We start from the raw sequence: 55,512 nt of genomic DNA, 5'->3' as shown, positions 1-55,512 counted from the left end.
CGCCGGGGAGGCCGAGGAAAGGGATGTTGCTGCCGTGGTCGCTGCGAGGAGTGCTCGTCTGGATAGGCGCATGGGGTGCACGGTATTGCTCCCACGGGCCATCGGGAACGGCCTGACCCCCTTCCTTGGCACATACCGACCGGTTAGTCTGGCCAAAGCCTGGAGCCGCAGTCGAAGGAGACCGATGGTGGAAGCCGTGCAGGGTGCTGGTGTCGTCGTCACCGGAGCCGGGGGAGGGATCGGGGCCGCCCTCGCGCGGCGCTTCGCCGCCGAAGGGGCCCGGGTCGTCGTCAACGATCTCGACGCCGACCGGGCCAAGGCCGTCGCCGACGAGATCGGTGGCGTCGCCGTGCCCGGGGACGCTTCCGCCGTCGTCGCCGATGCCCGTGCCGCGCTCGGTGGGACCGTCGACGTCTACTGCGCCAACGCCGGTGTCGCCTTCGGCGGCCCGGACGTGGCCGATCTCGCCGACGCCAAGGCCTGGGAGCTGTCCTGGGACGTCAACGTCATGGCACACGTGCGTGCCGCTCATGAGCTGCTGCCGGGGTGGCTGGAGCGGGGGAGCGGGCGGTTCGTGTCGACCGTGTCCGCGGCCGGACTGCTGACCATGATCGGGGCCGCCCCGTACGCCGTCACCAAGCACGGGGCGTACGCCTTCGCCGAGTACCTGTCGCTGACCTACCGGCACCGCGGGATCAAGGTCCACGCCATCTGCCCCCAGGGCGTGCGCACCGACATGCTCGCCGCCACCGGCAGCGCGGGCGACCTGGTGCTCAAGCCGACCGCGGTCGAGCCGGAGGACGTGGCCGAGGCGCTCTTCAAGGGCATCGAGGAGGACCGCTTCCTGATCCTTCCACACCCCGAGGTCGCCGCCTACTACCAGGCCCGCGCCGCCGAGCCCGACCGCTGGCTGGCCGGCATGAACCACATCCAGCAGAAGTGGGAGGAGGCGCGGTGACCCACTCCCTGTACGCCGCCAAGCCCTGGGTCGCCCTTCTCAGCGACGCCCAGCGCGCGCCCATCGACCCCGCCGACTCGCTCGTCCACGCGCTGCGCAAGGCGGCCGCCGAGGTACCCGACCGCACCTTCCTCGCCTACTTCGACGGGCGGCTCGGCTACCGCGAGGTCGACGAGCTGAGCGACTCCGTCGCCGGGTATCTCGCCGCCCGCGGCCTGGAGCGCGGCGACCGCGTGGCGATCCTGCTGCAGAACTCCCCGCACTTCCTGCTCGCCCTCCTCGGCGCGTGGAAGGCGGGCGCGACCGTCGTGCCCGTCAACCCCATGTACAAGGCGGGGGAGGTCACCCACGTCCTGCGGGACGGCGAGGCGGCCGCCCTGATCTGCTCCGACCGGGCCTGGGAGTCGTATCTGCGCGAGACGGCCGCCGACTCGCCGGTGCGGATCGTGCTCACCGGGTGCGAGCTGGACTTCCAGACGCGCGACGACGCGCGCGTGCTGGCCTTCGAGCGGCTGCCGCAGGCCGCCGACGCCGAGGACCTGACGGCCGTGGCGCGGGCCGGTCTCAAGGCGCCGGAGGGCCGGGACCCGGGGCCGTCCGACATCGCCCTCATCAGCTACACCTCGGGCACCAGCGGGGCTCCCAAGGGGGCCACCAACACGCACGCCAACCTCATGTACAACGCCGAGCGGCAGCGGACCGGGCTCGAACTGCCCGACGCGCCCGTGTACTTCGCGCTGGCGCCGCTGTTCCACATCACCGGCATGGTCTGCCAGCTCGGCGCCTGTCTGAACAGCGCGGGCACGCTCGTGCTGGCGTACCGCTTCGAGGCGGGGGTCGTGCTCGACGCGTTCGCCGAGCACGGCCCGCACTACACCGTGGGCCCGTCGACGGCCTTCATGGCACTGGCCGCGCACCCGGACGTCACCCGCGACCACTTCGCCTCCTTCCGGATGATCTCCTCCGGCGGTGCCCCGCTGCCGCCCGCGCTGGTGGAGAAGTTCCGGGCCGCCTTCGGGCCGTACATCCGCAACGGCTACGGCCTCACCGAGTGCACCGCCCCCTGCGCCTCCGTGCCGCCCACCCTGGAGGCCCCCGTCGACCCGGTGTCAGGGACGCTGGCCGTGGGCCTGCCGGGGCCCGACACGGTCGTACGGATCGTCGACGACCAGGGCGCCGAGGTGCCCTTCGGCGAACAGGGCGAGATCGTCGTCCGCGGCCCGCAGGTCGTGCCCGGCTACTGGCGCCGCCCCGACGCCACCGCCGAGACCTTCCCCGACGGGGAGCTGCGCACCGGCGACATCGGCTTCATGGACGAACAGGGCTGGCTGTACGTCGTCGACCGCAAGAAGGACATGATCAACGCGTCCGGCTTCAAGGTCTGGCCGCGCGAGGTCGAGGACGTGCTCTACACCCACCCGGCGGTGCGCGAGGCCGCCGTCGTCGGCGTGCCCGACGGCTACCGCGGGGAGACGGTGAAGGCGTACATCAGCCTGCGCCCGGGGGCCGACACGGACCCGGATGAACTCGCGGTGTACTGCAAGGAGAGACTGGCCGCCTACAAATACCCGAGGCAGGTGGAGATACTGTCCGACCTGCCGAAGACGGCGACCGGGAAGATCCTCCGGCGGGAACTGCGTTCCCGCGGGCAGGGCGAGCAGTAGAACGCGCGGAAGCGAACGGAAGGGCAGGTGGCGGCAGGTGGCCAGGACGAACGACGGGGACGGTACGCCCGTCCCACAGCGGCTGCTGGCCGCCGCCACCCGGCTCTTCGCCGAGCAGGGCTACGACCGCACCTCCGTGCAGGAGATCGTCGAGGCGGCCGGCGTCACCAAGGGGGCGCTCTACCACTACTTCGGCTCCAAGGACGACCTCCTGCACGAGGTGTACGCGCGCGTGCTGCGCGTCCAGCAGGAGCGCCTCGACGCCTTCGCGAACGCCGACGAGCCGATCGAGAAGCGCCTCAGAGGTGCGGCGGCGGACGTCGTCGTGACCACCATCGAGAACCTCGACGACGCGTCGATCTTCTTCCGCTCGATGCACCATCTGAGCCTGGAGAAGAACAAGCAGGTGCGCGCCGAGCGCCGGCGCTACCACGAGCGCTTCCGCGCGCTGGTGGAGGAGGGCCAGGAGAGCGGGGTCTTCTCCAAGGCGACCCCGGCCGACCTGGTCGTGGACTACCACTTCGGCTCCGTCCACCACCTGTCCACCTGGTACCGCCCCGACGGCCCTATGGGCCCGCAGGAAGTCGCCGACCACCTGGCCGACCTGCTGCTGCGGGCGCTGCGCCCGTGAGGTGATCGAGGAGGGCCCCGGCCGCCGGATTGCGCGGCCTGGCCCCCCGCCCCGCCAGCACCACCGTGCGTCCCGGCTCCGGCTGCCGGATCGCCACGCACGGCAGCCCGGCCCGCTCCCCGATCGGCCGTGGCACGAACGCCACCCCGATCCCGGCCCGCACCAGCTCCACCAGCAGCCCCGCCTGGGTGACGTCACAGGTGATCCGGCGCTCCAGGCCGCAGTGGGCCGCCAGCCGCCGTACGGCCGTCTCCAGGCCCGTGCCCGCCCGGAAGTCGACGAACGGCTCCTCGGCGAGGTCCTTGATGAGCGTGCGCCCCGCCTCGGCCAGCGGATGCCCCGGCGCGGTGATCAGCACCAGCTCCTCGTGCCAGGTCGCGTACGCCGTCAGCCCCTCGGGCAGCTCCCGCGCGTCCGGCGCCAGATACGCCAGGTCCAGCTCCCCGGCGCGCAACGCCTCCGTCAGCTCGCTCACCGTCGCGTCCCGCACGGACACCTGGACGCCGGGGAAGTCCTGGTGGAACGCGGCGAGTTCGGCGGGGAGGTCGACACAGGTCAGCGTCTGGATGGTGCCGATCGCCACCCGTCCGGCGGCCAGCCCCGCCACGGCGGCCACGGCGTCCCGCGCGGCGTCCGCACCGGCCAGCAGCGCGCGGGCCTGCGGAAGCAGTGCCCGGCCCGCCTCGGTGAGCACCACCCGCCGTCCCGTGCGGTCGAACAGATCGGCGCCCAGCTCCCGTTCCAGGTTGCGGATCGAGGTGCTGAGCGCCGACTGGACGATGAGTTCGGCACGGGCGGCCGCGGTGAAGCCGCCCTCGGTGACGACCGCCATGAAGTGGCGGAGCTGACGCATCTCCATCCATCTATTCTAGAGATGCAGCCCAGCTAATCCATCTGTTGGACCGCTGGCCGGTTCGCGAGCCAGGCTGGACGCATGACTCGCAGACCGACTCTCTGGCAGCGCCTCGTCTCTTTCGCCCGCGCCCTCGCGCGCGCGGACCACCACTACTCGGGCGGCTACTAGCCACCGCCGGAGGAGCCTCAGAGGTACTTCTTCAGCTCCCGCCGCGCCAGCGACCGCTGGTGCACCTCGTCCGGGCCGTCCGCGATCATCAGCGTCCGCGCCCCCGCGTACAGCTCGGCCAGCGGGAAGTCCTGGCTGACGCCGCCCGCCCCGTGCAGCTGGATCGCGCGGTCGATGATGTCGACCACCGCGCGCGGCGTGGCGATCTTGATGGACTGGATCTCGGTGTGGGCGCCCCGGTTGCCGACGGTGTCCATCAGCCAGGCCGTCTTCAGGACCAGCAGCCGCAGCTGCTCGACCGTCACGCGCGCGTCGGCGATCCAGTTGTGCACCACGCCCTGCTGGGCCAGCGCCTTGCCGAAGGCGGTGCGGGACACGGCCCGCCGGCACATCAGCTCGATGGCCCGCTCGGCCATGCCGATCAGCCGCATGCAGTGGTGGATACGGCCCGGACCGAGGCGGGCCTGCGCGATGGCGAAGCCGCCGCCCTCCTCGCCGATGAGATTAGTGACCGGCACGCGCACGTGGTCGAAGATGACCTCGGCGTGGCCGCCGTGGTAGTGGTCCTCGTACCCGAAGACCTTCATCGCTCGCTTGACGGTGACGCCCGGGGTGTCGCGCGGGACCAGCACCATGGACTGCTGGCGGCGGATGTCCGCGCCGTCCGGGTCCGTCTTGCCCATCACGATGAAGATCTTGCAGTCCGGGTTCATCGCCCCGGAGATGTACCACTTGCGGCCGGTGATGACGTAGTCGTCGCCGTCGCGCTCGATGTACGTCGTGATGTTGGTGGCGTCCGAGGAGGCCACCTCCGGCTCGGTCATCGCGAACGCCGAGCGGATCTCACCGGCCAGCAGCGGCTCCAGCCACTGCTTCTTCTGCTGCTCGTCGCCGAACTGGGAGAGCACCTCCATGTTGCCGGTGTCCGGCGCCGCGCAGTTCAGCGCGGTCGGCGCCAACTGCGGGGAGCGGCCGGTGATCTCGGCGAGCGGCGCGTACTGGAGGTTGGTCAGCCCGGCGCCGTACTCGGTGTCGGGCAGGAAGAGGTTCCACAGGCCTTGCCTGCGCGCCTCCGCCTTGAGCTCCTCCACCACGGCCGGGGTGTCCCACGGGGACGCCAGGGCGGCCCGCTGCTCCTCGGCCACCGCCTCGGCCGGGTAGACGTACTCGTCCATGAAGGCGAGCAGCTTGGCGCGCAGTTCCTCGGTGCGCGCGTCGAACGCGAAGTCCATGGCGGGTCAGCCTTCCTGAAGGGTGGTGAGGCCGTGCTGGATGAAGACGGGGACGAGGTCGCCGATGCGGTCGAAGCCGCGGCCGACCGTCTGGCCCAGGGTGTAGCGGTAGTGGATGCCCTCCAGGATCACGGCGAGCTTGAACCACGCGAACGCCGTGTACCAGGACACCTGCGAGACATCGCGCCCCGAGCGCGCGGCGTACCGCTCGACCAGCTCGGCCGGAGCGGGGTGCCCCGGTGCCTCGGCGGTCGTGGAGACGGGGGAGTCCGGCATGCCCAGCGGCAGGCTGTACATGACCAGTAGGCCCAGGTCGGTGAGCGGGTCGCCGAGGGTCGACATCTCCCAGTCGAGGATCGCCTTGATCTTGTCGTCGTCCCCGATGAGGACGTTGTCGAGCCGGTAGTCGCCGTGGATGACCGTGGCCGTGGGGGAGGTCGGCAGCCGGCGGCCCAGCGTCGCGTGCAGCTCGTCGATGCCGGCCAGCTCGCGGTTGCGCGAGGCGTCCAGCTGCTTGCCCCAGCGGCGCAACTGGCGGTCCAGGAAGCCCTCGGGCCGCCCGAAGTCGGCGAGGCCCACCTCGGCGGGGTCCACCGCGTGCAGCTCGACCAGTGTGTCCACGAGCGCCAGCACCGCGTCACGCGTGCGTGCCGGGCCGAGCGGGAACAGCTGGTCGGCCGTGCGGTAGGGAGTGCCCTCGACGAACTCCATGACGTAGAACGGAGCCCCGAGCACCTCCTCGTCCTCGCACAGCAGCAGCGGCTCCGGCACCGGCACGTTCGTCGGGTGCAGCGCGCTGATCACCCGGTGCTCGCGCTTCATGTCGTGCGCGGTCGCCAGGACGTGGCCGAGCGGAGGACGCCGTACGACCCAGCGCGAGGTGCCGTCGGAGACCGTGTACGTGAGGTTCGACCGTCCGCCCTCGATCAGTCGGCCGGTCAGGGGGCCGTTGACCAGGCCGGGCCGCTCACGGTCGAGCAGACCGCGCAGCCGGTCGAGGTCGAGTCCGGGCGGATGGTCGGGGCTCATACATCGCTCCTACGGGCAGGTGAACGGGTCTGCACCTCATGATGCCGACCGGTCGGTATGCCGTCCAGTGGGTGGAGCGAAAGTGATCCGGGCCACGATAGGCGGACGGCCCCCCGCGCGGTGCGACGGGGAGCCGTGAAGCTGCTTTCCGCGTGCCTTCAGCGTGCCTTCTCGGGCAGCTCAGTGATCGTCCCAGTGGCCGTCGTGCGGGGCGTGCCGGTGGCCGTCGTGCAGATAGTCGACGTGGTCGCCGTGCAGCACGCTCTCGTGGCCGCAGTCCGGACCGTGCCGGTGGTCGTGGCCCTCGTGCGAGACGTGCCCGGCGGGCTCGCACTCGTCCCAGTGGCCACTGTGCTCGCGGTGCAGGTGGCCGTCGTGCGCGTAGTCGACATGGTCGCCGTGCCGGACCTCGGTGTGTCCGCAGTCGGGGCCGTGGGCGTGCGCGTGGGAGGCGTGTTCGAGGTGGAGGGTGGTCATGGTGCTCACCTTCGGAGATGTTGCCGATGACGTCGGACAGGCTGCCACGCGAACGCCGCATATCCGGGCATCCCGCTTGCGTGGCGTCCGACTACCCCGGAGGGTCGGTGCCATGAAGGCCATCAGCTACGCACGCTACGGCGGCCCCGAGGTCCTCGCCTACGGTGACGTCCGCGACCCCAAGGTCGGGGTCGACGCGGTCCTGGTCAAGGTCCGCGCGGCGGCCGTCAACCCGGTCGACTGGCACTGCCGCGAGGGGCACCTGGACCGCGTCCTCGACCCGGTGTTCCCGGTGGTCCCCGGCTGGGACGTCTCCGGTGTCGTGGTCGGACTCGGCGTCTCCGTCACGGAGTTCGAGGTCGGCGACGAGGTGATCGGCTACGTCCGCGAGGACTTCCTGTCCCGAGGCACCTTCGCCGAGTACGTGGCCGCCCCGGTGCGCACCCTCGCCCACAAGCCCCGCAACCTCTCCTTCGAGGAGGCGGCCGGCCTGCCGCTGACCGGGCTGACGGCCTACCAGGTGCTCGTCAAGGCGCTCCAGGTCAAGCGCGGCGAGACGGTCCTCGTGCACGCCGCGGCCGGCGGCGTCGGCTCGATCGCGGTCCAGCTCGCCCGGCACTTCGGCGCCCGCGTCATCGGTACGGCGAGCCCGCGCAACCACGACTTCGTACGCGGCCTCGGCGGCGAGCCGGTCGCCTATGGCGAGGGCCTGGCCGAACGGGTGCGCGGGCTGGCCCCCGAGGGCGTGGACGCGGCGTTCGACACGATCGGCGGCGAGACCCTCACGGTCTCGGCCAACCTCCTGGCCCCCGAGGGCCGCCTGGTCTCCATCGCGGACGGCGAGGCCGTCGCCTACGGCGGCCGCTACTACTGGGTCCGCCCCGACGCCGAGGACCTCCAGCGCCTGTCCGAGCTCGCGGAACAGGGCGTGGTCTCGGTGCATGTGTCGGAGACCTTCCCGCTGGAACGGGCGGCCGAGGCGCAGCGGCTCAGCCAGGAGGGGCGTACCAGGGGGAAGATCGTGGTCACGGTGGACTGGGAGACGGAGGGCGAGGAGGAGGATCAGGGGCTCTAGAAGACCAGCGCCGCCCCGCACACCGCCAAGGCCACCGTGCACAGCGCCGTGGCCGTGGCATGCCGCGGGGTGAGTGCCGCCGGGGCCCCGGCCGAGGCGAGCGCACGGATACGGCGGTGCGCGAGCAGCAGGAAGCCCAGCCACAGGACGATGCACAGGGCGCACGCGACGACACCGACCGGGGACACCCCGCCGTGCAGCGCGGTCTTCACGGCGAGCACGGCGGAGACGGTGCCGGACAGGGTCGTACGACGCCACGCGAGCCGCGTGCGCTCCGGCTGGAGCCCCGGGTCGCGTCCGGCCTCCGCGACCGCCGCGCTCACCCCTCCCACCCGACGAGCACGACGACGACCATCGCGAGCGCGACGACCGCCACGACGATGCTCAGCAGCGCCGGGAACCGCGACACCGGCAGATCCTCGCCCCGGCGCATCGCCCGCTCGCAGCGCATCCAGTGGTTGACCGCGCGCAGGGAGCACAGCACCCCGGCGCCCAGCAGCGCGAGCGCCAGCCCCGCCCGCCAGCCCCAGCGCAGGTCCGGCAGGAACTGGTCCACGGCGAAGCCCCCGCCGATCAGCGCGAGCGCGGTGCGCAGCCAGGCCAGGAAGGTGCGCTCGTTGGCGAGCGAGAACCGGTAGTCGGGCGTACCGCCCTCTTCGCGAACCTCCTCGGGCGCGAACCAGAGCCGGACGTTCCGTGCGAATTCGATCACGCGCAGGACCCTACCGGGCGGGCCCGTGGGCGTTGTCAGTGGCGGTCGCTACGGTTCGGGCATGGATTTTCCCTCGCCGCTCGCCGGGTACGCGGCGCCCGGTCATGACATCGCCCCTGCCGAGCACCTGCTCGACCTGCCGGGGTTCTGGCCGGTGTTCTACGCGCCGGTCTGGGACGAGTTCGCGGCGGAGCCCGAGGTCTTCGGCGCCGACACGGCGGACGTCGACGCGGCGGCCGAGGTGCTCTACGGGGCGGAGGAGGTCTGGCCGGCGTTCCGTGTCCCGCTCGCCGGCGGACATGCGCTGTGGATCGTCCACCGGAACTTCCCGGGCGACTCCGGGACGGACTATCTGATCACGCACCCGGACTGGAGCCGGCACGCCGATCTGGCCGCCATCGACGGGCATTTCAGCGGGCCGGGACTGTCCTGGCCGGAGCTGCTGGCCGTGGCCGGGTCGGCGCCCGACGGGGTCGAGGGCGTGCGGGACGCGGACCGGCGCCTGCTCCTGCTGCTGCCCGCCTTCGGCGACGCGGACGTGCCGGCCGCGGCGGCTGTTGAGCGGATATCCGTGGCGCTCCGGGCCGTGGGAGTGGCTCCCGAGGCGGCGCCCGAGGTGGCCGAGCGGCTGCTGGATCACGACTTCTGGGACGGGCCCGCCTGGACGTTCCAGGGCCCGAGCCCGCTCAGCGGGGGTACCGCGAGCCCGCCGAGCCCGCTCGCCGTCTGCGACGGCGGCCACAGCCCGCGCGCGGTACCGCTCGGCTCAGGGCTCACCGCGTCCCAGGCGCACGCCCTGGCCGACGCCCTGCGGGGTCAGCCCGCCGCCCGGTGAGCCCGCAGCCGCGCGTAGGCGTCCAGTCCGTCCGGCACCCACTCCCACTCCGTGAGCCGCCGCTCCACCTCGTCCTCCGTCAGGAAGTCGTGCCAGGCGATCTCCTCCACCTGCGGGCTGACCGGCAGTTCGCAGCGGACCTCGTACACCGCCGACCACCAGCTCTGCCCTGCCCCGTCGTCGTACAGGAACTTGAAGAGGAAGGCCGGCTCCGGCAGCCCGCTGACGCCCAGCTCCTCCTCGGCCTCGCGCAGTGCCGCGTCGTCGTAGGACTCGCCCGCACCGACCACTCCGCCGACCCACATGTCGTACAGCGAGGGGAAGGCCAGCTTGGTCGGGGTGCGGCGGTGCACGAAGAGCCGGCCGGCCGCGTCGCGCGCCTGGATGAAGACGCAGCGGTGCCGCAGCCCACGGGCGTAGGCCTCACCGCGCGGGGACTGTCCGACGACTTGGTCGTGCTCGTCGACGATGTCGAGGATCTCGTCAGCAGCGCTCATGGACCCATCCAAGCAGTCCCTCTCCACAGGCCTGCGCCCAAGGTCGTGTGAGCCCCCCCCGCAAGCCTTGGTCTCTGCGAGCCCCCGCCTCAGTTCGGCTGAAGTCTCCGCGCCCGAACGGACTCCCCGGCCCCGCAGGGCATGGCCGGGTGCATCCCGAGCAGCACGATGCCGACCACGACCGCCGCGAGCCCCACCGCCTCCCACGCCAGCGCCCCCGTGTCGGTGCGCAGCCGGTCGCCGAGGAAGCCGACGCCGCAGATGATCCCGGCGAGCGGCTGGGCGGCGGTGAGGGCGGGCAGGGACATCCGCAGCGAGGCCGTCTCGAAGGCACTCTGGACGAGGACCAGGCCGGTCACGCCGAGCGCGAGGACGGCGTACGGCTGCCAGCCGGTGAGGACCTCCATGAGGCCGCCCTCGGAGAAGCGCTGGCCGGTCACCCGGGTGAGGGCGTCCTGGACGCCGTAGAGGAGTCCGGCCGCCACCGCCAGCAGGGCCGGGCCCGAGCTCAGCCGCGAGCGCTTGGCGTACGTCGTCAGCAGCAGCGCGAGCCCGATCATGGCGCCGATGATCAGCCAGTGCCGGAAGGGGTCGGTCACCGCGGAGCCGCCGCGCGGCTCGCCCGCCACGATGAACGCCGTCACCCCGCCCGCGAGGAGCAGCAGACCCGCCCAGCCCTGCCGGCCCAGCGACTGCTTGGTCTGGTGCCGGGAGAGGGCCATGGCGAAGAGGAGGTTGGTCGCGAGCAGGGGTTCGACGAGGGAGATCTCGCCCTGGCCCAGCGCGATCGCGCCGAGGACCATGCCCGCCACCATCAGGCCGATGCCGCCGAGCCAGCGGGGCATCCGCACGAGGTCGAGGAGCAGCCGCGGTGAGAGGAAGTCGTTCAGGGGTGCCCGCTGAGCCGCGTTCTGCTGGAGGACAAAGCCGATGCCCAGGCAGCAGGCCGCGCTCACGGCGAGAACCAGAACCAGAACCGACACGCTGCGTACCTCGATCACTCGGCCGGGCCACGGGGTGGGTCAGGGGCCCGACTGTAGCGCCGTTGAGCCCGGCCTGCTCCCGGGAGTACCCGGATCCGGGCGGTTGACTCGGTCGCGTGCCGAGGCGCGCGACCATTTCGGCCATGGTGAGCGCCCGGGACGCGCGGCGCCATGGTCTGCGCCACATTCAGGACGGGTCCTGGCGCGTAGATGTACGGTCAACATTCACAACTACCCCACCAGACCCACAAGTTGACGCGTGTAACACCCGTTTCGACCTTGACGGGAACCGTTGGCTGAGGGTTTGCTGTCCGTGACCAGTTGCCCACGCCTTGATGATCAATTCCGTTGGTCGGCCCCGTGGGCCAGTTGCCCCCTGCCCAACAGCCGACGTCGAGTCACGTCGCACGAGGAAGTCTCCGCGGTGTCACCACCCCCGCCTCCCCTCGGCCGCAGCCGCCGACGCGCGGCCCAGGCCTTCGACGCCGCCCTCGACGACGCCGAACTCGTCGCCGCCCGCGCCGCCCTGGCCCAGGGCCGCTGGCAGGCCGCCCGGACCCTGCTCGCCCACACAGGCGACGAGTGGGACCTGCGCGGCCACCGCGTGACCGTCCTCGCCATGGAGCCGTACAGCGCCGCCTGGGCCCGCGACTGGCTGCTGGCCGAGCCCGAGTCCGCCGACGCCTCCGTCCTGCTCGCCCTGGCCCAGGTCCAGCGTGCCCTGCGGGGCAAGGAGAAAGCCGACCGCGCCCGCGAGGCCTGCCGTACCGCGGCCGACCGGGTGCCCGCCGACCCCACCCCCTGGTTAGGCATGCTCATGCTGGAGCAGGGCTCGACCGCCGCCGAGAACGCGGTCCGCCTCTTCGAGCAGATCCGCGTGCGCTTCGCCGACCACCACCACGCCCATCACCTGATGGTCGCCCGCCTCGCCGAGCACCGCGCCGCCGCGGGCCCCGACCCGCTCCACGAGGTCTACGACTTCGCCAACTGGGCCGCCGAACAGGCCCCCGCCGACTCGCCGCTCGCCATCCTCCCGGTCATCGCGCACGCGGAGCGCTACCGCGTCCTCGCCGCCGCGGGACACGAGCCGTCCGACCCGGCCGCCTCCGGCCACTGGGTCGGCCGCCGGGCCCGCCAGGTGATGAAGTCGGCCTTCGACTGGTGGCTGGAGTGGGAGCACGAAGGCCATCCGCGCCGCCTCGTCGACCTCAACTTCCTCGCCCACGCCAAGGTCTGCGAGGGCCGTGGTGCCGAGGCCGCCGCCCTCTTCCACCGCATCGGCGAGCACCCCACCCCGGCCCCCTGGTCGTACCCCGACCGGGACCCCTACCCCGCCTTCCGTGCCGCCCGCGACCACGCGCTCGGCACGGTGTAACGCCCCCGAACCCAGCTAAAGGACGGTCCCGATGACCACGAGCAGAGCCAGCGCCGGCGACGGCATCAGTACGTACAAGGGCGAGGAACGGGCCCTGCGCGCCGACCGCCTCGGCATCGGCGGCCTGCTGCTCTCCCTCCTGGCCGCGACCGCCCCCCTCATGGTGGTCGCGGGTGTCATGCCCACCACATTCGCGGTGATGGGCATCGTCGGGCAGCCGCTGCTCTTCGTCGCCCTCGGCGTCATCCTGATCCTCTTCAGCGTCGGCTACGCCGAGATGAGCCGGCACGTCCACAACGCGGGCGCCTTCTACGCCTACATCTCCCGCGGCCTCGGCGGCACCGCCGGCGCGAGCGCGGCCCTCGTCGCCCTCGTCGCCTACAACGCCCTCCAGGTCGGCATCTACGGCATCTTCGGCTTCGAGGTCTCCGGCCTCTTCGCCACCTACGCCGACCTGGACGTCGCCTGGTGGATACCGGCACTCGCGGCCGTGGCCGCCGTCGGCGCGCTGGGCTGGCTGAAGATCGACGTCAACGCCAAGGTGCTCGGCGTCCTGCTGGTCATCGAGGTGGCCCTGGTCGTCATCTTCGACATCGCCGCCGTCGCCGACCCCGCCAAGGAAGGCCTGTCCCTGCACGCCTTCAACCCGGACACCCTCTCCGGCGCCGGCGTCGGCACCGCCCTGTGCTTCTGCATCGCCGCCTTCACCGGCTTCGAGCAGGCGCCCGTCTACGCCGAGGAGACCAGCCGCCCGCATGTGCTGGTCCCGCGCGCGATGTTCCTCGCCGTCGGCGGCGTCGCCGTGTTCTTCGCGCTCAGCAGCTGGGCCCTCACCGTCGCCACCGGCCCCTCGGCCATCGTCGGCGAGGCCCAGAAGCAGAGCGCGGGACTGCTCTTCGGCCTCACCGAGGACCGGCTCGGCACCACCTTCACCGACGTGCTGCACTTCCTCTTCGTGACCGGCATGTTCGCGGCCCTGCTCAGCTTCCACAACGTCGTCGCCCGCTACGCGTTCGCCATGGGCCGCGAGGGCCTGCTGCCGCGCTCCTTCGGCCGTACGACGGGATCGAGCGGCGCCCCCGGCACCGGCTCGCTCCTCCAGACCGCCGTCTCCGCGGTGATCGTGATCGCCTTCGCGGTCGCCGACGACAAGCCCACCGGCGACCCGACCGAGCCCGTCCTGCACCTGTTCACCTGGGGCGGCAACATCGGCGCCCTCGGGGTGATCCTGCTGATGGCCGCGGCCTCCTTCTCGGTCGTCGTGTTCTTCGCGCGCCGCGGCGCCGCCGGCGCCCAGGTCTGGCGGCTGGTCACCTCCGTGATCGCCGGGATCGCGCTGCTCGTCATCGCCGGCTACACGGTGAAGGACTTCGACGTCCTCGTCGGCGCGGGCCCCGACTCGTCCCTGAGCTGGGTGCTGCCCGGCATCATCGGCGCGTCCGTGATCGTCGGCCTCGCCCAGGGCCTGTACCTGCGCTCCCGCTCGCCGGAGGCCCATGCCCGCATCGGCCTGGGCAACGAGGCGTTCCAGCTGGACAAGGCGGCGCAGTCGTAAGAAGTGGTTACGGAAATCTGACGGGCACCCGCGAACCCTGGTCCGCCAGGGCCCGCGGGTGTTCGAATGAGTACGTGAATCCCGGACAACCCGAGGCGGACGGCGGCCCGCACCCCGAGTCGACCGGCCGCCCCGTCGGCCGCCGCGTCCTCCTCGGCACCCTCGGCCTCGGCGCCCTCGGCGTGGTCACCGCGCCCACCCTGCAACGCGGCCTGGAGGCCTTCCTCGGCAGCGCCGCCGACAAGGACCCCACCGGCCTCACCGGTCTGCTCCCCAACGGCGGCGGCTTCCGCTACTACTCGGTCGCCTCCTCCGTCCCCCACAAGAACGCCGCGAACTACCGCCTGCGCGTCGACGGGCTCGTCGACCGCCCGGCCACCTACACCCTCAACGACCTGCGGGCGATGCCCCAGACCCGGATGGTCAAGGACGTCCAGTGCGTCACCGGCTGGCGGGTCCCGGACACCCCGTTCGAGGGCGTACGCCTGTCGCAGCTGCTCGACGCCGCCGGAGTACGGGCCGAGGGCACCGCGATCCGCTTCTCCTGCTTCGACGGCACCTACACCGAGAGCCTCACCCTCGACCAGGCCCGCCGCGCCGACGTCCTGGTCGCCCTGCGCATGCAGGACAAGGACATCGGCCACTCCCACGGCGGCCCGGTCCGCCTCTACGTGGCCCCCATGTACTTCTACAAGTCCGCCAAGTGGCTCTCCGGCATCACCGTCACCGAGGACGTGGAGCCCGGCTACTGGGAGGACCGCGGCTACGACGTGGATGCCTGGGTGGGCCGTTCGAACGGACGGGACGATGACCCTACGAGCTGACGCCCCGCCCCGGACCCGGGTCCGCCGCTTCGGCCGCTCGCAGCGCTGGGTGCACCGCGCCACGGCTGCCCTGATGGGCGTCTGCGTGGCCACCGCCGCCTGCCTCTACATCCCCGAGTTCGCCGAACTCGTCGGCCGCCGCGAGCTGGTCGTCCGCATCCACGAGTGGGCGGGCCTCGCCCTGCCGGTCCCGGTCCTGGCGGGCCTCGCCTCCCGCGCCTTCCGCGCCGACCTGGGCTTCCTCAACCGCTTCGGCCCGCACGACCGCGTGTGGCTCCGCGCGGCCCTGCACCGCGACAAACGGCGCTCGTCACGCCCGGCGGGCAAGTTCAACGCCGGGCAGAAGATCTACGCGTCCTGGATCGCCGGCGCCTCCCTGGTCATGCTCGGCACGGGTCTGCTGATGTGGTTCACCCACCTCACCCCGATCCAGTGGCGCACCAGCGCGACCTTCGTCCACGACTGGCTGGCCCTGACGATCGGCATCGTCCTCGCCGGCCACATCGGCATGGCCCTCGGCGACCCGGAGGCACGCCGTGGACTGCGGACGGGGCTGGTCAGCCGGGAGTGGGCCGAGCGGGAGCACTCCCTGTGGCGTCACTGACCGGGTCAGTGGGCCGAACGGGAGCACTCCCTGTGGCGTCACTGACCGGGTCAGTGGGCCGAGCGGGAGCACTCCCTGTGGCGTCACTGACCGGGTCAGTGGGCCGAGCGGGAGCACTCCCTGTGGCGTCACTGACCGGGTCAGTGGGCCGAACGGGAGCACCTCCTGTGGCGTCGCTGACCCGCTCGGTGTCGCCGCCACATCGGGCGCCACGACGGTGAAGGCGCCCTCCGCCCGCACCTCCACGCCCCCGAACTGGACGGCCACGTCGACCTTCTCCGGCAGCCCGCCCGGGTCGAGCGCGGGCACCACCACGTCCAGCACCAGCCGGTCGCCCTCCGCCGAGCCCAGCACCGGCGGCCCGTCCGGCAGCCGCCCGTCGATCAGCACCCGCCCGTCCCGCAGCAGTTCGGCCGGGTCGAAGTAGACGCCGGCCAGCTCGACCGCCACCGTCTCGCCGGGCAGCGCCTCGCCGTCACCGCCGGTGTCGACACCGGCCAGCCGGTAGGCACAGGCGGCAGCGCCCCCGGAGGAGGCCTCCAGCCGTACGGTGCCGCCGGGGTGCCGCCGGTGGAAGTCGAGCAGCCCGCCCAGGACGGTGTACGCGGCCCGCCCCTTGCAGGTGTCGGCCCGCCCGGCGAGCGCGGTGTACTCCCTTGCCGCCGACGCCCAGCTGCCGCCCTTGCCCTGCACGGCGAGACAGGCCGAGGCGAGGCCGCGCAGCAGCCGCCACTCCGGGTCGGCCGACGCGGCCGGGACGCCGTCGAGGACGGCCCGGCACTCGGCGGGGGCACGGAGTCGGTCGTAGCCGCCGGCCGGGTCCGGGATGCCGTCGGTGTTCGGCGAGTTCGGGCCGGGCGGCAGCCACGGCGGGCTCTGGAGGAGCCGGTTGCCCGGCGAAGGGACGGGAGTGGGGGAGGGGCTGGGGCTGCTGGGCCCGCGCGGGCTGTCGGTGAGGTGCGGGGTGTGCGCGTGACCGTCGGGCGAGGGCCGGGCCGGGGCGGGGGACGGCAGCGGCGCCACCCGGTGCCCCGTGGGAGTGGGGCTCGACGGACCGGCGGTGACGACTCCGCCGCCTCCGTACCCGCTGTCCGGCGTGTCACTCCCGCCCCCCGTGAAGGCCGCGGCGGCCACCGCCACCGCTCCGGCCAGGAGCAGCCCCGAGACACGCATCCCGAGGGAAACCGCCATGACGCCCCCCACGACGACGGTAGGCCCCTGGGGTCAGAAACCCAGGGGCCTACCATCATCGGTCCACCGACGCCCGGACGGAACCCGGCGACCTCATCCTCGTACGGCCGTCTCCCGCCGCTAGATGACCAACGAGAGCAGCAGCACCAGACCGCCCGCGACCACCGAGATGATCGTCTCCATCACGGACCAGGTCTTGATGGTCTGGCCGACGTTCAGGCCGAAGTACTCCTTGACCAGCCAGAACCCGGCGTCGTTGACATGGCTGAAGAAGAGCGAGCCGGCGCCGATGGCCAGGACCAGCAGGGCCGTGTGGGTCGTCGACATGTCGGCGGCCAGCGGGGCCACCAGACCGGCCGCGGAGACCGTGGCCACCGTCGCCGAACCGGTCGCGAGCCGGATCGCCACCGCGATCAGCCAGGCCAGCAGCAGCGCCGGGATCGACCAGTCCTTGGAGATGTCCAGGATCATCTGGCCCACGCCGGTGTCGATCAGCGTCTGCTTGAAGCCACCGCCCGCGCCGACGATCAGCAGGATGCCCGCGATGGGTGCGAGCCCCTTCTCGACCAGCGGCGTCAGCCGCTCCTTGCCGAACCCGGCGGGCCGCAGCAGCGTGAAGATGCCGACGAGCACGGAGGCGAGCAGGGCGATCAGCGGTGAACCGATCACGTCGAAGACCCGCTGCGTGGTGTTCTCGGGGTCGTCGATCACGATGTCGACCAGCGCCTTGGAGAGCATCAGGACGACGGGGAGCAGGATCGTGGCGAGCGTCGGGCCGAAGCCGGGGCGCTTGTCCAGTTCCTCCGACGCCCGCTGAGGGATCATGCGGTCGGGGGCCGGGACGTCCACCCAGCGGGCGGCGTACCGGGAGAACAGCGGACCGGCGATGATCACCGTCGGGATGGCGACGAGCACGCCGAGCGCGAGCGTGACGCCGAGGTTGGCCTTGACCGCGTCGATCGCGACCAGCGGGCCGGGGTGCGGCGGGACCAGGCCGTGCATCACGGACAGACCGGCGAGCGCCGGGATGCCGATGCGCATCAGCGAGTAGTTGCCGCGCTTGGCGACCATGAGCACGACCGGGATCAGCAGGACGACGCCGACCTCGAAGAACAGGGGCAGGCCGATCACCGAGGCGATGAGCACCATGGCCCACGGCATCGACCGGCCGCCCGCCTTGGCGAGGATCGTGTCGACGATCTGGTCGGCGCCGCCGGAGTCGGCGAGCATCTTGCCGAGGATCGCGCCCAGCGCGATCAGCACGCCCACGCCGGCGACGGTGGTGCCGAGACCGCCGGTGAAGCTGGTGATGACCTTGTCGAGCGGCGCCCCGGCGAACGCGCCCAGCGCGAGCGAGCCGATGGTCAGCGCCAGGAAGGCGTGGAGCTTGAACCGGGTGATGAGCAGGACGATGACGGCGATGCCCGCCAGGACGGCGATGCCCAGCTGAGCGTGACCGGCCGAGGTGATGGGCTCGACGGGGTCCGCTGCCAGTATCTCGACGCTGAGTCTGGTCACGGGGGTTCCCTTGCAGGTACGGGGATGGGGAGGGGAGGAGGCGAGTTACGAGAGCGTGGCGAGCGCCTTGGCTGCCCGTCCGGTGATCTCCTCGGGGCTGCCGGCCACGTCCACCACGACACCCGGCTCGTCCTCCTGGAGCGGCTGGAGGGTGGCGAACTGCGAGTCGAGCAGGGCGGTCGGCATGAAGTGCCCCTGCCGATGGGACATGCGGTCCTCGATGAGGGCGCGGTCGCCCGCGAGGTGCACGAACACCAGACCGGGAGCGGCGGCGCGGAGCCGGTCGCGGTACGACCGCTTCAGCGCCGAGCAGCTGACCACCCCGCCGAGCCCCGCCCGTCCGTGCGCCCAGTCGCCGATGGCGTCCAGCCACGGCCACCGGTCGTCGTCGGTGAGCGGAGTACCGGCCGACATCTTGGCGATGTTGGCCGGCGGGTGGAAGTCGTCGCCCTCGGCGTACGGGACGCCGAGCCGAGCGGCGAGCAGCGGACCGATCGTGGTCTTGCCGGTGCCCGCGACGCCCATCACCACGACGACATGGGGGGTGTTCATCACTGCCTCACTGTCCGTTGTCTTCATCGACAGGTCGACGCCCTCGGGCGTCGACGACACTGAAACCCATTAGGTACGACGAATTCAAGACTCTGTGACAAATAAGTCTGACTTTTTGTTCCCGTGACGTGCCCCGTACGCTGAGTGCATGAGCACACCGGGCCGGGGGCTGCACGGCCAAGTACTGGACACCCTCGGACCTGCGATCACCGCGGGCGAGTACCCGCCGGGCAGCGTTCTGCGCACCGACGAACTGGCACAGCAGTTCGAGGTCTCGCGGTCGGTGATGCGCGAGGCGGTCCGCGTCCTGGAGTCCATGCACCTGGTCGAGTCCCGCCGCCGCGTGGGCGTGACGGTCCGCCCCAAGTACGAGTGGAACGTGTACGACCCTCAGGTCATCCGCTGGCGCCTGGCCGGCGCCGACCGCCCCCAACAGCTGCGCTCGCTGACGGTCCTGCGCTCGGCGATCGAACCGGTCGCGGCGGGCCTGGCGGCCAAACACGCCACGGCGGAGCAGTGCGCCGCACTCACCGAGTGCGCCCTGGGCATGGTCGCCCACTCACGCGGCCACCAGCTGGAGGGCTATCTGGTCCATGACATGGCCTTCCACCGGGTGATCCTCACGGCGTCGGGCAACGAGATGTTCGCCCGTCTCGGCGACGTCGTGGCCGAGGTCCTCGCGGGCCGCACGCATCACGAGGTCATGTTCGAGGACCCCGACCCGGCCGCGGTCACCCTGCACGTCCAGGTCGCCGAGGCGGTCCGCGAGGGCGACGCGGTACGAGCCGAGGAGCTGACCCGCGAGATCACGGTGGGCGCGCTCCAGGAGCTGGACATCCTCGCCCCTTAGCTCTGGGCGGGGAACTCCCCGTCGACGTACACCCAGGCCCCGTCCACCCGCTCGAACCGGCTGCGCTCGTGCAGCGAGCCACCCCGGTAGGACGCCCGGAACTCCACGGTCCCAGTGTTGTGGAACGCGGACCCGTCCCCCGTGCCCAGGATCTCCAGCCCGGTCCACCGCATCCCCGGATCGAGGTCGAGCCGCGTCGGCCGCGTCCGCGGATGCCAGGTCCGCAGCAGATACGCCGCGTCCTGCCGCACGAAGGCGCTGTACCGCGACCGCATGAGCGCCTCGGCGGTCGGCGCGGCGGCGGTACCGGAGTGGTAGCGCCCGCAGCACTCGGCGTAGGACTTGGGCAGGCCACAGGGGCAGGAACGCGCGTTCATGGCAGCCATTCTCAGCCCGCCGCCCGCGTCTCCGGCACCGGCAGCGGCGGCAGCTCCGCCCCGTACACCCACGCGTCGAAGACGTCGTCCAGCGGCTCGGGCGCGAACCGCGCCACATGCGCGGTGAACGTCGTGGTCGTCACCGCCCCGCCCCGGTGCAGCCCCGCCCACCCGCGCAGCATCCGGAAGAAGGCGTCGTCGCCCATCGCGCAGCGCACCGCGTGCAGGGTCAGCCCGCCGCGTTCGTAGAGCCGGTCGTCGAACATCGACTTGCGGCCCGGGTCCGCGAGCCGCAGGTCCTGCGGCAGCCCCGACAGCAACCGGTGCGCGGCGGCGGCGAGTTGCTGGGCACTACGGCCGCCCGAACGCTCCGACCACAGCCACTCCGCGTACTTCGCGAACCCCTCGTTGAGCCAGATGTGCCGCCAGTCGGCGATCGAGACACTGTTGCCGAACCACTGGTGCGCCAGCTCGTGCGCCACCAGCCGCTCCGAACTCCGCGCCCCGTCCACGTGGTTGGACCCGAAGAGCGACAAGCCCTGTGCCTCCACCGGCACATCGAGCTCCTCCTCCGTCACCACGACCGCGTACTCGTCGAAGGGATACGGCCCGAACAGCTGCTGGAAGACGTGCATCATCTGCGGCTGACGCGCGAAGTCCCGGGAGAACTCCGGGAGGAGCTGCGCGGGGATGTGCCCGTGCTGCGGCACCCCACCCAGCCCCGGGTCGGCCAGCACCACCGTCTGGTACTTGCCGATCGCCAGCCCCACCAGATAGCTGGAGGTCGGCGCCGCCTGCTCGTACACCCAGGTCGTCGTGGACGCCCGGGTCGTACGGGTCAGCAGCCTGCCGCCCGCGACCACCGCGTACGCCGAGGGTGTGGTGATCGAGATCTGGTACGAGGCCTTGTCCGCGGGACGGTCGTTGCACGGGTACCAGGACGGCGCCCCGATCGGCTGGCTCGCCACCAGCGCCCCGTCCTCCAGCTCCTCCCAACCCAGGCCGCCCCACGGGCTGTTCACCGGCTTGGGGTTGCCCGACCAGTGCACCTCGACCGTGAAGGCCGCGCCCGGCCGCACCGGCTTGGCGGGGCGGACGCGCAGCTTGCCGCCGCGGTGCGTGTAGTGCGGCTGACGCCCGTCCACCCGCACCCGCCCGATCCTGAAGTCGGCGAGATTCAGGAAGAACTCGCTGAGCGGCGACCGTCCCGCTATGCCGTTGATCCGCGCCGTGCCGGACAGCCGGTTCGGGCCCGGACGGTAGTCCAACGTGAGCTCGTACCGGTGCACCCGGTAACGCGCGTCACCGTTGTCCGGGAAGTACGGGTCGGACCCCGCCGCCTGCTGAACCGCCACTGGTGTGTCTACTCCCTGCGCCGTACTGCCACTCTGACCGCCGCCCATGGGCTCCGAGTGGCCCGCGCTCAGGGTCGCCATGCCTCGATCGGATTGCCGAGCCAACGGGTGTCGTCCGGAACGGACTCCGCGGCCATGACGAGCGACGCGGGACCCAGGGTCGTACGGGCCCCGATCGTGCTGCCGGGCAGCACGATCCCGCCAGGACCCAGCGTCGCGCCCTCACGGAGGACCACAGTATCCGTCCGCAAGATCCGGTCGTGGAAGAGGTGCGTCTGGAGCACACAGCCCCGGTTCACCGTCGCCGCGTCCTCCAGTGTCACCAGGTCCGTCTCCGGCAGCCAGTAGCTCTCCACCCAGACACCCTTGCCGACCCGCGCCCCGAGCCCCCGCAGCCACGCCGTCATCAGCGGCGTACCCGGCACCGAACCCGCCAGCCACGGCACCGCCACGACCTCGACGAACGTGTCCGCGAGCTCGTTGCGCCACACGAAGGAACTCCACAGCGGATGCTCCCCGCTGCGATGCCGCCCCACGAGCAGCCACTTCGCGACGATCGACATCAGCGCGGCCGCGACACCGGCCGCGAGGAGCATCAGACCGGACAGCACCGGCGCCCACGCACCCAGCGCGCACAGCGCCGCCACCGTCAGCACCCCGATCGCCGCCGAGCAGAACACCGGCACGATCCGGCACAGCTCCACCAGACCGCGCGCCCACAGCAGCCGCGCCGGCGGGTCGAACGTCCGGCTCTGGTCGCCGTCGGCCGCGCTGCGCGGCAGCTTCACCGGCGGCAGCCCCAGATACGAGCTGCCCTTCTTCGCCTTCTTCGGCGTCGCCGACAGCACCCCGACCAGCCCGCCGTCCGGCACGGACCGCCCCGGCGCGGTCATCCCCGAGTTCCCGAGGAAGGCCCGCCGCCCGATCTCGGCCCGCCCGATCCGCAGCCAGCCGCCCCCCAGCTCGTACGGCGCGGTCAGCGTGTCGTCGGCCAGGAACGCCCCCTCGCCGACCGTCGTCAGGCTCGGCAGCGCGAGCACGGTCGACACCTCGGCCCCGCGCCCGATCCGCATCCCGAGCAGCCGCAGCCACACCGGCGTGACCAGCCCGGCGTACAGCGGGAACAGCGTCTCCCGCGAGCGGTCCATCAGCTGCGTCACCGTCCAGGCCTGCCACCCGACCCGGCTGTGCGTCGGATGCGTCCCCTCCCGCAGCCCCAGACTCAGCAGCCGCACCCCGACGAGGATCAGCAGCGCGTACGCCGCCCCGAAGGCCAGCGTGGCCGGTACGAGGGCCACCAGGGCCCCCGTCAGCGGCGCGTCCGGCGTGAAGAACACCCGGCCCACCCCGAACGCGGCCGCCCCCGCCAGCACCGGCAGTGCGCTCAGCCCGAAGCCGGTCACGCCGTACATCACCCGCCAGGACGTGCCCCGGCGCGGCCGCTCCTTCGGCCAGTTGCGCTTGGCCTTGCCCAGCTTGACCGCGGGCGCGCCCGCCCAGCGCTGACCGGTGGGGATCTGCCCGGTGACCGCCGAACCCGGCGCCACCTCGGCCCGCTTGCCGACCCGCGCGCCCGGGAAGAGCATGCTGCGCGTCCCGACGACCGCGTGCGCGCCCACCTTGACCTGGCCGATCTCCAGCCGGTCGCCGTCCAGCCACCAGCCGGAGAGGTCCACCTCGGACTCGACGGCCGCGCCCCGGCCCAGCTTGAGCATGCCGGTCACCGGCGGCAGCGAGTGCAGGTCGACGTCCGGGCCGACCTTGGCGCCCAGCGCCCGCGCGTACCGCTCCAGCCAGGCGCCGGTCAGCCCGGTCGCGCCGCTGAACTCGGCCAGCCGCTCCGCCGCCCACAGCCGCAGGTGCACACTCCCGCCGCGCGCGTACCGTCCCGGCCGCACACCCCGCAGCAGCAGCCGCGCCCCGCCCGCCGCGATCGCGAGCCGCCCCGGCGGACTGAACAGCACCAGCGCCCCCGCCGCGACCAGCCACCACGGGGCGGTCGGCAGCCAGGCGTACGGCAGCACGTTCCCCAGCGCGGCAAGCACGACCGTCCAGCGCAGCCCCAGCAGCGTGAACAGCGGGACCAGCAGCAGGAGTTGCAGCACCTTCGCGCGCACTGGCACCGGCGCGACCAACCGGGTGCCGCCGTCGTCCTGCGCCGACTTCTCCAGTCGGCGGGCCAACTTCCGCAGCACCGGCTGCTGGTAGATGTCCAGGACGGCCGCGCTCGGGTAGCGGGTGCGCAGCCGCGTGGTCAGCTGCGCGGCGGCGAGGCTGCCGCCGCCGATCGCGAAGAAGTCGTCGGAGGCGCTGGTCACCGGGATGCCGAGGACCTCCGCCCACTGCTCGGCGAGCCAGGCCTCGGTGCCGTACAACTGCTCGGCCGGGCCGGACGTTTCGAGGTTCTCCAGCGGCCAGGGCAGGGCGTTGCGGTCCACCTTGCCGCTCGTCCGCGTCGGGAGCTCGCCGACCGGCGCGAGCAACGGCACCAGCGCGGCGGGCAGTTCGGCGCGCAGCTTCTCCACGGCCGTCGCCTGGTCCCAGCCGTCCTGCGTGACGACGTACCCGACGAGCAGCTGATTGCCGCTGCGCGCGGTCCGTACGGCCGCCGCGGCGCCGGCGACACCCGGCAGCGCCTGCAACGCGGCGTCGACCTCACCCAGCTCGATCCGCCGCCCGCCGAGCTTGATCTGCTCGTCGGCCCGCCCGAGGAACACCAGCCCCTCGGGCTCCGCCTGCACCAGATCGCCGCTGCGGTACGCCCGTTCCCAGCCCAGCGACGGGAGCGGCGCGTACTTCTCCGCGTCCTTCTCGGCGTCCAGATACCGCGCGAGCCCGACGCCGCCGATCACCAACTGCCCACTGGCGCCCATGGGCACGGGCTCCCCGGCCTCGTCGACGACGGCCAACTCCCAGCCCCGCAACGGCAGTCCGATCCGGATCGGCTCCTCGCCGGTCATCAGCGCCGCACAGGCCACGACGGTCGCCTCGGTCGGCCCGTAGGTGTTCCACACCTCGCGCCCCTCGGTGACCAGCCGCTGCGCCAGCTCGGGCGGGCAGGCCTCACCGCCGAAGATCAGCAGCCGTACGTCGTTGAGGGTCTCCGGCTCCCAGAGCGCGGCGAGCGTCGGCACCGTCGACACGACGGTGATCTCCTGCTCCACCAGCCACGGCCCGAGATCGGCCCCACTCCTGACCTGCGACCGCGGCACCGGCACCAGACAGGCCCCGTACCGCCAGGCCAGCCACATCTCCTCGCAGGACGCGTCGAAGGCGACCGACAGGCCCGCCATGACCCTGTCACCCGGACCGATGGGCTCGTCGGTCAGGAACAGCGCGGCCTCGGCGTCCACGAACGCGGCGGCGCTGCGGTGACTGACGGCGACACCCTTGGGCTTCCCGGTCGACCCGGAGGTGAAGATGATCCACGCGTCGTGCTCGACCCCGGGCCGCGCGGCGGGCGTCGCACCGCGCCCGGTGGCGGTCAGCTCGTGCCCGGCCCCGACGACGGCCCGTACCTCCGCCTCCCCGAACACCAACTCGGCCCGCTCGTCCGGGTCCTCGGCGTCCACCGGCACATAGGCGGCACCGGCGGCGAGTACGGCGAGAATCGCGACGTAGAGATCATTGGTCCCGGACGGAACCCGGACCCCCACCCGGTCCCCGAGCCCCACCCCGGCCTCCGCGAGCCGCCGCCGCAGCCGCTCCACCTCGACGGCCAGCGCGCGGTAGGTCAGGCACGTCGTGCCGTCGTCCAGGGCGGGCTCGTCGGGGTAGGAGCGCACGCACGCGTCGAAGATGTCGACGAGCGTGCGCGGAGAGGCCGCGGGGCCCCCGGAGAAACGGGCCGTGTCCCCGAACCGCTCGCGGATCTCCTCGTCGAGCAGGCCGAGAGCACTGCTCTCGTGAATGGCTGCCATCGGTCCTCGCGTCTCGATCCCGGAAGCCTCCGGGGCGCTGGCGGGCCCGCAGGTCTGCCTGGGGTTGTCCGGGTCCAGCTCCGTAACAAGCCGGAAATTTTAGTACGACGCTAGGTCCAGGCCCCTGGGACGGCCACCGGAGAGGCCCGTCCGGGTGGCTGACCGAACGCGCCGCACACCGCCTGACCTGCGACTTCTGGCAGCGGACGAGACATGCCCCACATCGGCCGCACATCGCCCAAGAGCTGGGAGAACAGGCGGAGTTGGGGGGATTGTCCAGGGGGCGTGCGCCCTGGAGCCCAGCGCTCGGAAAAGCAAAAAACCCCTGATCAACAGGGGTTTCAGCTGGTGTCCGAGGGGGGACTTGAACCCCCACGCCCGATAAAGGGCACTAGCACCTCAAGCTAGCGCGTCTGCCATTCCGCCACCCGGACAAGGTGTCTGTCGTGCGGGGTTTCCCTCGCGCCGACAGAGGAAACATTACCAGGCTTTCGAGGTGCCCCGATCACCCCCTCGCTCCGGCGTGAACGGCGTGTGACGGACCGGGTCCGGTCTTGGGCGCAGCCCTTCGGAGAGAGAGGATGAGGGGAACCACCAGCAGGTACAGCGGGAGGAAGCAGCGTGAGCGGGACGGACACGACCAGGCACGTCACCGGCGAGGACGAGGTCGTGGACCTCTGCCGCGAGCTGATCCAGATCGACACCAGCAACTACGGCGACCACTCGGGGCCGGGTGAGCGCAAGGCCGCCGAGTACGTCGCCGAGAAGCTCGCCGAGGTGGGCCTCGACCCGCAGATCTTCGAATCCCACCAGGGGCGCGCCTCCACGGTCGCCCGCATCGAGGGCGAGGACCCCTCCAAGCCGGCCCTCCTCATCCACGGCCACACCGACGTCGTACCGGCCAACGCGGCGGACTGGACCCACCACCCCTTCTCCGGCGAGGTCGCCGACGGGTGCGTGTGGGGTCGTGGCGCGGTCGACATGAAGGACATGGACGCGATGACCCTCGCGGTCGTCCGCGACCGGCTGCGCAGCGGCCGCAAGCCCCCGCGCGACATCGTCCTCGCCTTCCTCGCCGACGAGGAGGCCGGCGGCACGTACGGCGCCCGGTACCTCGTCGACAAGCACCCCGACCTCTTCGAGGGCGTCACCGAGGCGATCGGCGAGGTCGGCGGGTTCTCCTTCACCGTCAACGAGAACCTGCGGCTCTACCTGGTCGAGACCGCCCAGAAGGGCATGCACTGGATGCGGCTCACCGTGGACGGCACCGCGGGCCACGGCTCGATGACCAACGACGACAACGCCATCACCGAGCTGTGCGAGGCCGTCGGCCGGCTCGGCCGGCACAAGTGGCCGGTGCGGGTCACCAAGACCGTGCGGTCCTTCCTCGACGAGCTCTCCGACGCCCTCGGCACCGAGCTCGACCCCGAGAACATGGACGAGACCCTCGCCAAGCTCGGCGGCATCGCCAAGATGGTCGGCGCGACGCTCCGGAACTCGGCGGCGCCCACCATGCTCGGCGCCGGCTACAAGGTCAACGTCATCCCCGGCCAGGCCACCGCCCACGTCGACGGCCGCTTCCTGCCCGGCTACGAGGAGGAGTTCCTCGCCGACCTCGACCGCATCCTCGGCCCGCGCGTGCGCCGCGAGGACGTGCACGGCGACAAGGCGCTGGAGACCGACTTCGACGGCCGCCTCGTCGACGCCATGCAGAGCGCCCTGAGCGCCGAGGACCCGATCGCCCGCGCCGTGCCCTACATGCTCTCCGGCGGCACCGACGCCAAGTCCTTCGACGACCTCGGCATCCGCTGCTTCGGCTTCGCGCCGCTCCAGCTGCCGCCGGAGCTGGACTTCGCCGGCATGTTCCACGGTGTCGACGAGCGGGTGCCGGTGGAGGGGCTGAAGTTCGGGGTGCGCGTGCTGGACCGTTTCATCGACGCCTCCTGAAGTTGACGTCGCTTATCGGGCGCACGTACGACCGTGGCTGAGAAGGGTGAATGCGCTCATAAGCTCGTAGCTCCATTACTCCCTCCTCGTTACAGGTGATGCGATCCGCTACTTGGGATCGCATTGCCAACAAGGAGGAATAATGATCAAGAAGGTCGTCGCCGCCGCGGCTGCCACTGGTGGCCTGGTTCTCGCGGGCGCGGGCCTCGCTGCTGCCGACTCGGGTGCTCAGGGTGCCGCGGTGCACTCCCCGGGCGTCCTGTCCGGCAACGTCGTCCAGGTGCCGGTTCACATCCCCGTGAACGTCTGCGGCAACACGGTCTCCGTGATCGGCGTGCTGAACCCCGCCTTCGGCAACACCTGCATCAACAAGTGACGTTGTGCCTCGCCCCATGAGGGGCTGAGCCCGTCGGCCTCGGAGCGCGCGCCATGCGCTCCGGGGCCGACCGGTCTTTTCACGAGGATCGCAGGACGGAATCGACAAGGCAGGGGGAATTCAGGAATGCGACAGGCAACCCGCAAAGGCCTGATGACGGTGGCGGCCGCGACCGGCGTGATCGCAGCGGCGGGCGGCGCCGCGCACGCCGACTCGGGGGCGGGCGGTTCCGCGTCGAACTCACCGGGCGTGCTGTCCGGCAACACGGTGCAGGCGCCGGTGCACGCGCCGGTGAACGTGTGCGGCAACACGGTCAACGTCGTCGGGGTGCTCAACCCGGCGGCCGGCAACAAGTGCGCCAACCAGGGCGGATCGTCCGGCTCCGGGGGGTACGGCGGACACGGGGGTTCCGGGGGCGGTTCGTCGTCCGGTGGGCACGCCTCGGACTCGCCGGGTGTCGGCTCCGGCAACCATGTCCAGGCGCCGGTCGACGTCCCGGTCAACGTCTGCGGCAACAGCGTCGACGTCATCGGCGTCGGCAACTCCACGACGGGCAACGACTGCGCCAACGGCGGCACCGGCTCGGGCGGCGGTCACCCCGGCGGCCCGGGCCAGCCGGGCAACCCGGGGAACCCCGGTACGCCTGGGAACCCGGGTACGCCCGGGAATCCTGGTACTCCGGGCAACCCCGGTACTCCCGGCAACCCCGGCACCCCTGGTAACCCCGGTACTCCGGGCAACCCCGGCAACCCGGTCGAGCCGGGTCAGCCCGGTACTCCGGGCACCCCGGGCACTCCGCCCTCCTCGGGTGGCGAGACGCCGGGAGGGGGCAACCACCCGGGAGTCCAGGCTGTCACCCAGCCCCGCGGTGACGCCCAGCTCGCCCACACGGGCAGCGACCTGCCGCTGGGCCTGACCCTCCCGGTCGGGGCCGGCACGCTGCTGGCGGGTGCGGTGCTCTACCGCAAGGCCCGTGCCGCGGCGTAGCGGAACAGGCACGAAACGGAGCGGGCCCCGCGGCTGCGGGGCCCGCTCCGTTCTCCCGGCCTCACCTCACCATGTGGCCCGCACCTGGCGGATGATCCTGCGGCGCAGCCGCACCTTGCGGCTTCCGTCACGCAGCAGGCTCAGGCGGTCCAACTCCCAGTGTCCGTACTCGGCATGGTCCGTCAGCAGACGTGTGGTGTCCTTGCGGGAGACCCCGCGCGGTACGTACACGTCGACAAATTCGTATTCCGGCATCGCATCTATTGTGCGGGCTGGGGCCCGGTACGGATAGCGTCTGCACTATGTCTGATGCTGTGCAGCCCACCGCTGCCGAGGTACGTGCCGCCGCCGAGGCGGTCAAGACCGCGCTCGACCGCCACCTGGCGGCGGTCGAACGCCGGTCGGGGGAGGACGACGAGGCCGTCTACGAGGCGTTCAACGAACTCGCCGCGGCCGCCGAGGCGTACGACGAGCTGCTCTACGACCGTTACGACGAGGTCACGCCCTTCGAGATCCCCGGCGCGGAGGAACTGCCGCCGTACGCGGGTCCCGAGGAACCGAACGCGCTGAGCGTGCTGATCCGCCGCGACTACGCGGTCGCGGAGCCGCAGCGACTGCTGGCACAGGCCCAGCGGATCGAGGCGGCGGACCCCGACGGGGAGGCCTCCGGCACGGTGCACGGGGCGCTGGGGTTGCTGTTCGGGGAGTACGAGCCGGACGAGATCGCCTCGCGGCACAAGGAGTTCGGCCTGGAGGAGGGCGATTCCACGCTGTGGGTGACCGCGGCGGAGGAGCCGGCCGAGCCCGGGGAGTGGCTGGACGCGCCGTTCGACGGGGTCGATCCGCAGCAGGTGGTGTGCCGGTTCGATGTGAGCGCGGTCTTCGACGACGACGTCGACGACGGTGCGGAGGACGACGAGCTCGATGAGCTCGATGCGGATCTGGACGAGGACGAGGATCTGGAACCGCTGGACGCGGAACGCTAGCGCTGGGCTTGAGCGGCGGCGGTCATGGAGGTTCGTCTCCGTGACCGCCGCCGGTTTTTGCGCGGTTTCGCCGTGAGGGTTCGGTGCGTGCGCGGCCGCGGCTTCGTTGTGGCTGGTCGCGCAGTTCCCCGCGCCCCTAGGTGGGTTGACCCAGCTGTGGGCTGAGAAGTACCGGCAGACGGGTTGTGCGGGGCTTCGGGCCGATCTCTGTCACTGCCCTCGGCAGGGCCTGGTCCGCGCCGTGCACCACCGACAGGTGGCGTGCGGCCCTGCCGAAGGCCGTGTAGACCCATGGGCGGGTCAGGGACTGGGTGGCGTCGCCCGGGAGAACCACCACGACCGCCGGCCAGCGGCCGCCGACCGCCTGGTGGGCGGTCAGGGCCCAGCCGTGGCGGACGGACTGGTCCACGCGGTCCTTCGGGACGACCACGGCCTCGCCCGAGCAGGTCAGGTGCAGGCCCTCCGCGTCGGCCTTCACCACCTGACCCGGCAGGGTGCGGCCCGGGGTGGGGGAGTAGGCGACCCGGTCGCCGGGGTCGAAGCCGCCGAAGCGGCCCGGGCCCGGGTTGAGGCGCTCCTTGAGGGCGGCGTTGAGGGCACGGGTGCCCGCCGCTCCGCCGTGGCCCGGGGTGATGACCTGGGTGTCCTCGGGCGGGACGCCGATCGCCCGGGGCACCGAGTCGGCGACGAGCTGCACGGTCCGGTGCACGGCCTCGCCCGCGTCCCGCACCGGCACGATCACGACCTCCTTGCCGGGGGCCTCGACCTGGTTCAGCTCGCCGATGCCGATACCGGAGACCAGCTCACCGAGCGGACCGGGGTCGGGGCGCCGGGAGGCGACCTGGGGGCAGACCCGCGCGGCCAGCAGATCGGCGAACACCCGCCCCGGGCCCGCCGACCACAGCACCGCCGGGTCTCCGGCCAGCAGCAGCCGCGCCCCGTCCGGCAACGACTCCGTGAGCAGCGCCGCCGTCTCCACGTCCAGCTGCGGGGCGTCGAGCACGACAAGGAGGTCCAGGTCGAGGGCGCCGTCGGCGTCCCGGCCCGGACCCGCGGCGCCGGACAGGAGACCGCTGACCGTCGTCACGGTGGTCGCCTCGGGGAGCAGCGCGGCGAAGCGGTCGCGTCCGAGCGGGCCGTGGGCCGCCGCCCAGGCGCGCAGGCCGAGTTCCCGGGCGGCCTGGAGCAGCGCCGCCGGTTCCGCCAGGGACGCCTCCCCGCCGGTGTGCAGGACCAGGCCGTGGCCCGCGACCGCGCGGATCAGCTCGCCGGCCGACGCCTGCGCGGCGCCCGCGGCGCGCTCCCAGTCCTCGGCCGATCCGTCCTGCTTCGGCGCCGAGTTGATCAGCCGGGCCAGTCCGTCGGCGAGGCTCTCCTCGGCCAGCGCGTACCGCTCCAGACCGACCAGGACGCGGACCGGGCGCTCCTCGTCCTCGTCCGCGGGCTCCGGGGCCCGCGGGTCGAGGGCGTCCTGGAAGACCAGGGCCTCGGCCTCCGCGAGGGTGTTCTGCACGGCCGCGTCGGCGTCCGGCACGCCCTGCTTGCCCAGCGCGGCGACGAGTGTGGGCAGTTCGAGGGCGGTGTGCCCGGCCAGCGCGGCCTGCTCCAGCAGCCAGACGGTCACGGCACGGCCCCGGCGTTCGTCGTCCGGGCCGCACTCCGCGCCCAGCAACGCCCGCGCGAACCCGTCGGCCTGCTCCGGACGTACGCCGGTGACGCGCAGCAACTGCCAGGGATCGGCGCGCAGCTGCTCGGCCGCGCCCTCCCCGAGCGCGGCGGCGACCTGCGGGACGAGCGCTTCGGGGGCGCCGCCCTCGGCCAGGACGCCACGCACGGACTCGACGGTCTCGGCGGCGGGCGCCGCGGGGACGTCGGCGGCGACGGGCTGGGGGCGCTGTACCGGTTCCGGCGCGGGCCGGCGCGGTGCCGGGGGTTCGCTGAAGACCGCCGCCACCGGCTTGGCCCCGCTCTCCACCGCCCGCACCGCCGCGAGCAGATCGGCGGCCTTGCCGCTGAGCTTCGCCCCGCTCTCGACGGGCCCCTGCTTCTCGGCCTTCCGCCGCGCGATCCGCTCCCGCTCGACCTTCTGCGCCGCCAGCTCGGCCTCGGCCTCCGACAACCGGGCAGCGGCGTCGCCCTCGCCGCCGGTCGTGGCCTCGCTCTCCACGGCACCGGCCTGCTCTCCGGTCGCCGTCGCGGTGTCCTCCCCGGTCGGCGCCTCCTCCGGCTCGGTCTCCTCCGTGGGCCCCGGCTCCGTGCTCACAGCGTGCTCCAGTCGTGATCGGGATAGCGGTGCACGGGCGCCGACACGTCGTCGAGCGCCCGGCAGATCTCGTCAGGAAGACTAAGGGCCTCCACTGACAATGCCGCCGTGAGCTGCTGCGCGTTGCGCGCGCCGACGATCGGGGCGGTCACCCCGGGCCGGTCGCGGACCCATGCGAGGGCCACCTGGAGCGGGGTCACCGCGAGCCCGTCGGCCGCGGTCTGCACGGCGTCCACGATGCGGCTCGCGGTGTCGTCGAGGTAGGGCTCGACGAACGGCGCCAGATGCTCGGAGGCACCCCGCGAGTCGGCGGGCGTGACGTCCCCCCGGTATTTGCCCGTCAGCACTCCCCGGCCCAGCGGGGAGGAGGGCAGCAGCCCGATGCCCAGGTCCAGCGCGGCCGGCAGCACCTCGCGCTCGACGCCCCGCTGAAGCAGGGAGTACTCCAGCTGCGTGGCGGCCAGCCGGGTCCGGGTGCCCGGTGCCGCCAGCTGCCAGGTCGCGGCCTTGGCCAGTTGCCAGCCGCAGAAGTTGGAGACGGCGGCGTAGCGCGCGCGGCCGCTGCTGACCGCCAGGTCGAGCGCCTGGAGGGTCTCCTCCAGGGGGGTCTCGGGGTCGTAGGCGTGGACGTGCCACACGTCGACGTAGTCCGTGCCGAGGCGGGTGAGGGAGGCGTCCAGCGCGGAGAGCAGATGGCCGCGCGAGCCGTCGAAGCGGCGGTCCGGGTCCGGCACGCTGCCCGCCTTGGTGGAGATGACCAGGTCCCGGCGCGGGACCAGGCCTTCTATGAGGCGTCCGAGCAGGTACTCGGCCTCCCCGTCGCCGTACACATCCGCCGTGTCGACGAGGCTGCCGCCCGCTTCCCAGAACGTCTTCAAGAGGTCCGCGGCGTCGTGCTCGTCGGTGTCCCTGCCCCACGTGAGGGTGCCGAGTCCGATACGGGACACACGCAGGCCGGTGCGGCCGAGATGCCTCTGCTCCATGAGCGCCGACATTACTGGCCTGAACCAGTGGTGTGGGGGCCTGTGGACAACCAGTTTCCCTGATCGTCACGGCATCGCTGTGGGCGGAAGAACACGACCGCGAACTGCCCCGATCCAAGCCCCCGCGCTAAGGTCACCCCACAAGGGACGTTACTGATCGGTAAGGGGAATCGGCCATGCAACTCGGCATCAACCTGGGTTACTGGGGCGCCGGAATGGACGCGGACAATCTCGCCGTCGCCCAGGAGGCCGACCGCCTCGGCTACGCCGTGTGCTGGGCCGCCGAGGCCTACGGATCCGACGCGGCCACCGTGCTCAGCTGGGTCGCGGCGCAGACCGAGCGCATCGACGTCGGCTCGGCCATCTTCCAGATCCCGGCCCGCCAGCCCGCGATGACGGCCATGACCGCCGCCACCCTGGACTCGCTCTCCCACGGCCGTTTCCGCCTCGGCCTCGGCGTTTCCGGGCCGCAGGTGTCCGAGGGCTGGTACGGCGTCAAGTTCGACAAGCCGCTGGCCCGCACGCGTGAGTACGTCGAGATCGTGCGCAAGGCCATGACCCGCGAGCGGCTGTCCTACGACGGCGCGCACTGGACCCTGCCGCTGCCCGGCGGCCCCGGCAAGCCCCTGAAGCTGACCGTGCACCCGGAGCGCGAGCACATCCCGCTCTACATCGCCGCGATCGGCCCCAAGAACCTGGAGCAGACCGGCGAGATCGCCGACGGCGCGCTGCTGATCTTCCCCTCCGCGGCGCACCTGGAGGAGACCACGATCAAGTACCTGCGGGCCGGGCGCGAGAAGGCCGGGAAGACCCTCGAAGGGTTCGACGTCCACCCGACGCTGCCGCTCGCCCTGGGCGAGGACAAGGACGTGGCCACCCTCGCCGACACCTTCCGCCCCTACACGGCCCTGTACGTCGGCGGCATGGGCAGCGCCAAGCAGAACTTCTACAACCAGCTCGCCCAGCGCATGGGCTTCGAGGCGGCGGCCGCCGAGGTGCAGGAGAAGTACCTCGCGGGCGACAAGCAGGGCGCCGCGGCGGCGATCCCGCACGACCTCATCGACCAGACGACGCTGCTGGGTTCCGTGGACCGCATCGCGGACCGGATGAAGGAGTACGCGGCGGCCGGTGTCACCTCGCTGAGTCTCGCTCCCGCGGGCTTCACGCTCGACGAGCGGATCGCCGCGCTCCGCGCCGGGGCCGAGGCCCTGGAGCGGTCCGGACTGGCGTAACAGCGGGCCGGCCGCCGTGACGGCGGCGGGTCGGATGACACAACGGCGGGCGCCGTCACACGCGCTTCAAGACCGCCGGAGGTTTCTGCGGCCGTGGTGGGGGCTCGGGGGTCTTCCCCGCCACGGCCGTCACGCAGAACAACGCGCGCGTGCCCGCCGGGTTACGCCCCCGACGTGACCTCATGGGTCCTCCTTTTGGCGGAGTTGTCCGACACAGCTGTTGCAGCACCTCTCTCGCCGCATTTGACTCGTTCTCCGGGGATTGCCGCGGAGTCCCGCAGAGAGGTGCCACGATGCTTTCGGCCAAGAGTCTGTTCACCGAGATCCTCGACAACGACGATTCCTTCCGCCTGTTCTGTTCCATCGCCGCCAGCGGCGAGTCGCAGGGAGGCTGGGAGAACGCCCGCATCGCCGCCCTGGTCCCGGAGAGCGAGCGCGAACTCGCCCCCAAGATCACCCGGCACGGCGCCGACGAGGACAAACACGGCCGGATCTTCAACGCCCTGATGAAGAAGCGCGGCCTCGACCCCGTGCCCGTACCCCCCGAGACCGACTACACGATGCTCCTGGAGCGGAACGGCATCGGTCTCGCCCACGACAAGCTCAAGGCCGACCAGCCGCTCACCGTGCGGGACATCGTGACCTACCTCTCGCACAGCAGGGTCACCGAACAGCGCGCCTCCGAGCAGATGGAGCTGCTGCGCAAGCACTTCGCCGACCACCCCGACCTCGGGCGCGCGGTGAAGATGATCTCCAACGACGAGGACAACCACCTCGCCTACTGCCACGAGGAGTTGCTGCGCTTCGCCCACGCGGGCCACGGCCGGGACATCCAGCGCACCCTCCGGGAGTGCGCGCTCGCCGAGATCCGCGTCTACCGTGACGTCAGCCTCGCCGTCATGGCCCACATGGGCCGCATCCTGGGCTGGCCCAAGGCCAAGTCGGCGGTCCTCGCGGCGGGCATCCACGCCGTGTACGCCTACGAACGCGCGGCGGGCTGGCGCCGCATGGTGTCCCTGAAGATGCCCGAACGGCGCGACGCGCTCGGCGGCCCGGCCACCGCCGCTCCCGAGTTCGCCTGACCCGGGGGTCTAGAGCCAGCCGCGGCGCTTGAACGTCCGGTACAGCAGGACCTCCAGGACGGCCATCAGCGCGATCACCGCCGGATACGACCACACCCAGTGCAGCTCCGGCATGTGGTCGAAGTTCATGCCGTAGATCCCCGCGATCATCGTGGGGATCGCGGCCATGGCCGCCCACGCGGAGATCTTCCGCATGTCGTCGTTCTGCCGGACGCTCATCTGCGCCAGATGCGCCGACAGGATGTCCGACACCAACCGGTCCAGGCCCTCCACGGACTCGTTCACGCGCATGAGGTGGTCGTTGACGTCCCGGAAGAACGGCCGCGCCTTCTCGCTGACGAACGGCACCGAGCCGCCGAACTGGCCGATCCCCGCCAGCCGGTTCAGCGGCAGCGTCAGCGGGCCGGTCGCCCGGCGGAACTCCAGGATCTGCCGCTTGAAGGTGTAGATCCGCGACGCCGTGTTCCGGGAGCCGCCGCCCCCGTCCGGCGAGAACACCTCCGCCTCCAGTTCCTCCAGGTCCGTCTGGAGCTCGGTCGCCACCTCCAGGTAGTGGTCGACGACGGCGTCCGAGATGGCGTACAGCACCGCCGTGGGCCCCTTGTGGAGCATGTCCGGCTCCTGCTCCAGACGCCGTCGTACGGCCTTCAGCGGGGCGCCCTCGCCGTGCCGGACGGTCACCACGAAGGAGTCGCCGAGGAACAGCATCACCTCGCCGGTGGAGACCTGGTCGCTGTCGGGCTCGTACACGACCGGTTTGAGGACGAGGAAGAGGGAGTCGTCGTAGACCTCCAGCTTGGGCCGCTGATGGGCCTTCAGGGCGTCCTCGACCGCCAGCGGGTGCAGCCCGAACTCCTGGGTGACGAGGTCGAACTCCCGTTCCGACGGCTCGTGCAGCCCGATCCAGACGAACCCGCCCCCGGCCCGCGCCTCCGCCAGGGCGTCGGACAGGTCGTCGGGGCCCTCGGTGCGGTGTCCGTCGCGGTAGACGGCACAGTCCACGATCACGGTGCGTATTCTCCCGTCACTCGCTCACCGGCGCACGCGCGTGTGCGCCTACCCTGGGCCGCATGCCCACGCTGATCCTCGTCCGGCACGGACGATCCACCGCCAACACCGAGGGACTGCTCGCCGGATGGACCCCCGGTGTCGCCCTGGACGAACGCGGCCGGACCCAGGCCGCCGCGCTGCCCCAGCGGCTCGCCGAACTGCCCCTCGCCGAGATCGTCAGCAGCCCGCTCCAGCGCTGCCAGGAGACGCTCCAGCCCCTCCTGGACGCCCGGCCCGGGCTGACCGTCCACACCGACGACCGGATCGGCGAGTGCCACTACGGCGACTGGTCGGGCCGCAAGCTCGCCGAGCTCATGGACGAGCCCCTGATGGAGGTCGTCCAGGCCCACCCGTCGGCGGCGGCGTTCCCCGGCGGCGAGTCGATGCGGGCCATGCAGACCCGCGCCGCCGAGGCCGTACGGGAGTGGAACGCGCGCGTGGAGCGCGACCACGGCGCCGACGCCGTCTACCTCATGTGCTCGCACGGCGACATCATCAAGTCGCTCGTCGCGGACGCGCTCGGACTTCATCTCGACCTCTTCCAGCGAATCTCTGTCGATCCGTGTTCCATCACCGCGATCCGTTACACCCGTCTGCGCCCGTTCCTCGTACGCCTCGGCGACACCGGTGACTTCGCCTCCCTGGCGCCGCGCGAGACACCGCCCGCGGACGACGCCCCGGTCGGGGGTGGTGCGGGCGCACCGTGATCGTCGGGCGCAGTAGGGTGAAGCGGTCGCAGTAGCGCCGTACCCATCACGACTCCAGGAGACAGGACGTGTCCCGTCAGGTGTTCCTCTACGACCCTCCGGACCGCTTCGTGGCCGGCACGGTCGGACTGCCCGGACGCCGTACGTTCTTCCTCCAGGCCATCGCGGGTTCCCGGGTGACCAGCGTGGCCCTGGAGAAGACCCAGGTCGCCGCCCTCGCCGAGCGCATGGACGAACTGCTGGACGAAGTGGTCCGGCGCAGCGGCGGCAACGCCTCCGTCCCGGCCGTGGCACCCACCGAGATCTCCGACACCGCCCCGCTGGACACCCCCGTCGAGGAGGAGTTCCGCGTCGGCACCATGGCGCTGGCCTGGGACGGTGAGGAGCAGCGCATGATCGTCGAGGCGCAGGCCCTCGTGGAACTCGACGCGGAGTCCGAGGAGGACCTCGCCGAGGCCGAGGAAAGGCTCCTCCAGGACGAGGAGAACGGCCCCCCGATGCTGCGGGTCCGGCTCACCGGCGCGCAGGCGCGAGCCTTCGCCAAGCGGGCCCTGGACGTCGTCAACGCCGGGCGGCCGCCGTGCCCGCTGTGCAGCCTCCCGCTCGACCCGGAAGGACACGTATGTCCGCGCCAGAACGGATACCGCCGCGGGGCGTGACCACGGCCGAGCTGCTCACCCGCGGTGAGCTGACGGTGCGCGGACAGATCCGGGACGCCTCCAACGCGGTGCTGTACTGCTCCGTGGAGCACGACGGCCAGGAGGCCTACTGCGTCTACAAGCCCGTCCGCGGCGAGCGCCCCCTGTGGGACTTCCCGGACGGCACCCTCGCCCAGCGCGAGGTCGCCGCCTACGAGGTGTCCGAGGCGACCGGCTGGGGCCTGGTCCCGCCCACCGTGCTGCGCGACGGGCCGTTCGGCGAGGGCATGGTCCAGCTGTGGATCGAGGGCGCGCCCGGCGCCGAGCTGCTCGCCCTGGTCGACGGCGAGGAACCCGAGCCCGGCTGGAAGGCCATCGGCTTCGCCGAGGTCGGCGAAGGCAAGACCGCGCTGCTGGTGCACGCCGACGACGAACGGCTGCGCCGGCTGGCCGTCCTGGACGCCGTGATCAACAACGCGGACCGCAAGGGCGGCCATCTGCTGCCCGCCGGGGAGCGCCTGTACGGCATCGACCACGGCGTCACCTTCAACGTCGACAACAAGCTCCGCACCCTGCTGTGGGGCTGGGCGGGCGAGCCCCTGACAGGGGAGGCGGTCGACGTCCTCAAGGGCCTCAAGGAGGCACTCGGCGCCGAAGGAGCCCTGGCCGCCCGTCTGGCCGTACTCATCACCCCTGCCGAACTCGACGCCACACGCGCGCGTGTGGACGAACTGCTCGCCACCGGGAAGCACCCGGAGCCGAGCGGTGAGTGGCCGGCCATTCCCTGGCCGCCGGTGTAGCAGCACACTGGACGACAGTGCGCAAGACCGCCTTACCGGCCATCCGGCCCGGTCCGGTTCGTATACGGAACATCCGTCCGGTTAGGCTCATGACATGCATGCCTGGCCCGCTTCCGAGGTCCCCGCCCTGCCTGGTCAGGGCCGCGACCTGAGGATCCACGACACCGCGACCGGCGGTCTGGTCTCCCTCGACCCCGGTCCCGTCGCCCGAATCTACGTCTGCGGCATCACGCCGTACGACGCCACCCACATGGGACACGCGGCGACCTACAACGCGTTCGACCTCGTGCAGCGCGTGTGGCTCGACACCAAGCGGCAGGTTCACTACGTCCAGAACGTCACCGACGTCGACGACCCGCTCCTGGAGCGCGCCGAGCGGGACAGTATCGACTGGGTCGCCCTCGCCGAGAAGGAGACGGCCCTCTTCCGCGAGGACATGACCGCCCTGCGGATGCTCCCGCCGCAGCACTACATCGGTGCCGTGGAGGCGATACCCGGCATCGTTCCGCTGGTGGAGCGGCTGCGGGACGCGGGCGCCGCCTATGAGCTCGAAGGCGACATCTACTTCTCCGTCGAGTCCGACCCGAACTTCGGCAAGGTCTCCAACCTCGACGCCGCCGCCATGCGGCTGCTGTCCGCCGAGCGCGGCGGCGACCCGGACCGGGCGGGCAAGAAGAACCCGCTCGACCCGATGCTGTGGATGGCCGCCCGCCCGGGCGAGCCGAGCTGGGACGGCGGCTCGCTGGGCCGCGGCCGGCCCGGCTGGCACATCGAGTGCGTCGCCATCGCCCTCGACCACCTCGGCATGACCTTCGACGTCCAGGGCGGCGGCTCCGACCTCGCCTTCCCGCACCACGAGATGGGCGCCTCGCACGCCCAGGTGCTCACCGGCGAGTTCCCCATGGCCAAGGCGTACGTCCACGCCGGCATGGTCGCCCTGCACGGCGAGAAGATGTCCAAGTCCAAGGGCAACCTCGTCTTCGTCTCGGCGCTGCGCCGCGCGGGCGTCGACCCGGCCGCGATCCGGCTCGCCCTGCTCGCCCACCACTACCGGGCCGACTGGGAGTGGACCGACCAGGTGCTCCAGGACGCGGTCGCGCGGCTCGGACGGTGGCGTGCCGCCGTCTCCCGGCCTGACGGCCCGGCCGCCGAGGCTCTCGTCGAGGAGATCCGCGAGGCCCTCGCGAACGACCTCGACGCCCCGGCCGCGCTCGCCGCGGTAGACCGCTGGGCGGCCCGCCAGGAGGAGTCCGGCGGCACGGACGAGAGCGCCCCCGGCGTCGTCTCGCGCGCGGTGGACGCGCTGCTCGGCGTCGCGCTGTAGCGCTCCGGTACCGAGAAGGGCGCTTCCCCGACGGGGGAAGCGCCCTTCGTGTCACCTGGTGCCGGTCAGATCTTGCGGACCTGGATGCTGCGCAGGATCTGCGGGGTCTGCGAGTCCCAGATGCCGATGACCTGGTGGCCGAAGGCGAACGCCTCCTGGACCTGGTCGTGGGTCTGCGGGTTGGGGTTGAACAGGACCCTCAGCTGACCGCCGATCAGCAGCCCGATCACACTCGGCTGCCCCGGCAGCGGCTGGACGACATCGATGTAGCCGTTCGCGATGCCGGCCTGGAACGCCTGCGTCTGCACCTGCTGCTGCAAGTACTGCACGGCGGCCTGGGCGATCTGGTGGATGTGCTGCTGCACCTGCTGCTCGACCTGTTGCTGTTGTTGCTGGTCCTGTTGCTGGCCCTGTTGCTGGCCCTGTTGCTGGCCCTGCTGCTGGCCGAAGCCCTGCTGCTGAGCGAAGGGCTGCTGGCCGAGCTGCTGGAGCAGCTGCTGGTAGGGCTGCTGCTGGCCGAGCTGCTGGAGCTGCTCCAGCGAGCCGCCGCCCATGCCGTAGGGCTGCTGCTGGCCGACGCCCTGCTGACCGAAGCCCTGCTGGCCGAACGGCTGCTGCTGTTGCTGCTGGTACGGAGAGGTGCTCGGGAACTGCTGTCCCTGCTGGCCTTGCTGACCTTGCTGGCCCTGCTGTGGTCCCAGTTGGCTCATCTGCGGGGTGGTGTTCATGCGGGTGTCACCTTCCCTTGATGGTTGGGATGTGCTGTCGTCAGCCCGTCACGACCAGGCCGACGACATCGTCGTCCGCGAACCACACGCGGACGTCGGGCCGTCCCCCCGCGAAGGCGGAGTGCACCGCCTGGCGGATCTCCGGGGAGGGATGGTTGAGGTTCCGCCAGCCGCCGGCCACGAACAGCCGGAGCCTCGGCGGGAGTTCGCGCGGATACGGCAGCAGCTCGTCCCAGTACCGTTCGGCCTGACCCGAGCCGACCGCGTGCGGCAGCAGATGGGTGACCGCCGCCTTGATGTCGGGCCGGCTGCCGATCCGCTGGGACGCGGGCCGGCCCGGCGCGTCCTGCTGCGGGGAGCCGGTCGCCCGCAGCATCGCGCGGGCCCGCTCCGGGGACATCGGTGCCTGGCCGGCCGCCTTCAGCATGCCCTGGAGCGCGGCCAGCGCGCCGACCACCATCGGCGAGGCCGAGGACGTCCCGGAGAACGTGTCCGTGTACCAGGCGATCTCCTCGGCCCCGCCCTGCAGGTCGCCGGGCCGGTCCCAGAAGCCGCCGGTGGTGGTGACCTCGCGGCCCCAGCCCTGGGCGTCCACGCGGGCACCGTAGTTGGAGAACGCGAGCCGGGAGCGGTCCGGGCCGTGGTCGCGGCCGTGCGTGCCGGGCGGCGGGGCGCCCGCGCCGACCAGGATCGCGCCGGAGGACTGGTTGGACGGGTTGAACGGATTGCGCCACCACTCCGGGAACGCGTCCGGGCGGCGCTCGTAGACGGCGTCGTCGAGGGACTCGGACCCGTTGCCCGCGGCCGCCACGACGATCACGCCCTTGGCGGTGGCGTACCGGACGGCCGCGAAGTCGTCCGGCCACCATTCGAGGGCGACGTAGCCCTTCTGGTCGTCGCGGTCGGCGAAGTCCAGCCGCGGGCCCGGGCGGTGCAGCTCGACCAGCACGATGTCGCCGGGGCCGAGCCGGTCCGCCGCCGCGTGGATCGCGGCCGCGGTGCCGATGCCCTGGAAGGACGCGGCCGCGGTCACCGCGTCCGGTACGACGCCCGTGACCCCGAACTCGGTGCGGTCGCCGCCGATCACGCCGATCACCGCGGTGCCGTGGTTGCGCCAGGCCAGGTCGGTCAGCGGGGTGCCGACCACGACGCCGGCCAGCTTGGCGGCCAGGTCCTCGTGACCGAGCTGCCAGGAGCCCTCGACGTCGATCACGGTCACGCCCTGACCGGTGCCGCCGGGCCGCTGCCAGGCCCAGCGGGCGTCGATCCCCTCGGGGGCGGGCCCCAGATAGCCCTGCCGGCTGCTGAAGTCCGGGGTGACCGGGGCGCCTTCCTTCAGCCGACCGCTCTCCTCGCCGACCTGCCCCAGGGAGGCGGGGACGGCGCCCGGCTTCACGTACGCGGTGTCGATGCCCGGCAGCGCGGCGATCCGCGAGCGCAGTTCCTCGGCGCGGCTGCGGTCGCCGCTGACCCGGTAGAACAGCGCGAGGTCGGGCACGTTCTCGGTGTTCGCCGTGGCCGACTGCTGAAGCCTCTCCTCGCTGCCGAACAGGGGTTCCAGAGCGAGCTGTTCGTCGCTGAGGAACATGTTGAGGGCCGAGACGTCGGCGCCGGCCGCCGACCGTACGCCCTCGGCGCCGGCACGCAGCCGGGCCTCGGGGCGGGCGACGACGATCAGTTCCTGCTCGGCCCCTCGATAGGTGAATCCCGCTCCGTCGGGCCCCGGCCCGGACGCTCCCGGGCCCTGCGCCGGCTGTACCTGGTCGCTCATCGGGTGCCGCTCCCTTCGGTCCTTGCGGGTGCCTGGTTGCGGGTGGTGCGTCCTGCTGGGGACTCGATGCGTCTCCGGGGACAACCAACCACCGGAACGGCCCCCCGTCCACCCCGTGTTCGCCAACTCGGTTTGAAAACAAGTTGAACTGGGTACCGCGTGCAATCCGTCCTGAAACAGATGTCCCGCCACAATCCGGCCAAAGACTGCGGAGGTGACGGTCATGTGATGGGGTGAGAGCGTCTGTTGACCGTTCGGCCGGTGATCGCCGGCCCCTTGGCAGAAGGACGCACAGTGGCACCCACAGCACGTTCCTTCGCACGTAGAAGACTGCTCACCGGAACAGCGGCGCTGACGGGAGCGGCGCTGCTCGGCGGCACCGCGCACGCGGCCGCAGCGCCGAAAACCGCCTGGCCCGACCAGTTCCCGCTGCCCGACGGCTTCCAGCCCGAGGGCATCACCATCGGCGGCAAACCCTTCGCCTACTTCGGCTCCCTGGCCAACGGGGACATCTACCGGGCGAACCTCGCCACGGGCCGCGGCTCCGTCGTCAGCAAGGGCCTCGGCGCCGAGCACCCCACCGTGGGCCTCAAGATCGGCCACGGCCGGCTGTTCCTCGCCGGCGGCGTCAGCGGGGAGATCCGCACGGTGGACCTCCGCTCGGGCGCCCTCGAGAAGGTGTACGCCACTGGCGGCAGCTTCGTGAACGACGTGATCCTCACCCCGGGCGCCGCCTGGTTCACCGACTCCTTCAAGGCCCAGCTCTACCGTGTGGCCCTCGGCAAGCACGGCGCGCCCGGGGCCCTGACGACGCTGCCCCTGTCCGGCGACTGGGTCCAGGGCGACGACTTCACCGCCAACGGCATCGAGCGCACCCCCGACGGCCGCGCCCTGCTCGTGGTGAACTGCTTCGCCGACGGCGGCACCCTCATGCGGGTCGACCCGCGCACCGGAGCCGCCACCGCCGTCGACCTCGGCGGCGCCAAACTCCCCAACGGGGACGGCATGTTGCTGCTCGGCCGGACCTTCTACGTCGTCCAGCAGGCGCAGAACGCCATCGACGTCTTCCGCCTGAACGCGGCCGGCACCAAGGGCACGGCGATCACCCGGATCACCGACCCGCGCTTCCGCATCCCGACGACCGTCGCGGCCTGGGGCGACCGGCTCTACCTGCCCAACGCCCGCTTCGACGTGGAGCAGCCGACACCCGACACCGACTACGACGCGGTGGCGGTGCCGCAGGTGTGACACCGACCCTCGGGACGTGACAAAGGGCGGTGCGCGCCAGGCGCACCGCCCTTCCCCGTCTCGCTTCTCACTCCTCCGACGAATCCCCTGAATCGTCGCCATCGGTCCCCGACTCCGCACCCGGCTCGGGATCCGTGTCCGCGCTCGGCTTCGGCGGCTTCGGCGGGCGAGTACGACCGCTGGGGCCGTCCCGCAGATACGACGTACCGTCGCCGCTGTCCGTCGCGTGCCCGCCCGGCGGGCTGCCGCCGTCCCGGCGCCGCAGATACCGCTCGAACTCGCGGGCGATCGCCTCGCCCGACGCCTCCGGCAGCTCGGCGGTGTCCCGGGCCTCCTCCAGCGTCTGCACGTACTCGGCGACCTCGGTGTCCTCGGCGGCCAGCTGGTCCACGCCCACCTGCCAGGCGCGCGCGTCCTCGGGCAGCTCGCCCAGCGGGATGCGCACGTCGATCAGGTCCTCGAGCCGGTTGAGCAGGGCCAGCGTCGCCTTCGGGTTCGGCGGCTGCGACACGTAGTGCGGCACGGCCGCCCACAGCGACACGGCCGGCACACCCGCGTGCGTGCACGCCTCCTGGAGGACGCCGACGATGCCCGTGGGCCCCTCGTACTTGGTCTCCTCCAGGTCCATCCGCTGGGCCAGGTCCGGATCGGACGTGGTCCCGCTGATCGGGACCGGACGCGTGTGCGGGGTGTCACCGAGCAGAGCGCCCAGGATCACGACCAGCTCGACGCCCAGTTCATGGGCGAAGCCCAGCAGCTCGTTGCAGAACGAGCGCCAGCGCATGGACGGTTCGATACCTCGGACCAGTACGAGATCGCGCGGCTTCTCGCCGCCGACCCGGACCACGGACAGCCGCGTCGTGGGCCATGTGATCTTGCGTACTCCGGCGTCCATCCACACCGTGGGCCGGTTCACCTGGAAGTCGTAGTAGTCCTCGGCGTCCAGCGCCGCGAACACCTCGCCCTTCCACTCCCTGTCCAGATGCGCGACCGCGGTGGAGGCGGCGTCGCCGGCATCGTTCCAGCCCTCGAACGCGGCCACCATGACCGGGTCGATCAGCTCGGGAACCCCCTCGAGCTCGATCACCCAGCGCCTCCTTCCGACGTGCCCTCCCGTACGCCCCAACCTTACGGCGTCCAGCGGGGGCGTCCGCAGCCCCCTTGCACGGGGGAGTGAACGCATCACTGCCCCATTAGCCACCCCGGAACACCCCCCGATGATCTGCGCCGGGTCGAATCACCCGTTTCACAGTGACGCGCGTAGCCACTGCTCCACGCTCGCGATGTGCACCGTCGCCCATGACCGCGCCGCCTCCGCGTCCCGGTCCCGCAGGGCGGTGAGGATCATGCGGTGCTCGTGCAGTGTGCGGCTGACGGCGTCCTCCTGGGTCAGGCCGCGCCAGATCCGGGCCCGGGTGGTGGGGCCCGACAGGCCGTCGAGGAGGGAGCACAGCACGGAGTTGCCGGAGCTCTGCACGATGCCCCGGTGGAAGTCCAGATCGGAGGCGACCAGCTCCTCCACCGACGGGTTGGCGCCGAGTTTGTCCAACTGGGCCGAGAGCGCGTCCAGTTGCTGCTCGCTGACCCGGGAGGCAGCCATCCCGGTCGCGGCCGGCTCCAGGATGCGGCGCACGGCGAGGAACTCCAGCACCGTGTCGTCGCGGTGGAAGTCGACGACGAAACTCAGGGCCTCCAGCAGGAGTTGGGGGTCGAGGCTGGTCACGTACGTGCCGTCGCCCTGTCGCACGTCCAGGATCCGGATCAGCGACAGGGCGCGCACGGCCTCGCGCAGGGAGTTGCGGGACAGCCCGAGGTCCGAGGCGAGTTCGGACTCCTTCGGCAGCCGGTCGCCGGGGCGCAGGGCGCCGGAGACGATCATGTCCTTGATCTTCTCGATCGCCTCGTCGGTCACTGCCATGGCCGGCCTCCCTGTGGTTCACGCGCATGTCCGTCGAGACATCCGATGTCTCACGTCATTATGGGGGCGGAAAGAGCGTCGCGGGAGCGAAATCCCCGGTCAGACCAGTGCTTCCAGGTCGGCGATCACGGCCGGCTCGTCCAGCGTGGTCAGCACCCGGTCCCGCATCAGCACCCGCCCGTCGACCACGGTGTCCCGTACATCCGCCGAGTGCGCCGCGTAGGCGAGCGTCGACCACGGGTCATGCGGCGGCCGCAGATGCGGGGCGTTCAGGTCGAGGACGACCAGGTCGGCCCGCTTGCCCACCTCCAACGAGCCCAACTGCTCCCCGAGCCCCAGTGCCCGCGCACCCTCGATCGTCGCCATCCGTACGGCCCGTTCGGCGCCGACGAGGGTGGGGTCGCCGCCCGCCTTGTGCACGAGCGCCGCCTGCCGCACCGCCCCGAGCACGTCCAGCGTGTTGGAGCTGACGGCCCCGTCCGTGCCCAGCCCGACGGTCACCCCGGCGCTCAGCAGCCGCGGCACCGGCGCGATCCCGCAGCCCAACTTCAGGTTGGAGACCGGGCAGTGGGCGACCGAGGTGCCGGTGCGGGCCAGCACCGCGATCTCCGGGCCGGTCAGATCCACGGCGTGCGCCAGCAGCACGTCGTCGCCGAGCAGCCCGAGCGAGTCCAGCAACTCCACGGGACGCTTGCCGTACTTGACCTCGACCGTGGCGACCTCGGTGGCGTTCTCGGCCGCGTGGATGTGGATCAGGGCGCCGAACTCGCGTGCCAGGGCGAAGATCTCGACGAGCTGGTCGGGGGAGAGGGTGTACGTCGAGTGCGCGAACACCACGGGCCGGTGGCCGGGGCGGGCCGGGCCGCGCGCCAGCAGGTCCCGGCGCGCCCACTCCAGCCGGTCCTCGTAGGCGATCGCGTCCGGCGGCTCGGGTACGTCCATGAAGGTGGGCCCGGTGTGCAGCCGCCAGCCCGCTTCCCGGGCCGCCTGCTCGGCCGCCTCGTGGAACCAGTACATGTCGAGCGCGGAGGTCACCCCGGCCCGGACGCTCTCGGCGATCGCGAGCCGTACCGCCGCAGCCACGTTCTTCGGCGCCAGCAGCCGGGCCTCGGCGGGCAGCACCCGCTCCAGGAACCCCTGGAGGGTGACGTCGTCGGCGAGACCCCGTATGAGGGTCATCGCGAGGTGGGTGTGCGTGTTGACCAGGCCGGGCAGGACGAGACAGCCCGCCGCGTCAACGTCCTCGGCGGCTGTGAAGCGCGCTTTCAGCTCCTCGGCGGGGCCGACGGCGACGATCTCGCCCTCGTGGACCGCGACCGCCCCGTCCCGTACGACGGTCCCGGCCTCGTCGACGGTCAGGACGTCACCGCCGTGCACCAGCAGATCGATGCTCACAGCCCGTACTCCTCGGCCAGCAGCCGCAGCGCCTCCAGCGACACGACGGCCCCCTTCTCGACACCGGCCGCGACCACGTCACGGTGCGGGTCGTAGACGCTGGTGCCCTCGTCGTCCACCAGCTCGTCCGCGTTCGCCCCGTCGACCACCAGCACCCCGCCCGCGACCAGCCCGCGCAGCGACGCCGTGACCAGCAGGGCGGAGAGCTCCATCTCGATGGCGGCGAGGCCGGCACCGGCGTAGGAGAACAGCGGCAGCAGGCCGGGCTGGAAGGCCGCGCGGGTCCAGACGACACCCCGGTGGTGCGGGGCGTCGGCCGCGCGGGCCGCGCGCTGGAGCGCGAAGACGGCCTCGGGGGAGGAGACCGCCGGGTACTCCGGCGGCAGCAGCTGCTGGGTGACCCCGTCGTCGCGGACGGCCGCCTCGGCGATGACGAGGTCGCCGTCGGCGATCCCCGGCTTCATCGCACCCGCCGTACCGAACCGCAGCAGCACTCGCACGCCCGCGTCCGCGAGCTCCTGGAACAGCAGGATCGCGCCCGGCCCGCCCACCCCGTGCGAGGCGACGACGACCGGCAGGCCCTTCCAACTGCCGCTGAACACACGGTACTCGCGGTGGTACGACACCTCCTCGGCGCCGTCGAGCAGCGCGGCGACGGCCGCGGCGCGCGCCGGGTCGCCGACGACGATCGCGTGGGCCGGCAGGCCGGTGCGGGGTATGCGGGTGATGGGCAGCAGGTCCTGCGTCATGAGGCGGCTCCGGTGGACGACGGGCGGACACGGCGACGACGGCGTGCCGTGGTGAGGAAGAGGGCGCCGAGCGTGACGACGTACGGCGCGGCGTCGGTGGCCTGCTGGGGCAGACCGAGGCCCTGGAGGCGGAAGCCGGCCGCCTCGGCGAGGCCGAAGAGCAGCGCGGCGAGCAGGACGCCGAGCGGCAGGGCGCGGCCGAGCATGACGGCGACGACGGCGATCCAGCCGCGGCCCGCGGTCATGTTCTCGGTGAACAACGTGACATTGCCGAGCGCGAGTTGGGCCCCGGCGAGTCCGCACAGGACGCCGGAGAGCAGGACGGCCGCGTACTTGTACTTCGCGGGGCTCACCCCGAGCGTGGCCGCCGCGTCCGGCGCCTCGCCGACCCCGCGCAGCCTGAGCCCCCACACATGCCGGGACAGCATGACCGCGGCCACGGCGACCGCCGCCCACGACAAATAGGCGAGCGGACTCAGACCGCCGATGAGTGGCAGCCCGGCGAGTGACGGGTCGTCAAAAGTGCCCTGCACGCCGAAGATCGTACGCAGCAGGAAGCTGGTGAGGCCCACGGCGAGGAGGTTCATGGCGACGCCCAGGACGACCGCGTCGCCGCGCAGCGTGACCGTGCCGACCGCCAGGATCAGCGAGTAGGCCGCCGCCGCGAGGGCCGCCGCCAGCACGCCCAGCCACGGGCTCCCGGTGAACCAGCTCGTGGCCACGGCAGTGAAGCAGCCCATCAGCATCATGCCTTCGAGGCCGATGTTGAAGACCCCCGCACGCTCGCAGATCGCACCGCCCAGCGCCGCCAGCAGGATCGGGGTCAGCGCGCGCAGCGCCGACATCAGGAGATCGGAGTCGAAGAACATCACACCGCCTCCTTACGACGGTTGAACCACCTGCTGGGGAAGCGCAGTCGGGCCGCCAGGAACACGATCACGATCGCCTGGAGCACCTGCGTCAGCTCGCGCGGCACCTCCGTCGTCCGCTCCATCGCCAGGCCGCCGACCTGGAGGACGGCGAAGAAGAAGGAGGCGATGACCGTGCCGAGGGGGGCCGCCGTCGCCAGCAGTGCGGCCGTGAGTCCCGTCCAGGTGTAGCCCGGTGCGGTCAGCGAGCCGTCCACGAAACGGTACGGGAAGCTCAACACCCCGATGGCGCCCACGAGTCCGGCGGTCGCGCCCGACACGGACATCAACTTCAGGGTCAGGCCCCGGCGTTCGACGCCCGCGTAGGCGGAGAACCGCGCGTTGAGACCCGTCATGCGGATCTCGTACCCGATCGCGGTCCGCTGGTCCGTGAACCAGTAGGCGGCCGCCGCGAGGACGACCAGAACCAGCCCCCAGGTGACCGTGGAGTCACCGAACGCGGGCAGCGCCACCCCGTCGGGCAGGGCACGGGTCTGCGGGAGGCTGGAGCCGGGCTCCTTGAGCGGGTAGCGCGCGAGGTAGGAGGCGAGCGACACCGCCGGGTAGCTCAGCAGCAGGCTGCTGACCAGCAGCGGAACGCCGAAGTGGTTCTCGCACAGGGCGGCCAGTGCGGCGTAGAGGGCGCCGGCGGCCATGCCCGCGAGGAGGGCGAGCACGACGGTGAGGGGCGCCGGCAGCGGTGAGTACAGGCCGGTCACGGCCGCCGTGATGCCGCCGAGGACCAGCTGGCCGTCGCCGCCCAGGTTGATGAGCCCGGCCCGCAACGGGATCGCCAGCGCGAGCGCCATGCCGAGCACGCTGGTGCCCGTCGTCAGCGTGGAGCCGATGCCGTCGGCGCCGAGCGAGCCGGTGAGGACCGCCTCGTAGGCCGCGACCGGGTCCGCGCCGGTGCCGACGAGGAAGAGGGCGCCGATGAGGACGCCCGCGAGCACGGAGAAGGTGATGGGGGAGCGCAGGGCTCCGAGTATGCGGTTGTTCATGTCAGTCGACGGCCTCCACCGCGGCGGCTTCCCTCGTGGCGCCGCCCGCCATGGCCAGGCCCAGCGTCCGTTCGTCCGCCTCGTTCTTGTCGTACGACGCCGTGATCCGGCCCTCGTACATCACCAGCACCCGGTCGGCCAGGCCCCGGATCTCGCTCAGTTCGGCCGAGACGAGGAGCACGGCGTGACCGGCGTCGCGGTAGGCGATCAGCTGGTCGTGGATGTTCTGGATGGCCCCGATGTCGACCCCGCGGGTCGGCTGTTCGACGAGCAACAGCGGCGCCTCGTGGGCGAGTTCGCGGCCGATGAGCAGCTTCTGGAGATTCCCGCCGGACAGCGCCGAGGCGGGCACCTCGGGGGCCGAGGCCTTGATGCCGAAGCGGTCGATCAACTGCCGTGCGTGCGCCCGGACTCCGGCCGGCGGCAGCAGTCCGCGGGACGACAACGACGTACGGTGATGTCCCATCGCGAGGTTCTCGGCGACGGACGCGGCAGGAGCCGTACCGACCGCGTGGCGGTCCTCGGGGACGTACGCCAGGCCCCCCAGGCGGCGTTCGGTGGCCGAGGCGTGGGTGATGTCGGCGTCGAGCAGGGACACGCGTCCCCCAGTGGTCGGCCGCAGTCCGGCCAGCGCCTCGATCAGCTCGCTCTGGCCGTTGCCCGCGACGCCCGCGATGCCGACGATCTCGCCCGCCCGCACCGTGAGCGAAGCCTCGCGCACCCCGTCGGTGGTGAGGTCGGACACGTCCAGGACCACGTCACCCGGCGTCCCCGGGGCGTGGACGCGGTCCAGTTCGACCGCGCGGCCGGTCATCGCGGCCGCGATCTTGTCGGCGGAGGTCTCCGCGGTGACCAGCCGGGCCACCACCCGGCCGTCCCGCAGCACGGTCACGCGGTCGCTGCCTTCGAGGACCTCGCGCAGCTTGTGCGTGACGAGGATCACCGTACGGCCCTGCGCGGCCAGCGACTTGAGGACGGCGAACAGCGCGTCCGCCTCGGCGGGCGTGAGCACCGCCGTCGGCTCGTCGAGGATCAGGGTGCGGGCGCCGCGGTGCAGCAGCTTGAGGATCTCGACGCGCTGGCGCAGGCCCACCGGCAGGTCGCCGACGCGCGCGTCCGGGTCCACGGCCAGGCCGTGCTCTTCGGCGAGTTCACGCACCCGGCGGCGGGCCGCGGCCCGGTCCACCAGGCCGAAGCGGCGCGGCTCGGCGGCGTAGACGACGTTCTCGGCCACGCTCAGCGAGTCGAACAGCTTGAAGCTCTGGTGGACCATGCCGAGCCCGGCGGCCATCGCGTCACTCGGGCTGGCGAAGTCCGCCTCGCGCCCGTCGACCCGGACCGAACCGGCGTCGGCGCGGGTCATGCCGTACAGGATCGACATGAGCGTGGACTTGCCCGCGCCGTTCTCGCCCATGAGGGCGTGGATCTCGCCGCGCCGGACGGTCAGGTCGACGGCGTCGTTGGCGAGCGTGCCGGGGAACCGCTTGGTGATTCCCCGGAGCTCGACCGCCGGATCAGCTTGCGGCGGGGTCATCGACCGTCAGCTTCCCGGACACGATCTGGTCGCGCAGTTCCTTCACCTTCGCGAGGACGTCCGTGTGGTCGGCGATGACGCACTTCGACGTCTGGACGCCGTCCTCCAGGCCGGTCAGGCTGATGCCGCCCTCCTTGAGGCCGTACGAGACGGTCGTGCCCGCCTTGCCGTCGAGCACCGACTCGATGCCCTTCTCCACGGCGACGTCCGTGCGCTTGATCACGTTGTCGACGACCGTGCCGGGCGCCGCGGTGCACTGGTTGACGTCGACGCCGTACGCGTAGGCGCCCTTGGCCTTCGCGGCCTCGAAGACGCCGTAGTTGCCGGCCGCCGCGGCCGCCATCAGCTGGTCGTAGCCCTTGGCGAGCAGGGTGCCCGCCTGCTCCTTGGCGCGGGCCGAGTCGTCGAAGGGGGACTGGCCGCCGACGAAGCGGGTGTCGGTGGTGGTCTTCGGCGCGACCTTCTTGGCGCCGGCCGCGAACGGGTCGCTGTAGCGACGGAACTGGGGAGTGTCGAGGACGTCGACCGCGCCGACCTTGCCCGACTTGCTGAGCAGGCCCGCCTCGGCGCCCGCGAGGAAGACGCCCTCGTGCTCACGGAAGACCGCGCAGCTGACGTTCTTGAAGGTCTTGGCGGTGCAGGCGTCGATGATCAGGAACTGCTGCTTCGGGTTCTTCTGGGCCTGCTGGGCGACGATGTCGGCGAACTCGAAGCCGACCAGCACGATGACGTCCGGCTTGGCGTCGACCGCGGCCTGCACGTTCTGCTGCTGGGAGGCGGTGTCGGTGGACTCGTAGACCTTCTGCGAGCCGTCGTGCTTCTTCGCCGCGGACTTGATGCCGCTGACGGCGAGCTTGAGGAACTCGTTCTGGCCGACGGCGTCCGGGGTGACCAGCGTGAAGGACGTCTTGCTGCCCGCGCTCGCGCTGCCGGAGTCGTTCTTCGCTGCGGCGTTGCAGGCGGTCGCGGCGGTGACGATCAGTGCGGTGGTGGCGGCGACCTGGAGGGTACGACGGGATCTGCGGAGCATCGGGGGAGGCCTTCCGGATACGGCGATACGCGCTCCGCCGGGAGCGCGTGGGGGTGGTGGGTGGGGTGACGCTGCGGGGACGGGGTCAGCGTCGACAGCCGTCGCCGGCACACCGGCCGAAGTCGAGGAAACGGCGCTTGGTCAGCAGCACGATCTTTCCTCCTTCGTCTCGGTCTGCGGACTGATCGCTGGACAGTAGCATCCGTTTCCGGACACCTGCTCGACTGTCTCGAACTATGGTTCGTGCAGGTCATGTACGGTGGCGGAGACCACCGGAACATCAGGAGTGTCCCGATATGCCCCAGGAATTGCGTGCGGTCGAGTGGACCGGGGAGAGCCTCGCCCTCATCGACCAGACGCTGCTGCCGCAGCGCACCGAGACGCTGGATGTCCGCGATGTGGACACCCTGGTCGACGCGATCCAGCGCCTCGTGGTGCGCGGCGCGCCGGCCATCGGCGCGGCGGGCGCGTACGGTGTCGCGCTCGCGCTCATCGAGGGGGAGCGCGCGGGCTGGTCGCGGGACGAGATACGCGCGGCCGTCGCCCGGGTCCGTGCGGCCCGCCCCACCGCCGTCAACCTCATGGTCTGCGTGGACCGCGTCATGACCCGCTTCGACGAGGGCCTCGACGCGGTGCTGGAGGAGGCCGCCGCCGTCCAGCGCGAGGACGTCGAGGCGAACCGCGCGATGGGCGCCTTCGGCGCCGACTGGCTGCTCGAACTCGTCGGCGAGGACCGGCCGTTGCGCATCCTGACCCACTGCAACACCGGCGCCCTCGCGACCGCCGGCTGGGGCACGGCACTCGGCGTCATCCGCGAACTCCACGCCCGCGGGCGCCTGGAGGTCGTGTACGCCGACGAGACGCGCCCGTTGCTCCAGGGATCCCGGCTCACCGCCTGGGAGTTGGTCCAGGAGGGCATCCCGCACTACGTCCAGGCCGACGGGGCCGCGGCCGGCACCATCCTGCGCGGCGAGGTCGACGCGGCGATCGTCGGCGCGGACCGCATCGCCGCCAACGGCGACACCGCCAACAAGGTCGGCACCGTGGGCGTCGCCCTCGCCTGCGCCGACGCCGGCATCCCGTTCCTGGTGGCCGCGCCGACGACAACGGTCGACCTCGCCACCAAGACCGGCGACGACATCCACATCGAACTCCGCGGTGAGGCCGAGGTGCTGGAGTGGGGCGGGGTGCGCACGGCGCCCGCCGAGTCGCGCGGACACAACCCCGCCTTCGACGTGACGCCGGGGCGGCTGGTGACGGGGCTGGCGACCGAACGGGGCGTGCTGGAGGTCTCCGCCGGTCAACTGCCCGGGGATCACCTGAAGTAGACGGAAAGAAACCCCCTGATCCCAGAGGGTCCCTTTTTTCTGTGGTGCTCAGCGCTGCGACAGCTCCAACTCCAGCAGCCACTCCACCACTTCGGTGTGGTGCCGGGCCTGCTTCGGACTGTCGCCCCAGACATAGAGGCCGTGCCCCGCGACCACCACCGCCGGCATCCTCGGGTCCCGCGCCGCCTCCAGCCGGTCCCCGAGGACCTTCATGTCCTGGCTGTTGGCGATGACCGGCAGCGTCACCTCGACGTCGTGCGCGGGCTGCCCGACGCCCTTCAGCATCTCCAGGTCCCTGAAGACGATCCCGCCCGGCTCGCGCCGCCCCATGGCCACGGACGCCACCGTGTGGACGTGCACGACGGCCCCGGCCCCGGTCAGCGCGGCGACCCGCGCATGCAGCTCGGCCTCCGCGGACGGCTTGCCGCCCTGCACGGCCGCGCCCTGCCCGTCCACCAACACCACGTCGGCGGGCGTCAGTTCACCCTTGTCGTGGCCGCTGGCGGTGACCGCGAGGCGCAGCGGGTCACGGGCGAGCACCACGGACAGGTTGCCGGAGGTGCCGCGCATCCAGCCGAAGGAGGCGAAGCGGGCGGACTCGGCGGCGAGGACCGCCCCCGCCTCCTCCAGGTCGAGTGCGCTGATCTCGGCGGTCATGCGGTGCTCCTAGAAACGGTGATCTCGTCGAACGTCCCCGCCTGCGCGTGGTCGCCGACGCCTTGCTCGTAGTACGGCTCCCCGGGCCGCCGGATGCCGACCGCGTGCCAGCCGGCCGCACGGGCCGCGTCCAGCTCGCCGGGGCGGTCGGAGAGGAAGAGAAGCCTCGACGGCGCGACGCCGGTCGCCTCCGCGATACGGCGGTACGACTCCGGCTCCTGCTTGGGGCCCGCGTTCTCGGTGTCGTACAGCCCCGAGACGAGGGACGTCAGATCGCCCTCCGGGCTGTTGGTGAACCACGCCCGCTGCGCGGCCACCGACCCCGACGAGTAGACGTACAGCCGCAGGCCCGCCGCGTGCCAGGCACGCAACCGCGGTACGACGTCGTCGTAGAAGTGCGAGACGAGGTCGCCGCGGGCGAAGCCCTCGGACCAGATGATGCCCTGGAGGGTCTTGAGCGGGGTGGCCTTGCGGTCCTCGTCGAGCCAGGAGTTGAGGGCCTTCTCGACGGCCGCCGCGTCCGCGTGCGGGTCGCCGAGCTCCTCGCGGACCTGGGCGACGGCCCGCTGGACGTCCGGATCACCACCGCGCTGGGAGAGCAGTGCTCCGAAACGTGAGCGGGAGTACGGGTAGAGGACGTCGACGACGAAGCCCGTGGCGCTCGTGGTGCCCTCGATGTCGAGCACCACGGCGTCCACGTCGTACGACAGGCTCATGCGGAGGCCTTGTCCGCCTCGTAGCCCGCCGCGATCGTGTCGTAGTCCGGGAAGCGGGACGCGATCGTCGAACCGGTGAAGTTGCCGATCCAGCCGTCCTCCTCGTGGAAGAAGCGGATCGCGGTGAACGACGGGTTGGTGCCCATGTCGAACCAGTGGGTGGTGCCGCGCGGCACGCCCAGCAGGTCGCCCTTCTCGCAGAAGACCGCGTGCACCTCGCCGTTCACGTGCAGATAGAAGATGCCGGAGCCGGAGACGAAGAAACGGACCTCGTCATCGTCGTCGTGCGTGTGCTCCTGGAGGAACTTCTCGCGCGCGGCCTTCGCCTTCGCGGGGAACTCCGGGTCGTCGCTGGGGTGCAGGCCGAGGACGTCGACGGTGGTGAAGCCCTCCTCGGCGTTCAGCTTCTCGATCTCCGGGCCGTACGCGGCGAACACCGTGTCGCTGTCGGCGTCGAAGGGGACGTCCTCGCGGATCGGCCACTGCTCGTAGCGCACACCGAGCGGCTTGAGCGCCTCGGCGATCTCGGCGGGGTCCGAGGTGCGGCGGACCTGCGTCTCGGGGCCGGACTCGGACCAGGTGGTCAGCAGCGTCATGGGAACAACTCCAGGCGTCTGGAAGGAAAGTCCGGATACCGAGACAAGCACCGGACCGGCGGGGGAGGAAGAGGGACGGCGGCGAAACGCGGCGGGACAGTTGGTCAGCCGCGACACAGCGCGCGACAACAGCGGCGCATGCAGGGCATACGCAGCGCGTTCGCACGGGGTGTCGTCATCGGGGCCTCACTGTGCCGGGTCGGGTGCCGGTCCCGCGATGGTAACCCGCCATGTCAGGTCAATCGGGTGTGACGTAGTCGTTGTCTCACCTGCTGAGAAACCGCTTCCACACCTTTGACGGATGGCTGAAATCGTTCTCA

The 55,512-nt window shown here is 71.9% G+C and carries 55 protein-coding genes and 1 tRNA gene (1 of these 56 cut by a window edge); 24 read left to right on the top strand and 32 right to left on the bottom strand.

The features are described from left to right. Window positions 1-72: the 5' end (the start) of an exo-beta-N-acetylmuramidase NamZ family protein gene (locus EJC51_RS11310; protein ID WP_126270949.1), read on the bottom strand. The gene continues 1,167 nt to the left of window position 1, outside the view; the window shows 72 of its 1,239 coding nt (coding positions 1-72); the start codon lies at window positions 70-72; its stop codon lies off the left edge, out of view. A 112-nt stretch (window positions 73-184) separates the two neighbouring features. Between EJC51_RS11310 and EJC51_RS11305 the strand changes: the two genes are divergently transcribed. From EJC51_RS11305 to EJC51_RS11295, 3 genes are read left to right on the top strand one after another with little or no spacing between them, the layout of a single operon-like run. Then, complete coding sequence (locus EJC51_RS11305; protein WP_126270948.1) at window positions 185-958, top strand: SDR family oxidoreductase; 774 nt, start codon at window positions 185-187, stop codon at window positions 956-958. Continuing rightward, window positions 955-2,622 (top strand): class I adenylate-forming enzyme family protein, encoded by a 1,668-nt coding sequence (locus EJC51_RS11300; RefSeq protein WP_126270947.1) that lies wholly within the window; start codon window positions 955-957, stop codon window positions 2,620-2,622. The genes EJC51_RS11305 and EJC51_RS11300 overlap by 4 nt, the downstream gene beginning before the upstream one ends. 37 nt (window positions 2,623-2,659) lie before the next feature. After that, window positions 2,660-3,253 carry a TetR/AcrR family transcriptional regulator gene (locus EJC51_RS11295; RefSeq protein ID WP_126270946.1) on the top strand — a complete coding sequence of 198 codons (594 nt, stop codon included), beginning with the start codon at window positions 2,660-2,662 and terminating at the stop codon, window positions 3,251-3,253. Here the strand turns inward: EJC51_RS11295 and EJC51_RS11290 are convergent. From EJC51_RS11290 to EJC51_RS11275, 4 genes are all read right to left on the bottom strand, one after another. After that, entirely contained in the window at window positions 3,189-4,112 is a 924-nt protein-coding gene (locus tag EJC51_RS11290; protein WP_126270945.1) for a LysR family transcriptional regulator, read from the bottom strand. The two genes, EJC51_RS11295 and EJC51_RS11290, sit on opposite strands and share 65 nt — an antisense overlap. A gap of 182 nt (window positions 4,113-4,294) precedes the next feature. Beyond that, complete coding sequence (locus EJC51_RS11285) at window positions 4,295-5,509, bottom strand: acyl-CoA dehydrogenase (RefSeq protein WP_126270944.1); 1,215 nt, start codon at window positions 5,507-5,509, stop codon at window positions 4,295-4,297. 6 nt (window positions 5,510-5,515) lie between these two features. Beyond that, window positions 5,516-6,538: a phosphotransferase family protein gene (locus EJC51_RS11280; protein WP_126270943.1), complete on the bottom strand. Its 1,023-nt coding sequence runs from the start codon at window positions 6,536-6,538 to the stop codon at window positions 5,516-5,518. 180 nt (window positions 6,539-6,718) lie between these two features. Beyond that, a complete protein-coding gene (locus EJC51_RS11275; protein WP_126270942.1) occupies window positions 6,719-7,015 on the bottom strand; it encodes a hypothetical protein in 297 nt (98 codons plus the stop codon). 112 nt (window positions 7,016-7,127) lie between these two features. Between EJC51_RS11275 and EJC51_RS11270 the strand changes: the two genes are divergently transcribed. Then, window positions 7,128-8,090 (top strand): NADP-dependent oxidoreductase, encoded by a 963-nt coding sequence (locus tag EJC51_RS11270; protein ID WP_126270941.1) that lies wholly within the window; start codon window positions 7,128-7,130, stop codon window positions 8,088-8,090. Here the strand turns inward: EJC51_RS11270 and EJC51_RS11265 are convergent. Both EJC51_RS11265 and EJC51_RS11260 read right to left on the bottom strand, forming a co-directional pair. Next, complete coding sequence (locus EJC51_RS11265; RefSeq protein WP_126270940.1) at window positions 8,087-8,422, bottom strand: DUF202 domain-containing protein; 336 nt, start codon at window positions 8,420-8,422, stop codon at window positions 8,087-8,089. The genes EJC51_RS11270 and EJC51_RS11265 overlap by 4 nt on opposite strands. Next, window positions 8,410-8,802 (bottom strand): YidH family protein, encoded by a 393-nt coding sequence (locus tag EJC51_RS11260; protein ID WP_126270939.1) that lies wholly within the window; start codon window positions 8,800-8,802, stop codon window positions 8,410-8,412. Before EJC51_RS11260 ends, EJC51_RS11265 begins: the two co-directional genes overlap by 13 nt. A gap of 61 nt (window positions 8,803-8,863) precedes the next feature. Between EJC51_RS11260 and EJC51_RS11255 the strand changes: the two genes are divergently transcribed. Then, entirely contained in the window at window positions 8,864-9,637 is a 774-nt protein-coding gene (locus tag EJC51_RS11255; RefSeq protein WP_126270938.1) for a hypothetical protein, read from the top strand. Here EJC51_RS11255 and EJC51_RS11250 read toward each other — a convergent pair. Both EJC51_RS11250 and EJC51_RS11245 read right to left on the bottom strand, forming a co-directional pair. Continuing rightward, a complete protein-coding gene (locus tag EJC51_RS11250) occupies window positions 9,619-10,134 on the bottom strand; it encodes an NUDIX hydrolase (RefSeq protein ID WP_126270937.1) in 516 nt (171 codons plus the stop codon). The genes EJC51_RS11255 and EJC51_RS11250 overlap by 19 nt on opposite strands. An 89-nt stretch (window positions 10,135-10,223) precedes the next feature. After that, window positions 10,224-11,117 (bottom strand): DMT family transporter, encoded by an 894-nt coding sequence (locus EJC51_RS11245; protein WP_126270936.1) that lies wholly within the window; start codon window positions 11,115-11,117, stop codon window positions 10,224-10,226. A 424-nt stretch (window positions 11,118-11,541) separates the two neighbouring features. On the opposite strand from EJC51_RS11245, the gene EJC51_RS11240 reads away from it, so the two are divergent. From EJC51_RS11240 to EJC51_RS11220, 5 genes are all read left to right on the top strand, one after another. Next, a complete protein-coding gene (locus EJC51_RS11240) occupies window positions 11,542-12,492 on the top strand; it encodes a hypothetical protein (RefSeq protein ID WP_126270935.1) in 951 nt (316 codons plus the stop codon). A 31-nt stretch (window positions 12,493-12,523) separates the two neighbouring features. Then, window positions 12,524-14,047, top strand: coding sequence for an APC family permease (locus EJC51_RS11235; protein WP_126270934.1), 1,524 nt, complete (start codon window positions 12,524-12,526; stop codon window positions 14,045-14,047). Between the two features lie 74 nt (window positions 14,048-14,121). Next, window positions 14,122-14,871, top strand: a complete 750-nt coding sequence (locus tag EJC51_RS11230; RefSeq protein ID WP_126270933.1) for a molybdopterin-dependent oxidoreductase — start codon at window positions 14,122-14,124, stop codon at window positions 14,869-14,871. Then, window positions 14,855-15,475: a cytochrome b/b6 domain-containing protein gene (locus EJC51_RS11225; protein ID WP_126270932.1), complete on the top strand. Its 621-nt coding sequence runs from the start codon at window positions 14,855-14,857 to the stop codon at window positions 15,473-15,475. The genes EJC51_RS11230 and EJC51_RS11225 overlap by 17 nt, the downstream gene beginning before the upstream one ends. A gap of 217 nt (window positions 15,476-15,692) precedes the next feature. Further along, window positions 15,693-15,902 (top strand): hypothetical protein, encoded by a 210-nt coding sequence (locus EJC51_RS11220; RefSeq protein ID WP_126270931.1) that lies wholly within the window; start codon window positions 15,693-15,695, stop codon window positions 15,900-15,902. An 884-nt stretch (window positions 15,903-16,786) separates the two neighbouring features. Here the strand turns inward: EJC51_RS11220 and EJC51_RS11215 are convergent. Next, the gene (locus tag EJC51_RS11215; RefSeq protein WP_126270930.1) at window positions 16,787-18,184 is read right to left on the bottom strand and encodes a GntP family permease; all 1,398 of its coding nucleotides are present in this window, start codon (window positions 18,182-18,184) and stop codon (window positions 16,787-16,789) included. A 45-nt stretch (window positions 18,185-18,229) separates the two neighbouring features. Beyond that, window positions 18,230-18,736, bottom strand: a complete 507-nt coding sequence (locus EJC51_RS11210) for a gluconokinase (protein WP_126270929.1) — start codon at window positions 18,734-18,736, stop codon at window positions 18,230-18,232. A 148-nt stretch (window positions 18,737-18,884) separates the two neighbouring features. Between EJC51_RS11210 and EJC51_RS11205 the strand changes: the two genes are divergently transcribed. Further along, entirely contained in the window at window positions 18,885-19,586 is a 702-nt protein-coding gene (locus EJC51_RS11205) for a FadR/GntR family transcriptional regulator (RefSeq protein ID WP_126270928.1), read from the top strand. On the opposite strand, the gene EJC51_RS11200 is transcribed toward EJC51_RS11205, so the two are convergent. The 4 genes from EJC51_RS11200 to EJC51_RS11185 all read right to left on the bottom strand — a co-directional run bounded on the left by EJC51_RS11200 (window position 19,583) and on the right by EJC51_RS11185 (window position 25,672). Then, the gene (locus EJC51_RS11200; protein ID WP_126270927.1) at window positions 19,583-19,963 is read right to left on the bottom strand and encodes a YchJ family protein; all 381 of its coding nucleotides are present in this window, start codon (window positions 19,961-19,963) and stop codon (window positions 19,583-19,585) included. The two genes, EJC51_RS11205 and EJC51_RS11200, sit on opposite strands and share 4 nt — an antisense overlap. An 11-nt stretch (window positions 19,964-19,974) precedes the next feature. Then, window positions 19,975-21,318 carry a M1 family metallopeptidase gene (locus EJC51_RS11195; protein WP_126270926.1) on the bottom strand — a complete coding sequence of 448 codons (1,344 nt, stop codon included), beginning with the start codon at window positions 21,316-21,318 and terminating at the stop codon, window positions 19,975-19,977. 68 nt (window positions 21,319-21,386) lie between these two features. Next, complete coding sequence (locus tag EJC51_RS11190) at window positions 21,387-25,238, bottom strand: Pls/PosA family non-ribosomal peptide synthetase (RefSeq protein ID WP_126270925.1); 3,852 nt, start codon at window positions 25,236-25,238, stop codon at window positions 21,387-21,389. Between the two features lie 346 nt (window positions 25,239-25,584). Beyond that, a tRNA-Leu gene (locus tag EJC51_RS11185) sits at window positions 25,585-25,672 on the bottom strand. Between the two features lie 187 nt (window positions 25,673-25,859). Here EJC51_RS11185 and EJC51_RS11180 point away from each other — a divergent pair. The 3 genes from EJC51_RS11180 (at window position 25,860) to EJC51_RS48205 (ending at window position 28,548) form a co-directional block, all read left to right on the top strand. Continuing rightward, window positions 25,860-27,185 (top strand): M20/M25/M40 family metallo-hydrolase, encoded by a 1,326-nt coding sequence (locus EJC51_RS11180; protein ID WP_079308594.1) that lies wholly within the window; start codon window positions 25,860-25,862, stop codon window positions 27,183-27,185. Window positions 27,186-27,327: 142 nt separating this feature from the next. After that, window positions 27,328-27,561 (top strand): chaplin ChpH, encoded by a 234-nt coding sequence (gene chpH, locus EJC51_RS11175; protein ID WP_126270924.1) that lies wholly within the window; start codon window positions 27,328-27,330, stop codon window positions 27,559-27,561. A gap of 126 nt (window positions 27,562-27,687) precedes the next feature. Beyond that, complete coding sequence (locus EJC51_RS48205; protein ID WP_126270923.1) at window positions 27,688-28,548, top strand: chaplin family protein; 861 nt, start codon at window positions 27,688-27,690, stop codon at window positions 28,546-28,548. Window positions 28,549-28,614: 66 nt separating this feature from the next. On the opposite strand, the gene EJC51_RS11165 is transcribed toward EJC51_RS48205, so the two are convergent. Continuing rightward, a complete protein-coding gene (locus EJC51_RS11165) occupies window positions 28,615-28,803 on the bottom strand; it encodes a DUF5703 family protein (RefSeq protein WP_079308592.1) in 189 nt (62 codons plus the stop codon). Window positions 28,804-28,850: 47 nt separating this feature from the next. Here EJC51_RS11165 and EJC51_RS11160 point away from each other — a divergent pair, with 47 nt between their 5' ends. Then, window positions 28,851-29,534: a hypothetical protein gene (locus EJC51_RS11160; RefSeq protein WP_126270922.1), complete on the top strand. Its 684-nt coding sequence runs from the start codon at window positions 28,851-28,853 to the stop codon at window positions 29,532-29,534. A 136-nt stretch (window positions 29,535-29,670) separates the two neighbouring features. Here EJC51_RS11160 and EJC51_RS11155 read toward each other — a convergent pair whose 3' ends face one another. Both EJC51_RS11155 and EJC51_RS11150 read right to left on the bottom strand, forming a co-directional pair. After that, window positions 29,671-31,797 carry an ATP-dependent DNA helicase gene (locus EJC51_RS11155; protein ID WP_166682847.1) on the bottom strand — a complete coding sequence of 709 codons (2,127 nt, stop codon included), beginning with the start codon at window positions 31,795-31,797 and terminating at the stop codon, window positions 29,671-29,673. Then, the gene (locus EJC51_RS11150) at window positions 31,794-32,780 is read right to left on the bottom strand and encodes an aldo/keto reductase (RefSeq protein WP_126270920.1); all 987 of its coding nucleotides are present in this window, start codon (window positions 32,778-32,780) and stop codon (window positions 31,794-31,796) included. The genes EJC51_RS11155 and EJC51_RS11150 overlap by 4 nt, the downstream gene beginning before the upstream one ends. Before the next feature lie 176 nt (window positions 32,781-32,956). Here EJC51_RS11150 and EJC51_RS11145 point away from each other — a divergent pair, with 176 nt between their 5' ends. Together EJC51_RS11145 and EJC51_RS11140 are read left to right on the top strand one after the other, a co-directional pair. Beyond that, the gene (locus tag EJC51_RS11145; RefSeq protein WP_126270919.1) at window positions 32,957-34,012 is read left to right on the top strand and encodes an LLM class F420-dependent oxidoreductase; all 1,056 of its coding nucleotides are present in this window, start codon (window positions 32,957-32,959) and stop codon (window positions 34,010-34,012) included. 293 nt (window positions 34,013-34,305) lie between these two features. Beyond that, window positions 34,306-35,094, top strand: coding sequence for a ferritin-like domain-containing protein (locus tag EJC51_RS11140; protein ID WP_126270918.1), 789 nt, complete (start codon window positions 34,306-34,308; stop codon window positions 35,092-35,094). A 9-nt stretch (window positions 35,095-35,103) separates the two neighbouring features. Here the strand turns inward: EJC51_RS11140 and corA are convergent, their stop codons facing one another. Further along, window positions 35,104-36,102, bottom strand: a complete 999-nt coding sequence (corA, locus tag EJC51_RS11135) for a magnesium/cobalt transporter CorA (protein WP_165951300.1) — start codon at window positions 36,100-36,102, stop codon at window positions 35,104-35,106. 62 nt (window positions 36,103-36,164) lie between these two features. Here corA and EJC51_RS11130 point away from each other — a divergent pair, with 62 nt between their 5' ends. The 4 genes from EJC51_RS11130 to mshC all read left to right on the top strand — a co-directional run bounded on the left by EJC51_RS11130 (window position 36,165) and on the right by mshC (window position 39,613). Further along, window positions 36,165-36,851, top strand: a complete 687-nt coding sequence (locus EJC51_RS11130; RefSeq protein WP_126270916.1) for a histidine phosphatase family protein — start codon at window positions 36,165-36,167, stop codon at window positions 36,849-36,851. Between the two features lie 68 nt (window positions 36,852-36,919). Then, a complete protein-coding gene (locus EJC51_RS11125; protein ID WP_079308586.1) occupies window positions 36,920-37,510 on the top strand; it encodes a DUF3090 domain-containing protein in 591 nt (196 codons plus the stop codon). Next, window positions 37,474-38,289, top strand: a complete 816-nt coding sequence (locus tag EJC51_RS11120) for an SCO1664 family protein (protein WP_126270915.1) — start codon at window positions 37,474-37,476, stop codon at window positions 38,287-38,289. The genes EJC51_RS11125 and EJC51_RS11120 overlap by 37 nt, the downstream gene beginning before the upstream one ends. A gap of 94 nt (window positions 38,290-38,383) precedes the next feature. Beyond that, the gene (gene mshC / locus EJC51_RS11115) at window positions 38,384-39,613 is read left to right on the top strand and encodes a cysteine--1-D-myo-inosityl 2-amino-2-deoxy-alpha-D-glucopyranoside ligase (RefSeq protein WP_126270914.1); all 1,230 of its coding nucleotides are present in this window, start codon (window positions 38,384-38,386) and stop codon (window positions 39,611-39,613) included. A gap of 65 nt (window positions 39,614-39,678) precedes the next feature. Here mshC and EJC51_RS48645 read toward each other — a convergent pair whose 3' ends face one another. Further along, window positions 39,679-39,978, bottom strand: a complete 300-nt coding sequence (locus EJC51_RS48645; protein WP_244362585.1) for a hypothetical protein — start codon at window positions 39,976-39,978, stop codon at window positions 39,679-39,681. Here EJC51_RS48645 and EJC51_RS48640 point away from each other — a divergent pair. Next, on the top strand, window positions 39,961-40,362 hold the full coding sequence (locus EJC51_RS48640; RefSeq protein WP_244362583.1) for a hypothetical protein: 402 nt from the start codon (window positions 39,961-39,963) through the stop codon (window positions 40,360-40,362). The two genes, EJC51_RS48645 and EJC51_RS48640, sit on opposite strands and share 18 nt — an antisense overlap. 19 nt (window positions 40,363-40,381) lie before the next feature. Here EJC51_RS48640 and EJC51_RS11105 read toward each other — a convergent pair whose 3' ends face one another. Continuing rightward, window positions 40,382-42,112, bottom strand: coding sequence for a S8 family peptidase (locus tag EJC51_RS11105; RefSeq protein ID WP_126270912.1), 1,731 nt, complete (start codon window positions 42,110-42,112; stop codon window positions 40,382-40,384). A 294-nt stretch (window positions 42,113-42,406) separates the two neighbouring features. On the opposite strand from EJC51_RS11105, the gene EJC51_RS11100 reads away from it, so the two are divergent. Continuing rightward, window positions 42,407-43,360, top strand: coding sequence for an SMP-30/gluconolactonase/LRE family protein (locus EJC51_RS11100; protein ID WP_126270911.1), 954 nt, complete (start codon window positions 42,407-42,409; stop codon window positions 43,358-43,360). Window positions 43,361-43,427: 67 nt separating this feature from the next. Here the strand turns inward: EJC51_RS11100 and EJC51_RS11095 are convergent, their stop codons facing one another. The 8 genes from EJC51_RS11095 to EJC51_RS11060 all read right to left on the bottom strand — a co-directional run bounded on the left by EJC51_RS11095 (window position 43,428) and on the right by EJC51_RS11060 (window position 51,895). Further along, entirely contained in the window at window positions 43,428-44,447 is a 1,020-nt protein-coding gene (locus EJC51_RS11095; protein ID WP_126270910.1) for a PAC2 family protein, read from the bottom strand. A 159-nt stretch (window positions 44,448-44,606) separates the two neighbouring features. After that, on the bottom strand, window positions 44,607-45,278 hold the full coding sequence (locus EJC51_RS11090) for a FadR/GntR family transcriptional regulator (RefSeq protein WP_126270909.1): 672 nt from the start codon (window positions 45,276-45,278) through the stop codon (window positions 44,607-44,609). 99 nt (window positions 45,279-45,377) lie between these two features. Then, the gene (locus tag EJC51_RS11085; RefSeq protein WP_126270908.1) at window positions 45,378-46,673 is read right to left on the bottom strand and encodes an amidohydrolase; all 1,296 of its coding nucleotides are present in this window, start codon (window positions 46,671-46,673) and stop codon (window positions 45,378-45,380) included. Continuing rightward, entirely contained in the window at window positions 46,670-47,422 is a 753-nt protein-coding gene (locus tag EJC51_RS11080; RefSeq protein WP_126270907.1) for a nucleoside phosphorylase, read from the bottom strand. Before EJC51_RS11080 ends, EJC51_RS11085 begins: the two co-directional genes overlap by 4 nt. Further along, complete coding sequence (locus EJC51_RS11075) at window positions 47,419-48,291, bottom strand: ABC transporter permease (protein WP_126270906.1); 873 nt, start codon at window positions 48,289-48,291, stop codon at window positions 47,419-47,421. Before EJC51_RS11075 ends, EJC51_RS11080 begins: the two co-directional genes overlap by 4 nt. Further along, window positions 48,291-49,331 carry an ABC transporter permease gene (locus EJC51_RS11070; RefSeq protein WP_126270905.1) on the bottom strand — a complete coding sequence of 347 codons (1,041 nt, stop codon included), beginning with the start codon at window positions 49,329-49,331 and terminating at the stop codon, window positions 48,291-48,293. The genes EJC51_RS11075 and EJC51_RS11070 overlap by 1 nt, the downstream gene beginning before the upstream one ends. A 1-nt stretch (window position 49,332) precedes the next feature. After that, the gene (locus tag EJC51_RS11065) at window positions 49,333-50,865 is read right to left on the bottom strand and encodes an ABC transporter ATP-binding protein (protein ID WP_126270904.1); all 1,533 of its coding nucleotides are present in this window, start codon (window positions 50,863-50,865) and stop codon (window positions 49,333-49,335) included. Next, window positions 50,846-51,895: a BMP family ABC transporter substrate-binding protein gene (locus tag EJC51_RS11060; protein ID WP_126270903.1), complete on the bottom strand. Its 1,050-nt coding sequence runs from the start codon at window positions 51,893-51,895 to the stop codon at window positions 50,846-50,848. Before EJC51_RS11060 ends, EJC51_RS11065 begins: the two co-directional genes overlap by 20 nt. 296 nt (window positions 51,896-52,191) lie before the next feature. Between EJC51_RS11060 and mtnA the strand changes: the two genes are divergently transcribed. After that, window positions 52,192-53,223, top strand: coding sequence for an S-methyl-5-thioribose-1-phosphate isomerase (mtnA, locus tag EJC51_RS11055; RefSeq protein ID WP_126270902.1), 1,032 nt, complete (start codon window positions 52,192-52,194; stop codon window positions 53,221-53,223). A 48-nt stretch (window positions 53,224-53,271) separates the two neighbouring features. Here the strand turns inward: mtnA and mtnB are convergent, their stop codons facing one another. The 3 genes from mtnB to EJC51_RS11040 are packed head-to-tail and all read right to left on the bottom strand — an operon-like array spanning window position 53,272 to window position 55,192. Beyond that, window positions 53,272-53,880: a methylthioribulose 1-phosphate dehydratase gene (gene mtnB / locus EJC51_RS11050; protein ID WP_126270901.1), complete on the bottom strand. Its 609-nt coding sequence runs from the start codon at window positions 53,878-53,880 to the stop codon at window positions 53,272-53,274. Next, window positions 53,877-54,596, bottom strand: a complete 720-nt coding sequence (mtnC, locus tag EJC51_RS11045; RefSeq protein WP_126270900.1) for an acireductone synthase — start codon at window positions 54,594-54,596, stop codon at window positions 53,877-53,879. Before mtnC ends, mtnB begins: the two co-directional genes overlap by 4 nt. Further along, window positions 54,593-55,192, bottom strand: coding sequence for a 1,2-dihydroxy-3-keto-5-methylthiopentene dioxygenase (locus EJC51_RS11040; RefSeq protein WP_059196555.1), 600 nt, complete (start codon window positions 55,190-55,192; stop codon window positions 54,593-54,595). The genes mtnC and EJC51_RS11040 overlap by 4 nt, the downstream gene beginning before the upstream one ends. Between the last annotated feature and the right edge of the window lie 320 nt (window positions 55,193-55,512).

The sequence above is a fragment of the Streptomyces aquilus genome, from assembly GCF_003955715.1.
In the GTDB taxonomy this organism is placed as follows: Bacteria; Actinomycetota; Actinomycetes; order Streptomycetales; family Streptomycetaceae; genus Streptomyces; species Streptomyces aquilus.
This window is presented reverse-complemented; position numbering and strand designations above follow the sequence as displayed.

Bases quoted from the DNA above. Each gene is read 5' to 3' on its own strand.
- EJC51_RS11305 (WP_126270948.1), top strand. From the start codon at position 185: ATGGTGGAAGCCGTGCAGGGTGCTGGTGTCGTCGTCACCGGAGCCGGG.
- EJC51_RS11290 (WP_126270945.1), bottom strand. From the start codon at position 4,112: ATGGAGATGCGTCAGCTCCGCCACTTCATGGCGGTCGTCACCGAGGGC.
- EJC51_RS11285 (WP_126270944.1), bottom strand. From the start codon at position 5,509: ATGGACTTCGCGTTCGACGCGCGCACCGAGGAACTGCGCGCCAAGCTG.
- EJC51_RS11280 (WP_126270943.1), bottom strand. From the start codon at position 6,538: ATGAGCCCCGACCATCCGCCCGGACTCGACCTCGACCGGCTGCGCGGT.
- EJC51_RS11275 (WP_126270942.1), bottom strand. From the start codon at position 7,015: ATGACCACCCTCCACCTCGAACACGCCTCCCACGCGCACGCCCACGGC.
- EJC51_RS11270 (WP_126270941.1), top strand. From the start codon at position 7,128: ATGAAGGCCATCAGCTACGCACGCTACGGCGGCCCCGAGGTCCTCGCC.
- EJC51_RS11255 (WP_126270938.1), top strand. From the start codon at position 8,864: ATGGATTTTCCCTCGCCGCTCGCCGGGTACGCGGCGCCCGGTCATGAC.
- EJC51_RS11250 (WP_126270937.1), bottom strand. From the start codon at position 10,134: ATGAGCGCTGCTGACGAGATCCTCGACATCGTCGACGAGCACGACCAA.
- EJC51_RS11235 (WP_126270934.1), top strand. From the start codon at position 12,524: ATGACCACGAGCAGAGCCAGCGCCGGCGACGGCATCAGTACGTACAAG.
- EJC51_RS11225 (WP_126270932.1), top strand. From the start codon at position 14,855: ATGACCCTACGAGCTGACGCCCCGCCCCGGACCCGGGTCCGCCGCTTC.
- EJC51_RS11210 (WP_126270929.1), bottom strand. From the start codon at position 18,736: ATGAACACCCCCCATGTCGTCGTGGTGATGGGCGTCGCGGGCACCGGC.
- EJC51_RS11205 (WP_126270928.1), top strand. From the start codon at position 18,885: ATGAGCACACCGGGCCGGGGGCTGCACGGCCAAGTACTGGACACCCTC.
- EJC51_RS11200 (WP_126270927.1), bottom strand. From the start codon at position 19,963: ATGAACGCGCGTTCCTGCCCCTGTGGCCTGCCCAAGTCCTACGCCGAG.
- EJC51_RS11190 (WP_126270925.1), bottom strand. From the start codon at position 25,238: ATGGCAGCCATTCACGAGAGCAGTGCTCTCGGCCTGCTCGACGAGGAG.
- chpH (WP_126270924.1), top strand. From the start codon at position 27,328: ATGATCAAGAAGGTCGTCGCCGCCGCGGCTGCCACTGGTGGCCTGGTT.
- EJC51_RS48205 (WP_126270923.1), top strand. From the start codon at position 27,688: ATGCGACAGGCAACCCGCAAAGGCCTGATGACGGTGGCGGCCGCGACC.
- EJC51_RS11165 (WP_079308592.1), bottom strand. From the start codon at position 28,803: ATGCCGGAATACGAATTTGTCGACGTGTACGTACCGCGCGGGGTCTCC.
- EJC51_RS11160 (WP_126270922.1), top strand. From the start codon at position 28,851: ATGTCTGATGCTGTGCAGCCCACCGCTGCCGAGGTACGTGCCGCCGCC.
- EJC51_RS11150 (WP_126270920.1), bottom strand. From the start codon at position 32,780: ATGGAGCAGAGGCATCTCGGCCGCACCGGCCTGCGTGTGTCCCGTATC.
- EJC51_RS11145 (WP_126270919.1), top strand. From the start codon at position 32,957: ATGCAACTCGGCATCAACCTGGGTTACTGGGGCGCCGGAATGGACGCG.
- EJC51_RS11140 (WP_126270918.1), top strand. From the start codon at position 34,306: ATGCTTTCGGCCAAGAGTCTGTTCACCGAGATCCTCGACAACGACGAT.
- EJC51_RS11130 (WP_126270916.1), top strand. From the start codon at position 36,165: ATGCCCACGCTGATCCTCGTCCGGCACGGACGATCCACCGCCAACACC.
- EJC51_RS11120 (WP_126270915.1), top strand. From the start codon at position 37,474: ATGTCCGCGCCAGAACGGATACCGCCGCGGGGCGTGACCACGGCCGAG.
- mshC (WP_126270914.1), top strand. From the start codon at position 38,384: ATGCATGCCTGGCCCGCTTCCGAGGTCCCCGCCCTGCCTGGTCAGGGC.
- EJC51_RS11105 (WP_126270912.1), bottom strand. From the start codon at position 42,112: ATGAGCGACCAGGTACAGCCGGCGCAGGGCCCGGGAGCGTCCGGGCCG.
- EJC51_RS11090 (WP_126270909.1), bottom strand. From the start codon at position 45,278: ATGGCAGTGACCGACGAGGCGATCGAGAAGATCAAGGACATGATCGTC.
- EJC51_RS11080 (WP_126270907.1), bottom strand. From the start codon at position 47,422: ATGACGCAGGACCTGCTGCCCATCACCCGCATACCCCGCACCGGCCTG.
- EJC51_RS11075 (WP_126270906.1), bottom strand. From the start codon at position 48,291: ATGTTCTTCGACTCCGATCTCCTGATGTCGGCGCTGCGCGCGCTGACC.
- EJC51_RS11070 (WP_126270905.1), bottom strand. From the start codon at position 49,331: ATGAACAACCGCATACTCGGAGCCCTGCGCTCCCCCATCACCTTCTCC.
- EJC51_RS11065 (WP_126270904.1), bottom strand. From the start codon at position 50,865: ATGACCCCGCCGCAAGCTGATCCGGCGGTCGAGCTCCGGGGAATCACC.
- EJC51_RS11060 (WP_126270903.1), bottom strand. From the start codon at position 51,895: ATGCTCCGCAGATCCCGTCGTACCCTCCAGGTCGCCGCCACCACCGCA.
- mtnA (WP_126270902.1), top strand. From the start codon at position 52,192: ATGCCCCAGGAATTGCGTGCGGTCGAGTGGACCGGGGAGAGCCTCGCC.
- mtnB (WP_126270901.1), bottom strand. From the start codon at position 53,880: ATGACCGCCGAGATCAGCGCACTCGACCTGGAGGAGGCGGGGGCGGTC.
- mtnC (WP_126270900.1), bottom strand. From the start codon at position 54,596: ATGAGCCTGTCGTACGACGTGGACGCCGTGGTGCTCGACATCGAGGGC.
- EJC51_RS11040 (WP_059196555.1), bottom strand. From the start codon at position 55,192: ATGACGCTGCTGACCACCTGGTCCGAGTCCGGCCCCGAGACGCAGGTC.